This is a genomic window from Pseudomonas sp. GM78 (genome assembly GCF_000282475.1).
Lineage (GTDB): Bacteria > Pseudomonadota > Gammaproteobacteria > Pseudomonadales > Pseudomonadaceae > Aquipseudomonas.
The window spans coordinates 1-44,100 of record NZ_AKJF01000082.1; the positions used below are offsets into that span (position 1 = coordinate 1).

Consider the following 44,100-nt stretch of genomic DNA (forward strand, 5'->3'; position numbering starts at 1 on the left):
AGCCGACCATCCTGACCAACGTTCCGAACAACGCTGCCGTGGCCAAGGAAGAAACTTTCGGCCCACTGGCTCCACTGTTCCGCTTCAAAGACGAAGCCGACGTGATCGCGATGTCCAACGACACCGAGTTCGGCCTGGCTTCGTACTTCTATGCTCGCGACCTGGGTCGCGTGTTCCGTGTGGCAGAAGCCCTGGAATACGGCATGGTCGGCGTCAACACCGGCTTGATCTCCAACGAAGTCGCGCCTTTCGGCGGCATCAAGGCCTCGGGCCTGGGCCGTGAAGGCTCCAAGTACGGCATCGAAGATTACCTGGAAATCAAATACCTCTGCCTGAGCATCTAAGCTCGGTAAAGGCATTGTTTCAAGCGCAAAGGACACGAGAGCGCTGTCCCTTTGCGCCGCTTCAAACGGACCTATTCTTTGTGGCCGGGAACGCTGTGGCAGTCGATCATCGCATGCTGCCGCCGTTGCTTCCCTCCGCTTAATCCTTGAACCACGCCCCCCAAGCGAAGACGGGTATCCATGCCCACCACAACCTGAGCTTGGGCGTTGCCAAGTCCTTCGTCGCGGTGGTCAGGGTTGTGATCGCGTTGACGCCAGTGTTGCTGGAATGGGGCCGGTGCAGGGAACACACCATTGGTGGTGTTCATCGCCGCAGCCGAGCGCCTGGGCTGGAACCATGGCACCGGTCTGTACACCCTGATGGATGCCGCCGATGACATCATCCGTCCCCTGCAGGACCGTCCAGTGCGCGTTGATCGCGAAACGCTGGCACTGGGTTGTGCCGGCGTTTACTCAACCTTCCTTCGCCACGCCGAAGCGGCTGCCCAGCGCTACGGGTTGCGAACCGTCGACATCCTGGTCGAGTTGAGTCGGCGAAAAATGGTCTGTGGGCAAGAGGACATGATCGTCGATGTGGCGCTGGATTTGACCCACCGCTGATTGGTGCAACAGCGCAACAGTCTTTGGTGGTTTTACGGGATTCTCGATCGTTACCCCGGTAAATACAGTAAGCGGCATTACAAAACGAGAGTGTGGATATGAGCAACCTTGACGACCGGAACATCATTATCACTGGCGCCTCGGGCGGAATTGGCCGTGCTTCGGCACTGGCTTTTGCCAAAGCGGGCGCGAGGGTTGTGCTGCTTGATCGCGATACCGCAGGCATCGAAGAAACCGCCAGTGCTGTCACGGCTGCCGGCGGCAAGGTTTATTCAATTCCCTGCGACGTTACCGACGAAGATGCTGTGGCCGCAGCAGTCGATGATGTCGTCACCCGATTTGGCCGTCTGCATGGCGCGTTCAACAATGCAGGGGTCGAGCAAAGCAATTTGCCTCTGCATGAAATCTCGTCTGCGGCGTGGGATCGCATTATCCGCATCGACCTGACCGGTGTTTTCTACTGCATGAAGCACCAGATCCGCGCCATGTTAAACAGTGGCGGTGGCGCCATCGTGAATACCGCTTCGTCTCTGGGCTCGGTAGCGATTGCCGCTGCGTCGGACTATATCGCTGCCAAGCATGGGGTGGTCGGTTTGACCAAGGCCGCCGCCGTCGACTACGGCACCCTCAATATCCGGGTCAACGCAATCATGCCAGGCATCATCGAAACGCCGATGATCGTGCGTGCGAGTGAAGAGCCGAATTTTGCCAAACAGTTCGCTGCATTGCGCGAACGACACCCTATCGGTCGTTTCGGAAAACCGGAAGAAATCGCCAAGGCTGCGCTATGGCTGCTGTCCGATGACGCCAGTTTTGTGACCGGAGCGGCAATGGCCGTAGACGGTGGTTATCTCACCGTTTGAGACCCCCTGACAGACTGTCCCTGACACTCGACAGGGAGTCGGTCACTTTTGAACCTGAAACCCCGGAGTACTCCATGATCAATGTAAGTCGTCGCTTGAAAGTCAATGCCCCTGAGGAGTCGGGCGGTGTGAACCTGAACCGCAGCCAGGTATGGGAAGGCTTGGTGAGCAAGGCTCGCAATGCGGTGCCGTTCGTTGATGCCATTACCGAATGTAATGTCGTTGAGGACCAGGGCAATACCTTTATCCGCGAAGTGGTGCTTCACGGTGAGCGCCTTCAGGAAATGGTCCTTCTTACTGAAGAGCAGCAAGTCGAGTTCGTGCGCCTCTCCGGTAATGCCCGTGGTCTGATCAAGAACGTCATCGAGGAAGAGGATGGCGAACTGTTCCTGCGCTTCTCATTCGATTTCTCCCTGCCGGGCGTATCGGCGGGCAGCGAGAAGGAAGTCGAGTTCTCAACCGGCATGCAGACGTCCTACCTCAGCGCCGTGCGATCCACCCTGCAAGCCATCCGTAACAAGGTCAGCAAAGCGGCATAAGAGAAACCGCAGCGACCAGACATGAAAAAACAAAAACAAGAAATGAGGCGTGTAATGAACCATGAATTGACAGGTATGTTTGAAAGTGTCGATCGGATGTCGGTCGAAGGCTTTTTGAGTTATCTGACCGATGACGTCGTGTTTCGGTTTGGCAATTCCCCGGAAGTAGTGGGGAAAAAGGGTGTCAGGGCGGCGATTGAGTTATTTTTTACTCAAATAGCCTCGCTGGAACACATTCTTCAAGGCGTGTGGAGCGAAGGCAACACGACAATCATGCGTTTTGATACCTATTACACCCAGCATGACGGCACGATTATCAATGTTCCTTGTTGTGTCGTTGTTCACTTCAATGCTTCCCGATTGATCAATGATTATCGAATACACATTGATATTTCGCCCCTGTACAGCAGCGCATCTGCGGGTAATGTTGTCCAAGCGTCTGCATAACCACTGATGAGTGCCAGTTGAGCTGTACTTGCCAGTCGAAGCCACGAAACTTTGCTGGCAAGTGCAGTGTTTTGGTTTCCGAATATCAGTCAAGGCATCGTGATGAAGGATTTGAATCTGCTCTATACCTTTGAGGCGTTGTGGCGAGACCACTCAGCTTCCATTGCGGCGCAGAATCTGGGTGTTACGCAGGCAGCCGTCAGCGGTTCGCTAAAACGGTTACGCAACGACTATGGCGACAGGCTGTTTACGCTGGTCGGTCGCCGAATGGAACCCACACCGTTTTGTGTCCATATCGCGCCGCGACTGTTGGCATCCCTTGCGATGGTCAGGGAGGCTGGATGCCAAATGCCGGTGTTTGATCCGAAAGGTTGTGAAAAATCATTTATCTTTAGAATGCGCGACATTGGCGAGGTCGTTTGTTTGCCACCCATCTTGAGCGAATTGTCCAGGGTTGCACCTCAAGCGCGGATACACACCGTTGTGGGTGGGATGGATGAGACGCTCAATGGCCTGTCCACTGGCAGGATAGACCTGGCGCTCGGCTTTATGCCGACCCTTCAGACTGACATTCACCGTACGCCGGTTATTTCTCAGCATTACGTCTGTGCCATGCGCAAAGACCACCCCTTGGCCCATCGCGGCTTGAGCCTTGAAGCGTTTGTCACCAGTGAGCATTTGTTGGTGGAATCCGGGGGGAGCGGTCACCAGGCACTGGAGCGTGCCCTGATCGATGCGGGCGGAAGAGACTGCATTAAAATGCGCACCCCTCAGTTCCTGTCCGGTCCGCACTTGCTGCTCGATACCGACATGATATGGACGCTTCCTATTGCCCTGGGTAAAACCCTGGCGCAATTTTATCCTCTGGTCATACACCCTCTGCCTCTGCAGATACCCTCATTCGAGATCGATCTTTACTGGCATGACCGATTTCACCGGGACCCTCAGAACAAGTGGTTGAGGGAAATGGTTGGCCAGGTACTGCGCAGCCAACAGTCGGCCTGGCAATAGTCGCGTTGAGAGGGAACCGCGGCCATCAAGGCGTTATGTTCCCCGAGTTCAAAACATTACCCGGCGCGGCCTTCACCTTCTTCAAGCGACTCGCTCAACGGTGATGCTTCGTTCCTGGATGCTCTGGGGTAAATGGAGGCTCAGGTAGTCGATCAGGCTGCGCACGGAGGGCAACATCCCCTTCGGTTTGGGGTAGAGCAGATGGATGATATGCGTTGCACCGGTCCAGGAGGGAATGACGACTTCCAGGGTCCTTGCGCGCACAGAGGCTGCTGCTATTGGTTCCGGCAACAGGGCGACGCCCAATCCATTGACGGCGGCCTCCAACTGCATTCGCCGGTCATCGCATATGAGACGTGGTTGATGTGCGACGAGTTGCTCTTCGCCAGATGAACTGCGCAGGAGCCAGCGACCGACACCGTCATGGATATCACCAGGACGACAAAGAGTCTCAATTTCCGAAATGGCCTTGATCGTGGCAGGCCGGCCGACACGATCGAGAAAGCGTGGGCTTGCTACCAGAATCTGCCGGGTTGCCCCTAACTCCTTTGCCACCAATCCGGCCGTTTCTTCAATTCGGGCACGCGATCGCAAGGCCACATCGAAGCGCTCTTCAAAGAGGTCGACCTCTCGATCTACCGCATTCAGCTCAAGCCGGACCTTCGGATATTTTTCCATATATTCAGGCAGCAGGGGGGCCAAATAACTCTGTGCCATGACCTGAGGACAACTCAGCCGCACCAACCCGACCGGTTCTCGTCGCAGATGCTCGACACTTTCATAGGCGGTATGCGCTCCCTCGACAACGGGTTGGCTCAGCGTAAAGAAATGGTGACCGGCTTCGGTCAGTGACACCTGGCGCGTTGTGCGATGTAACAGTCTGGCCCCCATTCGCAACTCCAGATCCGCGACATGACGACTGAGCAACGTTTTTTCAATGCCCGTTGCCCGTGCCGCTGCCGAGAATCCTCCATGTTTGACCACCAGCACGAAGTAATAAAGGTCATTAAGGTCTTTCATGCAGTTGACGCTCTCCTGCGGGGGGACGTTGAGCAACCGTCAACGGCACCTGGCACTGTACTGATTGAGTTCGAGGCATGTGCAATGGCTTCGAAGGTTGACGTGGCTATCATTGATCAAACTGGATTCGGGATAAACTGGCTGCAATTGAAAAGACTGATCCACTCATGGAGCAATCAATATGGAACTTCTGAACGACATGGCGCTGTTCGTCGAAGTCGTCAAAGCCCATAGTTTTCGCAAGGCCGCAGAAGCGATGGCGATGCCGAACTCGACCTTGTCGAGACGCATCAGCGGGCTTGAAAAGGCCATTGGCTTGAGGCTGTTGCACCGCACGACGCGCAAAATCGAATTAACCGAGGCGGGGCAGTTGTACTTTGACCGATGCAAGCGAATCGTGGACGAGGCGCGACTAGCACACGAGCAACTAGGTGAAATGCTTGCGCATCCAAGCGGTCTTTTGCGCGCATCACTGCCCGTGGATTTCGCCAATATTTACCTGGCGCCGCTCATCGCCGAATTCGCCCGACGCTATCCTGGCATCAGCTTTGAATTCGACCTCACGCCGCGTCAGGTCGACCTGGTAAGCGAACCTGTCGATGTGGTCATTCGCATGGGCGAACCGGCAGATTCGAATCTGATTGCACGAAAACTCGCGAGCCTCTCTCGTCGCTTGTACGCCTCGCCTCGTTATCTGGAACTCAATGGAGCGCCCAGCCATCCGTCTGAGCTGGTCAACCACGAATGCCTGCGATTGCGAAAGGCTAGTCAGTGGCAGCTCTCCCATTCAGGCGAAGTCGTAGAGATCGAGGTGGGCGGTCGGTTTCAACTTAATAGCGTCGGAATGCTTCGGCGATTGGCGACACTGGATCTGGGGATAGCGCTGCTACCTGAAGGCATTGCAGCGGACGATCTGCGCACTGGCTTGCTGCAACCGGTACTGCCTCGATGGCACGCCAATCCGATCCCGGTGTATGCCCTCACTGAAACCCGTCTTTTGCCCGCAAAAACTCAACGCTTCATTGAGTTTCTGCGTGAGCAACTTGAGCAGGCTTGATTGTCTGGTTCCGGCGAAGGTCGAGACTATAAAGGCAGCCGATTGCTGTCGCGCCGATCAACACCGGAAGCGCCAACCAATGGAAGAAGACCTGTGATGTGCCCGCGCTAGAAATAAACCAGGCGCCCAGCGTTGAGCCGACAATTGAACCGCACCGGCCGACGGCCATCGCCCAACTCACTCCGGTCACGCGGGCGGCGGTGGGGTACAGGGTGGCTGACACCAGGTTGAGTCCGTTCTGAGCACCGGCGACACCGAAACCGATGAGAAATACCATAGCGGCCAGCTGATAGGGATCACCCATCAGATAGCCTGTGACGGCAATGACCACAGCCGTCAATGAATACGAGAGCGTCAGCACAGGGTAGGGACCGACACGATCCATCAGCAGGGCCATGAGAATGGCGCCGACGGTGCCGCCCAGCGGCACCATGGCGCCAATACGCGAAGCGTGAGCGATATCGTAGCCTGCCTCTTTAAGCAGGGTCGGCAGCCAACTGGTCAGCAGGTAGAAAACAAAAAGCGAGCAGAAGAAGGTCACCCACAGCAGCAGTGTTCGGATCAATCGGCCATCAATGAACAGGTGCGAGATCGGCGACTTGACTTGGGCCGGACGTTCGTCATCGAGGATCGTGACTCCGCCCCAGCTCTTTCTGGTGATGCGTTCCACCACACGACGCAACGCGTCGCCGTGCTTGGCCGAGGACGCCATGAACCGAACTGATTCAGGCATAAGCCAAGCCAACAATGGCAGTAGCGCCAGCGGCATGACGCCGCCAAGTACCAGCACAGAACGCCAGCCGAATGCAGGGATCATATGCGCAGCGAGCATGCCGCCCAAGGCTAGGCCAGCCGTGAAGCCACTCCAGCTCAGAGTCACCATGATCATGCGCCGCCGGGCAGGGGAATACTCGGCACTCAATGCAATGCACGCCGGCATCGCACCCCCCAGGCCGATGCCGGTGATGAAGCGCAGAATTGTCAGCGACTCGATCGAGTGTGTATAAGCGCTGGCCAGGGTGGCGAGACCGAACACCAGCACTGAAATCAGCAAAATGCTTTTGCGCCCGATGGCATCGGCGATCGGCCCCAGGATCAGGCTGCCGACCATCAGGCCGAACAATCCAGTCCCGAAAACCGGTGACAACTGGGCAGGCAACAGACCCCATTCTTCGCGCAGTGACGGGGCGATATATCCAATGACTGCGGTATCGAAACCATCCACCAGGACGATGAGGAAACACAGGGCAAGGATAACGACCTGGTACGGTGAGATCTTCGCGTTGTCGATGATCTCGCCAATTCGGGCATTGTCAGGATTCATGCGGCTACCTTCCGTTTTTATTTTTTTATGTAGACGAGATCGTCGCTAAGCGCATTAAATAAAGGAAGCCAATTCTAATTATTCAAACTATCTGGTTTTGTTATACCTATGCGCACCGATCTCAACTTGCTCCGCGTCCTGCTAGCCGTTTATGAAACCGGCAATGTCACCGCGGCGGCAAAGCGGCTAGGCACGAGCCAGCCCGCAACCAGTGCTGCACTGGCCCGCCTGCGTCACTCACTGGGCGACCCACTGTTCATTCGCTCGGGCAACCTGATGGAGGCGACGCCACGTGCGCAAGGCATCATTGAACGCACCCGCGAGGTGATCGAAATAATCGACCGGGACATCCTCAGCGGCCCGACCTTCGACCCCACTACCAGCGAGCAGGAGTTTGTCTTTTGCCTGAGCGAAGTGGGTGAGGTGGTCTTTCTACCGGCGTTGTTCCAGAGCCTGCGTAGTGCGGCGCCGAATACACGCATCCGAACCGTCAGCCTGGCACCCGATGAGCTTGTGGAGAACCTGCATGAAGGTCGGGTCGATGCGGTGCTTGGCTATTTTCCCGACCTCACTACCCCCAACATCTATCAGCAACGGTTGTTCTCCCATGACCTGGTCTGCCTGATCCGCAGCGATCATCCTCTGGCGGGGGAACGCCTGTCCCTGGAGGATTTCACCAGGCTGGAACATCTGCAGGTACGGGATGGCAGCCGTCGCCAGGAAATGTTCGAAGCCCACCTGACCAAGGCAGGTATTCATCGCAACATCGTGCTCCAGACTTCTCACTACATGAGTGTGCCATCGATCATCGAACGCTCTGATCTGATCGTGGTGTTGCCACGGACCGTTGCTAACATGTACACGCATAATCTGAATGTACGAATAGTCGAGCCGCCTGTGGACATCCCACGCTACGACCTCAAGCAGTACTGGCATGCGCGTTTTCACGAGGCCCCCAGAAGCGTCTGGCTGAGGCGTTTGATCATGTCGGTATTCAACGGGTGACGTACCTGGAAAACCGCTGTGGTCAGATCCGGAACAAAACCACCTCTTGAATTTCTGACCCTGCCTGTCATCTCCCTTATGGACCCTTTCACCGTGATTGTTGCTTGAGAGCAACAGTCCTTGGTGATTTCCGTGCCTAGTCAATAAGTAGTGGTCTACCTACAGTTCGGCAACTCATTAATCGCCACGACGGATCGGTGTGTTACTGCACCATCTGTTCTTATAAAAAACAAGCAGGAGAAATGGGATGCATATCAGTAATCGTCTGCAGGGTAAAGTTTGCATTATTACCGGTACTGGCGGATCAATGGGACGAGCGGCTGCGATAATGTTCGCGCAACAAGGCGCCAAAGTAGTGGGGTGTGACATCTATCATGAAGCTGCTCAAGAGACGCTTGATGCAGTGAGGTCTATGGGTGGGAATATGGTTTCTTTGAGCAATTGCGACCTGACAGACCCAGCCAACTGCGCACGGCTGGTCGAATTGGCTGTTTCGGAATTTGGGCGCGTCGATGTGTTATTCAATAATGCGGCGATGGCCTATTTTGGATGGATCGATCAGATATCAGACGATGACTGGCATCGAACAATCGATCAGGAACTGAATCTGGTATTCAACCTTGTACGTGCAGCCTGGCCTGAGTTAATCAAGTCCGCGGGTGCTTCCATAATAAACACGGCATCTGTTTCGGCATGGTCGACCTACCGTATGCTCCCCGGAATCGCGCATAGCGCGGCCAAAGGAGCCGTGCTTTCCATGACTCGCCAACTGGCGCTTGAGGGCCGGCTCCATGGCTTGCGCGCCAACAGCATCTCCCCAGGGTTGATTGAGTCCAAGCAAACAATCCCATTGCTGCAGGATCCCGAGTGGGCTGAAACGATGGTGGGCAAGGTGATGCTGGGGCGTTTGGGTAAGCCCGAAGAAGTTGCGGCCACCGCTGTGTTCCTGGCCTCTAATGAAAGCTCTTTCATCACGGGTACTGATATTCGGGTCGATGGTGGTACCACTGCCTGGTAGGTCTGCCTAACACCAAACTTGACTGTTAAATTTGGCCTGCCTGAAACATGGAGGGACTCTATTGTTTTGCAAATAATAACCCCTTAAAGGCAGGCCCTGTTGTCGTTGTGGGGCGTTATCCCAGTTATTCTGTTTGTAATGTTTATTTGCATGAATCTTCGTAATCAAAATAATAATCTATACGAGATCATCTTTATGTTGCGCGTAAAAACCTTGCGACTCAGTAACAGTTCTACTTTGCTCTGCACGGCAGCCATGCTGCTGACGTGTACCCATATTCACGCTACGGAAAACAACGGAACTGCTTACCCACTCGGTCTTGACACCGTATTGGCTGGACGAATGCCACCGCCAGGGTTAACCACCTTTTTTTACAGCTCTGCTTACGAGTCGACTGAATTAAAGGGAGCCTATGGGCGCAGCATGGCCGGGATTGAGGACTTCAACCTCAGTTACCAGTCACTCGCGGTATGCCTGGACTACGTTTATTCCGACTACACCTTATGGGGCGCAACGCTGGCCAGTCGTGCAGCCTTGCCCTACATAAAAGGGCAGGTGAGTTTTTATACAGAAACGCCCCAAGGACGTGTCCGCAACAGTGGCAAGGACGAAGGATTCGCCGATTTGGCCTTCACTCCACTGTTTCTGGGTTGGAGCTCACCACGTTTCCATCAGATGCTGGGTGTGGATTTTTATGCACCCACCGCTTCGTATGACAAGGATCGGCTGTTCAATGTGGGAACCAACGTGTGGTCCTACTCGCCGTGGTACTCCTTCACGGCGAACCCGATAGACGAGGTGGAGCTAAGCGCCAAGATTCTCTACATGATAAACGACAAGAATCGTGCGACTGATTACCGGTCGGGGCGCGAGTTTAACGCTGACTACCATCTTGGCTACAGCTTGAACAAAAATTGGCAGGTTGGAATCAGTGGGTATTTGTACAAGCAGGTGAGCGATGATGAACGTCACGGTGAGTCGGTGTGGGAGGACGGCAATCGAGGTCAAGTCGTTGCTTATGGCCCTGTTGTGAAATATCAAACTCCCGAATTTGGCGTACTGATGAAGTGGCAGCATGAAACGCTTGTCGAAAACAGGGCTCGCGGTGAACGGCTCTGGCTCCAGGCAGTCATGCGATTTTAGCCTGGCGACAGGCTTCATCTGCTAAGCAGGGGCGCCAGTCGTGGCCCTTGTGGACTCTTGCGTCGTGATTGGTGCGCAAACGCAACAGTCCTTGGTGATTTTCCTGTCTAGTCAGTACCTAGTGTCTCACTTATGTTCTGGTTCTTAGATCATCAGGCGGGCTTTGGGATGCTGCAAAAGAAACACTTCAGAACACTGAACGGCTTTGGCTCCGTGCACGGCGTACCCAAGCTGCCAACCGGTTTTACTGACGTTTTCGAAAGCTACGAGATCGATGCCAACGGCGTGAAACTGCACGCCGTCATTGGCGGGCAGGGCAAGCCATTGCTACTGCTTGGAGGCTGGCCGCAAAACTGGTTTGTGTGGCGTTACCTGATGCTGCCGCTGGCTCGCACGTTCACCGTGATCGCTGTCGATCCAAGGGGCGTCGGGCTCTCGGAAAAAGCCCGGGAGGGTTATGACTCAAGAACCTTGGCCCAGGACATGTTTGGACTGATGGACGCCTTGGGACATGAGTCCTTCGCCATGGCCGGCCATGACATCGGCATGTGGACCGGTTATGCCATGGCACACGATCAACCCGCCCGAATCGAGCGCATTGCGCTGGGCGAGGCGCTTATTCCTGGCGTTTCGGACTCTCCGCCATTGCTGCCTGAGCACCGCTGGCTCAGTGATTTTCTCTGGCATTTCAACTTCAATCGGGCACTGGGCATCAACGAGCTACTGGTCAGTGGTCGCGAAGAGCTCTACTTCGGTCACCAGTTCGCGACCAAAGCAGGCTCGCCAGAGGCCGTACCCCGTTACGCGGTCGACTTCTACATCGAACAACTCAAGCGCGATCCACAAGCCCTGCGGGCCAGCTTCGATTATTACCGCGCAATCGATCGCTCGATTCCACAGAACCAAGCGCGCAAAGCAATTCGCCTGACCTTACCGGTGCTGGCGTTTTCGGGTGCGCTTGCCTGTGGCGACGGTGTCGAGGTCGAGTTGCGCACGATCGCTGCGGATGTTGAATCCGTGGTCATTCCGGATTGCGGTCACTATCCGGCGGAAGAGCGCCCGGAGGCACTGCTAGCCGCGTTTAAGGCGTTTTTCGCGCCCTATGCAGGATGACCCATTGCCGTTCGGTGAGAGATGGTGGGGCTACACTCATTATTGCGCATTGAACGACACCACCAGTACCAGAGGCTGCTGTCATGTCTGTCGTTATCGCCCAGCTTAATCGCGCCAACCTCGGCGGGCATTTCCACGGTTACGGTCTGCGCACCGAGCCAGAGTTGATCTCTCCCTTCATCGGGGTCGACCACTACTGGATGGACGCGCCGACTTTTGCGCCACACCACCATGCCGGTATTTCGGCATTGTCCTACCTGCTTCTCGATTCCGAGACGGGGATGGCCAACCGTGACTCGATCGGCACCCAGAACGTGATTCAACCAGGCGGCCTGCACTGGACCACCGCCGGCCGTGGTGTGACTCACGAGGAGGTCCCGGCTGAAACCGGAAAAACGGTTCACGGACTGCAGATATTCGTCGCCCTTGCCCCATCACGCAGGGACATCGCTCCGTTCCCGTTGATACTCGAAGCGCAGGACGTGCCAGTCATGCAGGAGCCAGGTGCCAAGGTACGGGTACCGTTGGGGAGCTATCGTGAGATGCGCTCCCCGCTGAGTCCACCGACCGAGGTAACGATGCTCGACATCTCTCTGGAGGAGTGTGCCGAGTTGAGTGTGCTGATTGCCGCAGGCCACTGCATGTTCCTCATGCCAATCGAGGGCACGGTGGAGGTGGGGTCCCAACGCTTCAATCGCGAGGACCTCAAGCTACCGGTGTTCCCGGCACAAGAGGCTCCGCGCGAGGTCACGTTAAGAGCCCCGCAGGGCAGTGCCAACGTGGTTCTGTTCAGCGGGCCTGCGCTCCCCTTTGTTTGAACCCAACGAAACGAGGATTTGTACTATGGCTGACGTACGATTTACTGCAGAGAACGCCGCGTTGTTGCTGATCGACCATCAGGTCGGCACTATGCAACTGATCAAAAACATAGACCGTGAGTTTGCCGCGAAACAGTCGATTGCGCTGGCCAAGATGGCGAAGATCCTCAACATGCCGGTCGTAATTACGTCTAGCCAGGAAGATCAGGCCCAGGGGCCGATTCTCCCGGAAATCGCCCAGGTGCTTCCAGAAGCGCATGCGGCGCGGATCAAGCGACCCGGTGTGGTTAATGCCTGGGAATACGCCGACTTTCGTGATGCGGTGCTTGCCACTGGGCGCAAGCATCTGATCATGGCCGGTGTGACCACCGACGTTTGCCTTATCTTTCCAGCCATCGATGCTGCGCTCGAAGGCTTTGCCGTGCAGGCCGTGCTGGATGCTTCGGGTTCGCCCAGCGACCTTTCCGAAGAGCTCGCTCGTCAACGAATGCACGATGCCGGCGTCGTGCTCACCGCCACCAATACGCTCATGGCAGAGATCGGGCAGGATTGGTCCACACCTAACGGACAGCAACTGATTGGCTTGTTGTTCACTGATGTATTTCCGGCCTTGGGTGCCGGCATCCAGTAAAACTGCAATAGTGTCGCGCTGCCTGAAGCGCATGGCTCTTCGGGCAACGCGACAGTTCCCAGATCAGTTCGCTGCCGCATAACGAAGATATTCGGCACTGATCCGGTTTGAATGGGTGACCAACCCGCGGACGAAGGGTAATCGTGCTGCTTCATAACGGGCCAGCACAGCGGCAACGGGTTCGTCTGCGCTTCGTTCTGCGAGTAGACGAGCCAGCACCGCCGCATCTTCCACTCCGGTCAAAAAGCCGCGCCCGGTCATCGGTGACACGACGTGGGCAGCGTCCCCGATGATGGCCAGTGCGCCACGTGCCAGCCGCTGCGGCTTGTACTCGGCAATCGGGGCTCCGCTCAATACATTCGCTGAGCGCACACCGACAGTCACTGCCTCCGCCCACATCATGGGCCAGACCTGAGGGACCTGGGCGACTAAGCCAGACCTCACGTCTTCTTCGATCGTCCCGCGTCTGAGTGTGCCCACGATGTGGCCATCGGCACTCAGGCAACCGGTGTTACGGAGCAATGCCTCCTGATGCACATCGAACCATGCGAATGTCACTTGACGCTGGCCTGGCTCCATCGAGCCGTCGCGACCTGGAAGTACCGCAGCAACGAGACGATATCCGCCCACGAATTCAATCCATAGGCCACCATCCGACGGCCATGGAACGGAACGCGTCAGCGTTCGCTCCTCGACCAACCCACGCCACACCAGATAACCGGCATAGCGGGCAAACGGTGCATCTGGCGTGATTGCCTGGCGAACGATGCTGAGATATCCATCCGCACCGATCACCGCTGCGGCAAACCTCTGCGTTCCGTCGGCAAAGGAGAGTTGTGCCCGATCCCCAAGGTCTGCGACTGAGATAACAGCTTTGCCTTCTTCGAGGACAATGCCGGGTGTTGCGAGAGCCCGGTCTCGTAGCCAGTTGTAAAGTGCTGGCCAGGTCGTCAGCTCACGATAGGCGGGGACCACGGGCAAGATGGGCGCAGCACGTGGATCATGGCCAACCGTCGTCGCGACCAGTTCAAGATCGATACTCAGGCTGTCTCCACCGTGCACGCGCGCGACAGAGCGCTCAACGACACGAACGGGGACGCCCCTGGTCGCGCAAGCGAGCGCAAGCGTGAGGCCGGCAAGGGATGCGCCGACAATAATAATTTCCGGGTGCGTGGTATTCATCACGTGTAAGCACTCATAGCATCAAATTCGTGAAAGTATTCCGGTTCATCTAAAGGTCTTCTGCGTGACTGAAATGATGAGCGCGATCACCGCCACGCCGATCACGACCCAGAAATATTCCATGCTGGCGACCAGAGTCGATTGCTGCTGCAGCATTTGTGCGTGCATCGCCACCGAGATTTGATTCGCTGTCGTGGCGCCCACTTCGGATGACAGTGCTTGCGCCAGCTGTTGAGTCTGCTCCAAATAGAGAGGGTCACTGGCGCTGAAGTGCACGTTGAGGTTGTCGTATTGCGTGGTGGTGCGCCATTGCAGAAACAATGTGGCTACAGTGGTGCCTATCGCCATGGCGATCTGCCCCATCATGTTTTTGATCTGGTAGGCATGCGCGAAGAGCTTCTCCTCTTGCATCACGTCCCGAAAGGTCTGCATCGCGGCCGTTGACATCACCAACATCACAAAGCTGCCGTTGAGAATCAATGCCGGCAGAATGTTCGACCACATATTGGCGTTGGGAGGAGAGCAGCCAGCCAAAGCCACCCAGCGAGATGAATCCCAGAATGAAGAACTTCTTTGGGGCAGGGTACTTTGGCAGGAGAGTGGCCATGATGACCCAGGTGGCCAGGGTGCCGGTCAGTCCGATGGCCTGGAATGTACCGATGGTGTCCCAGGAGTAGCCCAATCCTGTTTGCAGGAAGTACGGCAAGATGTAGTTATTGGCGCCCAGTACAACGTAGGCGTAGCAAAACAGCGCCACGCCCTGGAGGTAACGAGGCTGCATCAAGTCTCTGACCTTCAGGAACGGCTTTGTCTTGTTGTGTTCGGCGTGGAAGAAGGTGTACACCCCCAGTGCTGCCAAGAGTGCGCAACCGACGATGATGAAGGTGTCGTTGTAAAAGTCGTAGTAGGACCGTTGCAAAATGTAGAGCAGAAAGAAGCTGCTGACTGACAACAAGAGAATGCTTGCCAGGCTTAAGGGGGTTCGCTCCTCCTCGGGGATAGGGCTGGTAGGTAGAAAGCGCACGCAAAGTGCTGCTGCAACCAGGGCGCCAACGATCAAAATCCAGAAGATGGCATGCCAGGTATTTTCGGCCACCACTAACGACGAGATAAAAGGCGCAGCCGCCGTCCCGCCAGCGAGCCCGGTGGCAAAAACTTTGATTCCCGTGAACCGGCCCGGTCCAGGGGGAAGCAGGTTGATCATGAGGCGTGCCGACGTCATGAACGAGGCCCCACCCAGGGCCATGACGACTCGACCTACGGTGAAGCTGGTCAACTCACTGCTCACGCCACACACGAAAGCGCCCAGCACGAAAACGCTGATTGAACCGAGCATGAAATTGCGCCAGCCCAGGCGCTCAGTCAACCAATGCTGTTTCGAAATCACCACCACAGCGATACAGGCATACAGGGCGGCCACCAGGCTGAATTCTTCAGGGCTGGCCTCGATTTCGCCGCGAATCGGTGCATTGGCAAAAGCGATCATGCCCGCCTGCAAATATTCCAGCGCACAGAGCAAACCCACAGTGAACAACAAGGCAGCGTGTTTTCTGTACATGATTCCCCCGTCAAAATTTCAAGTTTTGGGGGGCATGGTCATTACCCTCATTGGCACTGATCACACGTTCCACAACTCCATTGGCGTCCTGGAGCTCGCTCTTGAAAACCTCGGTGCTGTAAGCCGGTTGTTGCGCAACGGTCTTGTTCAAGACGGAACCAGTGCGATCGGATGTATTGACCGAAACCCGCATGGACAAACCTAGGCGCAAGGGGTTCTGTGCTATTTCCTGTGGCCGTAAAGCGATCCTTACCGGCACCCGTTGGGTGACCTTGATCCAGTTGCCCGTAGCGTTCTGAGCCGGCAGCAAGGCGAAAGCACTGCCGGTACCGGCATCCAGGCCGATGATGGTCCCGTGGAATATGACGCTGCGGCTGTAGGCATCCGCGCGCAGCTCAACGGGTTGGCCAATACGCAGGTCTTCAATCTGCGATTCCTTGAAGTTGGCATTGACCCAGACTTGATCACCCGGCACCACCGACATCAGCGCGACGCCCGGACTGATTTTTTTGTCCGACCTGCACGGTGCGTTTGGTGATTACGCCTGCAACCGGAGAATTGATTTGGGTGCGATGCAAGGCCATGTAGGCATCTCGCAGGTTGCTTGCCGCCACCAACACATCCGGGTGAGTGCGAAGTGTAGTGTCGTCGACCATCGCGCGCCGAATGGAGAGGGCGTGTTTGCTCCCATCAAGCCCTGCGATTGCGTTCTTGAGGACGTCGGCAGTGTGACTGATCTCTTCACGAGAAACTGCACCACTGTCGGCGAGCAGGTTGCGCCGACGCAAATCATCCCGGGCCTTGCGCACGTCATTTTTACGCTGCTCGACTTCAGCCTGGAGTTGCTGGACCTGATAGTACCCAGTGCGTGCCAGGCGTACTGCGCGTGCGAGATTGGACTGGGCGCGCTCGTACTGAATTTCGGCATCCACGGCGTTCAATGTGACCAAGGGCGAGTTGGTATCGACATGATCGGTGTTGTCGTTGCTGATTGCCGTCACGGTACCGCTTACTTGTGAAGTCACCTGAACAACATTGCCGTCGACATAGGCATCGTCGGTGGATTCGCTATCCAGTCTCAGGAGGTAGGTACTGCACAAGGCAACGACAAGAAGCACTATGGCTGCAATCAGCAACAATGTAGGACGATACGACGTTCGTAGTTGAGGGGAGGGTGATGGGGAGAGCGTGTCTTTAGTCATAATGTCATGTACCCATCAAAGGGGGAGTGGCCTTGTCGGGCGCAGGATTTCGAGCATGTATCCGCTCCTCAAAGCCGACAAAGGCGCGCTTGCAGGGGAAGCTGCTTTCGATTTCAGGTCTATCAACGGGGTTGGAGCTTTCCGAACGCACCCTGCTGATATCGATCAAGGGCTTCGGCCAGCGCGGGCTGAGAGGCAAGCGCCAGCGGTCCTTGCCAAAACACCGGCTGGTTAAGCGGGGCGCCAGAAAACAGCACGGCTTTGGCGTTGCCCTTGGGTGCGCGCAACCTGACTAAGCGATCGTCACCCAGCGGCAGATTCACCGGCAGCTTCAGTTCGATGAGATTGAAGGTGAGACCGTCGACCAACACATCGCCATCAATCGGCATCACGAACGCCACGTGCCCTTCGGGGATCGGAACGCTGAGTTCAGCGCCGTCCTCGATGGAGATGTCCAGCACGGTCACATCGGTGGGCACCGACAGGGGGGACGACACCTGTGCGAAACTGCCCAGTGGCACGCGCACCTTGCTCCCCGGCAACCGAACCACGGGCACATCCTGGGCTTCAAGACTGAGCGCAAACGGAGCGTCGGCCTGGCGCTCCTGCGGCAAGTTGACGAAAATTTGCAGCATGTGCACCGTTTTACCTGGCTCAGCCGGCACCTCCTCATGCACCACACCTTTACCAGCTGCCGTCCAATGCAGCCCGCCGGGTCTAATCAGGTTGCGATTACCCAGCGCATCCCGGTTTTCGATCCCGGTCTCGGAATCAAGAAACAGGTAGGACACCGCCGAGAATCCGGCATGCGGGTGTGGTGGAAAAGTCGGCCCGCTGATCCAGGCATGATCGACAGCAAGGAAGGGGTCGATAGGCTTGGCGAACTGATTTCCACGCAGACTGAAAGCCCGGAACTGGCTGCCGTGATTCATGCGCTGCAGACGTGCAATTGGTGACATGGCCGTGTTCCTCAGACGCGTTGCGCTGCGGGCAAAGCAGGGTAGTCGATATACCCTTGCGCACCCGGTGCGTAGAACGAATTCTTGTCCGGAACGTTGAGCTGGGCGCCTGTGCGAAAGCGCTCGGGCAGATCCGGGTTGGCGAGGAATGCACTGCCAAAGACGGCAGCATCGGCGTGGCCGTCAGCGATCAGGGATTCGGCGGAGCGTTGATCGAGCCCACCACCGATGAGGTAACTGCCGTCGAACAGTGGGCGCAGCAACGTGTGGTAGTCGACGCTGGCTCCGAACAGGGCCACGTGCAGATAGGCGAGACTCAGTCCATGCAGGTGTTCGACCAGATAGGTGTAGGTTTCTTGCGGGTTGGCATCGACGATGTCGTTGAAGTTCATTTCAGGAGAGATCTTTAGCCCCACCCGATCACCACCAATTTCCGTCGAAATAGCGGACAGCACGTCCAGTACAAAGCGCACACGGTTTTCAACCGACCCACCGTATTCATCCGTGCGCTGATTGCTACCCGTCGAGAGAAATTGTTCAGGCAGATAGCCCGACGCGGCATGCAACTCGACACCGTCGAAACCCGCCTCGATGGCCAGGCGCGCCGCTTGGCGATAGCCCTCAATGACAGCGGCGATCTCAACCACGCTTAGTGCATGGGGGGTGACGAAATCCTGAAGGCCCGTCGCGGTCCAGGTCTGGCCGGCGGGTTTGATCGCGGAAGGTGCCTGTGGCTGGGCTCCATTCGGAAGCAGCGAAGGGTGCGAAATACGGCCACTGTGCATCAGTTGCATGAAAATCCTTCCGCCACGAGCATGCACGGCCTCGGTGACGTTCTTCCATGCGGCGACTTGTTCTGCCGTTTCTATACCTGGAGTACGGACATAACCTTTGCCCATTGCAATGGGGAATACGCCTTCACTGATGATCAGGCCGGCGCTGGCACGCTGTGCGTAGTAAGTCGCAACGAGTTCACTTGGCACGCCAGCATCATCGGCACGCGAACGCGTCATTGGGGCCATGACCATACGGTTGGAGAGGGTGTAGCGACTGATCTGGACTTGGGAAAAGAGAGAATTCATTGTGGGGCTCCTCAATAGTGATGGAGCCATCATTGACCAATCCGAATCCGGGATAAACTAGGTAAAACTGAAATGACTAATCCATTAGTGGAGCAATGCCTTTTAGCGGATTTCGCGATAGGCTCGGAAAATTCAGCGATCCCCTCGTGAGCGCAACTACGTTGGTAGAAAGCTAATACGGCTGACGCCTAGAGGAGGGGGCACCTGTTTCGGGCGGATTTATGCTTCGGCTTGGCAGATCACATGCCATGCTGCAGGCAGAATGAACTCGACCGTGGTGGCCCACGGTCGTTGTCATAGGCTAATCGACACTCAATAGTTGCTGTCGAATGTGGACGCTGTTCAATCGATCATCGGCGTCCATATCCGTCTCAGTCAGAATGTCTGATATGCCTGAACCTTCTTCGACCCTATCCAACCAGTACAGCACTGCTTTCTTCATAAACCAATGTGGCGTTCGATCCAACGAAGCGGCTGCCTGTTTGATCCTTTGCTTTGTTGAGGGATCAAGTTTTATCCCTGTCGTCGTGCTCACACAAGCCTCCTCCCTATTACCTGCCTTTTTCCATGAGCATTAAGCTGCAGTGGCTGCTACGTGTTGAGCGGTAGCCTTCGCGTTTCGACGATAGGCAAGTAGTAAGCCGATGTACCAGACGGGCATCACATAGAGGGCAGTACGAGTGTCTGGCTCCAGGGTAAGGAGACACAGAACAGAGATCAGGAAAACTTGAGCCAGTGCTGCTGTGAGCCTGCCACCGGGAAGCTTGAATTTGGATCGCAAGTGAGCCTCGTGGTCCTGGCGACGGTATGCGAAGTAGGACATGAGAATCAGTGACCATGTGACGATGACCATCACAGCGGAAATGGTTGAGACCAAAGTAAAGACGGCCATCACGTCTGGGATCACGAACAACAGTGTCAACGCGATAGTCATGCAGAGGCCAGAAAACATCAGCGCTCGGACTGGCGTACCGGAGCCGGACAACCTCCCAAATGCCTTCGGCGCCTGCTGCTGGTGAGAAAGACCGTAGAGCATCCTTGAGCCCGAATATACGCCGCTATTGGCGGAGGATGCTGCAGACGTCATTACTACGAAGTTGATCATACCTGCAGCAGCTGGGAGGCCACCCAATAAGAACAGTTCAACGAAAGGGCTGCGATTAGCCGGGACATTGGCCCAAGAGATCACGCTGATGATGCAGGCGAGTGCTGTGATGTAGAACAAAAGGATACGCAGTGGGATCGTGTTGATCGCCTTAGGCAGTGTTTTCTCGGGGTTATGGGCCTCAGCCGCTGCAGTACCAATCAATTCTGTACCGACAAACGAGAAGATTGCGATCTGGAATCCGGCCAGGAAGCCGACAATGCCATGGGGCATGACCACGCCAGGCTCAACCAAATGGCTGAAGGAGGCGGTTACGCCTACTGGGGAGGTATAGGATGTGGCGACCATTACGAGGCCTGTGATAACCAGTGCGACGATGGCGATGATCTTGACTAGGCCGAACCAGAACTCCACTTCACCAAACGCCTTCACGGCCAGCATATTGAGTGCTACGAGGAGGAACATCGTAGCGAAGGCCGGAATCCATGTGGGTAAGTCTGGATACCAATATTGGAGAAATCCTGCCACGACGACCACGTCGCCAACCGCTACTACTACCCAACTGAGCCAGTATGACCAGCTCAGTATGAAGCCGGCACGTGGACCAAGGTAGTGATGGACGAGATCTGCGAACGACCCCATTTCAAGATTGGCAAGGAGCATTTCCCCCATTGCCCGCATGATACAGAAGACAAAAAAACCGATGATTGCATAGACCAGGATAATTGATGACCCAGACAGCGCAATCATCTTTCCAGACCCCATAAATAGGCCTGTACCAATTGCTCCACTAATAGCAATCAGTTGGATGTGTCGATTTTCCAAGTGCCGTTTTAATGTTCGACTATCACTTTGAGTCTCGTCTTGCGGCTTGCACGTTTGATGCATGTTTGACCTCTTATTTTTTTCTGTGAAGCCTCAGCCTATCCCTCTTGATTGAAGGTGTTTTTATTCAGGCGTGAGTTATTGACGTCTCGTAAAACAAAGATTGGGCTTGTCCACAGACTTAGTTATTCCAACCTTTTAGCTCCCCCATACATGCTCGGAGTCGCTCAGCCATACGCTGGAGGCAACCCATTCTGCCAGCCACAGTTGCCAACCGGAACGCTACAAAGCGTCAGGCCGGAGCGCAAAATTAAGCACTTTGCATTGAAAACTGTGCAGATTGATAAGCTGCACAGACATGGTGCAAAACCGCGCCAATCTGGCTTACATCTTGAAGGTCGATAGGAGGATGCTGGTCTCGGTGTTTTCGATGTGCTGGATCGAGCGGATGTTATTCAGCGCCTTATCAAAGGCTTCCAGCGTTTCCGCCCTGAGTTCCGCCATGAGATCCCAGCGGCCATTGGTAGTGTGGATGGCGACAACGTTAGGATGCCCGCGTAGAGCGTGTTTGACCTCGGCGGCATGGTGCCCGCTGATGCCGATACTGGTGATTGCTCTCACGCCGCGTTCTATGGCGTCAGACTGAAGACGGATCGTATACCCCATGATGATGCCTTGGTCTTCAAGCTTCGTGAGGCGATTCTGAACGGTGGCGCGTGCGACTTTCAGCTTCTTCGCCAGCGTCATTACCGGGGTGCGAGCGTTGTCACGCAACAGAGCGATAAGCTCACTATCAATGCTATCCATCAACGCCTACCATCCAAATTGCTATTTTAAGTTAGCAGATTGTCTAGGAAACCGATAATTCTGGCAACCTGTAGGCTTCAATTTGTATTGTTTTTTCATCAAAATTTCCGAGGTGGCAAGAATTCATACTTAGCGCTCGCCCTGCACTACTTAATGGCTGGCGCACTCATTAGGTGCATAAGATGACACATTTCATAGACGTTCCTACAATGTCTGATCTAGTTCACGACATCGGGGTAGTCCGGTTCTTGGGTGAGCTTTCCGATGTAATTCGGGACGACTTTAAGCGCTGGCCGGAATTCGATAAGTCTGCCCGTTTAGCAAGTCATTCTGAAGTAGGCGTCATTGAGTTGATGCCCGTGGCAGACACCACTCAATATGCGTTCAAGTATGTAAATGGCCATCCTGCCAACACCTTCAAAGACCTCCACACCGTTATGGCATTTGGCGTGTTGGCCAATGTAGAAACTGGTTACCCAGTCTTGCTTTCTGAGCTGACCATTGCGACTGCACTGCGTACCGCCGCTACTTCACTGGTGGCCGCCAAGGCGCTGGCCCGCCCTGATTCTCGGAGGATGGCTCTCATCGGCAACGGTGCCCAGAGTGAGTTCCAGGCGGTGGCATTCCATAAGCACCTCGGAATCCAAGAGATCGTTGCTTACGACACCGACCCGCTCGCCACTGCGAAGCTGATCAGGAATTTGCAGGAGTACCCAGAGCTCAAGATCACTCGAGCCGAAAGTGTTGTCGAAGCTGTGCGGGGCGCGGACATCGTGACCACCGTTACCGCAGATAAGGCCTACGCAACGATCATCACGCCTGAGATGCTTGAGCCTGGCATGCACTTGAATGCCGTTGGTGGCGACTGCCCTGGCAAAACTGAACTCCACGTTGACGTCCTTCGTAATGCCAAGGTGTTCGTGGAGTACGAGCCACAGACCCGCATCGAAGGTGACATTCAACAGCTCGAAGCTGACGCCCCTGTATTTGACCTCTGGCGGGTGCTCACCGGTGAACAAGAAGGTCGCCAGAGCGCTGAGCAAGTGACCGTGTTCGACTCTGTTGGCTTTGCTCTTGAGGACTACTCGGTACTGCGCTACGTACTCCAACAGGCAGAAAAACGTGGAGCTGGCACGAAGATCGACCTCGTTCCATGGGTCGAGGATGATCCGAAAGATTTGTTTAGCCACACCCGTGGCAGCTCCGCCAAAAAACGCATCCGACGCGTTGCATAAAAAAGCCCCTGCATTGGTGACTCAAGATGGCATTTCCTACGCGTTCGATTCAAGCGCCTGCGGCAATTGTGATGGTTCGTCCACACGCCTTTACGCCTAACCCAGAAACGGCTGCAGACAACTCGTTCCAGAGCTCGAACCATGACCTCGCGGCATTAAACCTCGCTGAGGTGGCTCGTGATGAGGTGACTCAGGCTGCTGAGCGGTTGGAGGCTGAGGGTGTAAGGGTTCACCTGTTCGATGATTTCGGTGAAAAGAACACCCCAGACTCTGTGTTCCCGAACAACTGGTTCTCTACTCACCCTGGTGGGCACGTCGCAATCTACTCGATGTATTCGCGAAACCGTCGCCGCGAAAGGCGTACAGACGTAATCGAGATGCTCAAACAGGAGTATCGGGTTCAGGACGTGATTGACTATTCTGGCCTTGAGCAAGACGAGTTGTTCCTCGAAGGCACCGGGGCCATGGTGTTCGACCACATGTCTCGGGTGGCCTATGTGGCGCGTTCGAATAGAGCAGATCCGATTGCCTTGGAGCGCTTCTGTACACACTTCAATTTCGAGCCAATGGTGTTCGATACGGCGGATGAGAAGGGAACTCCGATTTACCACACCAACGTTTTGATGTGTGTGGGGACTGAGTTCGCGCTGGTTGGTTTTGGCACATACACCAACAAGGCTAGAGCTGAAGAAGTTCGTATGCGCCTGAGAGAGTCTGGTCGAGATGTTATCGATCTGACGAACCAGCAGATCAATGAATTTGCCGGCAACGCAATCGAACTCTCTGGGCGAGACGGTCGCATCCTGGCCCTCTCGCGTAGAGCTTTCAGCAGCCTGACCCAGGAGCAGTGTCAACGCATCGAGCGTTCGGCCAGGTTAGTGCCGCTGGATGTTCCAACTATCGAGATGGCCGGTGGCTCCGTCCGTTGCATGATCGCGGGAATCCATCTTTCGCCTCGGAAGTAATCCTCCGGTAAGAAAAATCCCCATCCTCTGTCGGTGGGGATTTTTCTTCGTCAACTTGCGACGCTGTCGTGGCCTTGAGGTGCTGAGACACCTAGAGCGTGGCATGACCCATTGCGCGTCCGCATGATTAGGGCCAGGTCTTCGAGGCCTGAACGCTCAGCAAGTACAAAAGCAACATTCCGCAGCGCAGAAGTGAGCCTAAGCAACCCGATATGCGTACCAATGGCGTTTTCGATCAAAACAAGCCTTCTGCAACCTGTATTAGCATCTCCTCTACCTGGTGAGTACCTGATGCAGTTGCGAGCATCGCGATTGGATCCTTTCCTGAAAAACGACTCTTGGGCTTCGAAAGCCACGACCGGGCTTTCTCTTCGCTCCCAAATACCACTTCCGCCATAGCCAAGATATAGGCATTTCTGAATAGGCGGTCACTCTCATCTACTGTAAGTTTCTGCCCGCGCGACAACCGGAAGCTGAGTGTCTTGTGAGAGACAATGTGGTCACGTTGATGTAGGGGGATCTTGCCCAGCTCACAAAAAATATTGAACCGGTCGATTGAAAAGCCTGCAAAGATCATCTCGTGGAGATCAGAGTCTGAAGCGTCAATAGGGAGATTGAGTAATTCTGACAACCCGCCCCGGAAGGCACGATAAAAATCCTCTTTCAGCACTTCGGGAAGCATGGTGCACCTTCATGGTTGGATCTTTGCCACTTAGTATCTGGCAGATCCATATTGCATGAAAGCGCGCAGATTTTGACGGCCTATTCCACATGGATCATTTGGAACTCGAGGGGCAGGGAAGCGCCCAGTCACTAGGGTGCTCGGTCAGGAGCGAAAACCCATAAGGATGGCTAAATCCATATCAACGCATGCGTATTGGTTCAGTCGCTTGCCGTCAAATCAGAAGCCAATTCGTGGAGAGACAGCGCTTCTGGCAAGAGAAATTGCGGCTCGCAATCCAATACGGTGGCTATGCGGTATAGCTTTTCCACGGTGATGTTGACTTCACCGCGCTCAATACGCCCCATATAGCTACGATCGACACTGCAGGAGTGCGCCAAGGCATCTTGGGAAAATCCTTTGGCCTTCCTTTGTGTCCGTATTCTTTCGCCCAATGCCTTCGCAAGCTGATGCATAACCGCCTCGGTTCCCACTGAGGCGGCACTATCGTGCGTTTGCGGATGAATCAACCACGGATTATAATCCGCATTTTGGCTGTTCCGCGAATTTCCCTTCCAGGTGCCTGCATGAAACCCGATTCATTCATCCTCGACAGGCGGCTCTACGACCTGTTTCAGCAGGGGCATCTACGCCAGTTTACGACCCAGGATCTACGTGACGCCTACGCTGCGCACCTGACGGGTATGACTTTCAACAGCAGTGACTTGCGTCGATATGTCTATGAGCAGATCCGACGCATGCTGCGTACCGGATGGGTCATTCAGGATGAAAAACGACAAAAGCGGGGTCAGATCTATCACTGGCAGAGTATTCCGGCGAACTTGCAGGTGGAGCTCATCGACAATGGGTACGAAAGCAGTGCTAAGCCGGCGAACAAACCGTCTCATCAACCCTTACAAAGCACTGATCCAGAGCAGCCAGGCCCAGGTGTGATCGAGCACCTGGAGTCGATACTCAAAGAAATTCGGCTCGACTTTCTTTCTTCGATGGGAGAGGCGGAGCGGTATAAACAGCTGCTCGACGAAATGCCGCATCTGAAAGACCAGGTCGAAGGCGAATATCTGGAAGCACGAGACCGAAGCTCCCGTCTTTTAGGACATCTCCGAGCGGTCGAAAAGACGCTCAAGACAGTCACGTCCGCGCGATGAAAGCATCTCCGAGAAAATGGCAGAACCAATGCATTGAAATCGCGTTGGAGCACTACACCTCAACGCCGCACTTCTTCTGTCAGGCCACCCCAGGGGCCGGGAAAACTCGAATGGCCGCCGAGCTGGCTCGACAACTGATGGAGCAGGGCAAGATCGATCTCGTACTCTGTTTTGCTCCCTCATGCCAAGTCGTCGACGGCTTTCGCGCGACATTCTCTGCTGTATTGGGGAGGCGCCTGGATGGACTTATCGGTGCCATTGGAACCGCATGTACCTATCAAGCGATGGAGCACCAGGATGAAGCTTTCTGGGGGCTTTTCGATGACTATCGCGTGTTTGCAGTATTCGACGAGATCCATCACTGCTCAGGACACGATCCACTTTTGAGCAATGCCTGGGGGCAACAAATTCTTTTGAAGATGCAGGACCGTGCCGCCTTTACCTTGGCTTTATCGGGCACACCCTGGCGCTCCGATGACAGAGGTATTGCTCTGGCTCGTTACTCCAACCCGGAAGGCAGATTGATTTGCGATTATAGATACGGTCTCAAAGAAGCCATTTTTGACGGGGTTTGTCGGTCACCTCGCATCGTTCTGTTAGATAACCAGATGCTGAGGCTCAAAGAAGATTCTGCAAGTGACAGTACCGTCAAGATTTTTCCCAGCATCGCTAAGCTACTGCGTGAGTCACCGGTCTCCTACGAAGACCTGATTTGTCATGAGGAAGCGCTCAGCCAGTTGCTCGACCTGGGGAGCAAGAAACTTGATGAAATGCGAATGCTTAAACCGAATGCCGCGGGCTTGGTTGTTGCCACCAATATCGAGCATGCACACCAAGTCGCTATGGCGCTGAAGGACATGGGTGAAAGCTTCCAGGTCGTGACCACCAGAACCCCGGACGCGCAACAGGTAATCAACGGGTTCAAAAATAGCGATTGCCGTTGGATTGTGGCGGTGGGAATGATCAGCGAGGGGACTGATATTCCGCGGCTTCAAGTTTGCTGCTACCTCAGTCGAATTCGTACTGAACTGCATTACCGTCAGGTGCTGGGAAGAGTCCTTCGACGTATGGGCGAGATTGACGATCAAGCTTGGTTGTTCGTCTTGGCGGAGCCGACACTGAAGCGATTCTCTCAGCGTATCGCCGATGATCTGCCGGAAGATTTGGCTGTTGTGTGCTCAGTAGGTGAGCCTGCACCCCAGGCTTGTTCAATCGAAGGTGAGTTGGATTGTGCTGTGAACGCTCGCCCTGGGGACCAGGGAAACTCAACACCTACCGTTACAGCGCAGAAATTTCTATCACCGGTCGATTTATCCCCTGCATCGACTTATCACATAAGCTTTTCGAAGAATTATCGCCAGCAGCTGCTGGCCGTTTTTTGATGTGCATTTTGTCCATTGCAAGGCCATATCAATGCTGGTTCAGGGGGCCAAGGTCCGCCTGTGTTGGATCCCTGTGATCCATCTCTCCGCTGAGCTTAGCCAGATGCCGGGCTTCTTTAGCACTGATGGAGGAGGGAGGTACCTGGTTGTGATCGGCGCGACAGCAAGCCATTTTGCTCATCAAAAGCGTGAGGGTGGTAATGAAAGGTAAGCGCAAAGCGAAAACATCCAAATGGGCCATGAAGTTTCGATTTGAAATGGAGGCTGAGCGGTTAATGTCCGCTAGGTCCGAAAAAGCGTCAAATCGTTTTCTTGATGTCGCGCTGCATTTGGGTTCAGCGCACGAGCCGCTAGGCAAGCTCGCCGGGGCGCCACCCAACAACCACTCAAATAGTCCCGATCTGCCAGCGCTGCTTTCCTCCGTCATCAACATCGTTTGCCAGGCAGGACAACTTCTCGTAACAGAATGGCAACGAGCAGACGGGCCAAGGGGGCAGGGGGACAAGGCAGTAGTTGATGTGGAAATTGAACAGCTTCTACGTCAGCAGTTGCTTGACCTGTTGTTCTGCGACTTCTGGGGGGAGGAGACCGACCATACCCTGACAGGAGATTCATGGTGCTGGGTTGTTGATCCCAACGATGGCACAAATGATTTTCTGAGAGGGCTAAAAGGTTCAGCTATTTCAGTCGGCCTTCTGCACAAGCACACGCCAATATTAGGTGTGGTTTATGCGCCTGTAACGATAGAAGGTGTTCCAGATTGCATCGCTTGGGCTGAGGGATTGTCCAATTTGATACGCAATGGGAAATCCGTATCACCCAAGCTTCCGGACATGATTTGGTCGAGCGATAGCCGTGTGATGCTCAGTTCAGCTGCCGTGAATAAGGCAGAAATAAATCAAGAGCTTTGTGCTCCAAGCAGTTTCGTCGCCATGCCCTCGATCGCCTATAGGCTTGCAAAAGTAGCCGCTGGCGATGGCGTGTGCGGTGTATCTGTCTGCCCTGTGTCTGCTCATGATGTTGTTGCGGGTCATGCGTTGCTTAGGGGGACGGGCGGAGTTTTGCTCAATGAAACTGGAAATTCAATACAGTACGTAACGCAGGACAACATGCAAGTAGTATCAAGACGCTGCTTTGGTGGATTGGAAGCTGTGTGCCGGACATTGGCTGCTCGAGAATGGGATCGCATTTTCACAGATGATTAATTACTTCCTGGAGAATTAGTCTGTCGCATGAACCGCTACCAGTAGGCAACAAACTATCCGCGTTAATCGTTCCGTACATTCAAGAGGTACACCGGCAATGTATAAATCCTTGAGCCAGAGTCAGGTTCGTCGCCGCTTGCGCCGACTCCTTGCGCTGGTCAATCAAGGCTACACCTTTGTCATCACCAAGCATGGCAAAGCGGCTTGTTTGCTCTTGGAGGAGAAAAGGGAAAGAGGGGATGATAAATGAGCAAAGCGCCTCGACCCATAAATAAGACGTTCCTGGACGGATCGCAATCGGGAATGGCATCAAGCCCTTATGATCTATCCATGAGTAATGCCTGACACCTCATTCGTTGCTGCGAGCAGTAGCTTGCCGGCATCGAATACAAGAATGTCCTGCGGTCGACAGCCTCCAATGTATCCATTACTGGAGGTTAAAACCGGGGCGAACACCATGAAGCGCGTGACGCTCGAACTGGGCGGCAAGTCGCCCACCGTGGTGCTTGACGATGCGGACTTCCAGGCGGTAATGCCCTTGGTTCTGCATGCCGAATTTCTCAACAGCGGCCAGGCTTGCGTCGCGGGCACGCGCATCCTTGTGCCGCGCGGGCGGCTTGCAGAGTTTGAGAGGGTGGCGGAGCAGGCTGTGTCTCAGATCCAACCGGGCGATCCGCGCAACGCCGACACTGACATCGGCCCGATGGTGAGCCAGAAACAATGGGAGCGGGTGCAGCGCTACATTCGTACTGGCCAGGAAGAAGGTGCGAGGTTGCTGGCGGGTGGCGAGGGTCGCCCGGAAGGCCTGCACGTCGGCTGGTTCGTGAAGCCCACGATCTTCACTGATGCCCACAACCGGATGCGCATCGCGCGCGAGGAAACATTCGGCCCCGTGCTGACGATCATCCCCTACGACGATGACGCTGATGCGATCAGTATTGCCAACGACACGGACTATGGGCTGAGCGCCCTGGTGCTGGGCAAGAGTTCCGAACGCTGTCTGAATATCGCCCGCCAGATCGATTCGGGACGTGTGCTCATCAACACCCTTGCCCACGAACCGCGTGTTCCCTTTGGCGGCTTCAAGCATTCAGGCCTTGGGCGCGAAATGGGCAAGTGGGGGATGAGTGCTTATCTGGAGCCGAAGACATTGATCACGTACGATCTGTTGACATGATCGGGTGGATTTCTGCTTGGGAGCACTTAGCGGGAACAGCAGAAAGCGTCTGCTTCTGGCCGATTTCTGCCTGTTGTGCGGCTAGACTGTCTGGGTCAATTCAGCCTGTCGTGACCGGCAGCAAACCAAAGAAGACATGCACTGGCTGGAGGTATCGGCGAGGAGAAAGAGCCCAAAAGGTGCCTATGAAACCAAGGGCGAATTCGGGTTGCTTTCGACTGTATTAAGCTATGGAACACCTGGGAAGGGTAAAGCAGCCAGCCCCCATATCTGGCCACTTTCTCCAGCATTGAAATGGTCAAGGTGCCAATTACACGTGCACGGCCGCCAGAGCAAAGTCCTGTGGACCCGCCGAGACATTCGAGGCGACAACTTCGATTGTCCACTCGCCAACCATTGGCTTGTCGACTTGGACCATTTCGACATTATTGGTGCTGTCGAGTTTGAGGATTCCGGCCTTCGCACCGGCAGACTGGTTGCCAATCAATCTCTTCCCGGACGGAGTGCGAACGATGAGATTGAGGTTGTTCACCAGTTTTTTTCCTGGATAGTCAGTGTAAGCGAGCACTATCCGTATAGGCCGTGCCGTCTCTGCAATCGTTTGTGTGACAATCCACTTTTTCCCCGTCACGAGGGCCGGTCCATCAATCGTAAGAATTGGGTAGGAGAGTGACCGGTCAAGATTTACACGTCCAAAACCTTGATGGGGGTCGAGCAAGACGCCTTTGGGAGCCGTTCCAGGCAGACGCTCCGCCCCGGCGATCAGTAATGCTTTGATGAGGGCTGCACTCGGATTGGATAGCTGCCTTTGGCTGCGTAGATATTCTCGCAGCAATGCCGCCGCCCCAGCTGTGAGCGGTGTGGCCATGCTTGTTCCCCCCATGTAGAAGTATTTGTGGTTGATCGGATATGGGGACCACGCAAAGTTATTCGGGGCGATTTGGGTCGAACGCGTAGAGAGAATGAAGGTGCCTGGGGCAACGACATCGGGCTTGATGCGGCTGTCGCTGGTGGGACCGCGGCTGCTAAATGCCGCCACCTGGTCCGGCTTGTCAGCCATCGGGGCGCTGTGGAGTGGGGCCACAGGGTAGTCGTCTGGCCACCACTCACCATAGGTATTGGACTTGAATTCCGGACGCCTGTTTTCACTTGCTCCCACGGTAATGCAATTCTTGGCCGTTCCAGGAGACGTCACACTCATTAAATTGATCTTGCCGTCACCATCCTTGTCTGTCCCATCGTTTCCTGCTGCGATGATGAAGCAGAAATCCCGGTGTTTCCAAACATACTCGTCAAATTGCCTGCATTGATCGTCGTATTCACCAGCATCCCCACCGCCCCAAGAATTGGAGTGGATACGGGCGCCTTTATCGTAAGCGAACTGGAATAAGGTGCCGAGATTGTCGGGCAGGCCAGCAAGTATGTATCGGCGTCGTGCCAGGCTCGGAGCGGTTGCTGGCTTCCATTTCATTTCCTGCTCTATGGCTTGAAAAACAAGCTTGGCCTTATAGGCGAGGCCATGGATTCGTTCCGGTCCACCGTTCGATGCGGTACCGTTGCCGAGCACCGAACCACTGACATGCGTGCCATGCCCGGAGTCGACATCGGCGGCTCCGTCATCCGCGCCGCCATTGGTGACGTAATCAAGCCAGGACGAGGCAATTGGATAGCTCTTGATAGCGACGATCCTCCCGGCGAAATCAGGATGGATGGTCGCCGGATCCCCCGTGTCGAGACCGGTATCACATACGGCAATGATTTCCCCATCGCCAGTCAGGCCGAGCTTTGTAGACATGCTTTTCGGATTGCCGTTACCCATGATGATGGTGGCCACGTTATTGCTTGTTCGCGGAATGACCCTTTGCCGGACGTATCGCACGCCGTGCACTGCAGACACCTGACGCAGTTGCTCCGGGATGGTTTTCGAGGCCTGGGTGGATGCCACGATCAAGACGCGAGCACGGGCGTTCTTGGCAAGGATCTTAAACCCGAGTCGACTTACCTCCTTCGAAATCCTCTGCACATCGGCACCGTCAAAAAGCTCTATCGAGAAATTGTCAGGGACCTCGTGCCGCCTCGGGAGAGTTTCACCGTTATCTTTTTTCTCCACGAGTTCAGGAGCAAGCCGCGCATCGTGTTGCAAATGTCCCACCCACTGTACGAAGGGGAGCGCGGCAATCTTCGTGAGTTGTTTCCCCGCCGTCCGGATGACATATCCAAAAGCGCCATAGGGCTCGCAAATTTTCACTCCGACTTTTCGCAGTTGGTTCAACCAGGTGCGTTTGATTGGAGCAATGAACTGCACCACGTAGTGGTGTGGCTTCTCATCCACTTCGGATACATTCGGGTCAACTCCCCCGCGGCTCAGCGTGTTGATCGTGTGCTTGCCCATTTGCAAGTCATATTCCTGAGTGATGTCTTCTACAGGAAACTCACGCGCTAGTTCTGTGGCGTCCTGGTTATTCGCCTGAACCACCACGAACGCGTCATAACGATCAATGATCTGCGCTCGTGTCTCAATTGAAGGGATATCGGATTTGTCAGCAAAAACTTTGAGGACAGACATCGCAAAGCTCCTTGTTAGGCAAGAGAGGCCGGCGCAGGCTTTCGTTTTTTAGCAACACTCTTTTTCCAGGGGGCACCAGCACGTCCGTGACGTACACTTCGGTCCTTTCCGTTAAAGCCAACACATACGTCATAGTAGTACGGTGAATACAAATCCACCTCCGCTACTGCGACAGGAGCGCCTGGAGTGAAAAGGCGAATGTCCGCATCTGGCCGGCTCCCACCGGTCGCGGCAGTCAGGAGTTAGCCAGATGCGTTAATCCTGAATCGGCTGCTTTTGGGCGCCCCAGTACCGGCTATGATGTCTTTGTCAGCGTCGCGGAACGGTACATACATGGCCTCAGTCGTCCAGGCTAGAGGTGCAGGCTTCGACACCTGCTGCTGGCAGCTCGCTGCAATCAGCCATTTCATGGCGCTCAATCTCACCTTCCGGGATGCCTATGCGGATGCGCAACACGCCTGGCCGAAATGATCCCTGCCCTTGCGGTAGCGGCCGCAAGTTCAAAAAATGTCATGGGACAATCGACAGTCTCAACATAGTGCGAAAGCCAAATGGACCGCTCATACTCCAGGAGATGCAGATGACACTCGCTCGTCATGAAGCCCAAGAGTTTCAAAGGCGTGAGCAGCAGGGTCTTGGTAGGCCGATCATTTCCACTGAGTACCATGATCACAGAGTCATAGCCGTCGGTCAGACGATACATTTCTCACAGAAGTGGAAAACGTTTCACGACTTCCTGAACGACTACCCCAAGATCGTCTTAGGCAAAGAATGGTGGATGTCAGAGGGAAACAAGCCTCCAGAGGAGCGACATCGTATTCTCACCTGGGCAGTCCGCAGCTACGAGCACGCAAAAGCTCACATGGAACAGATGGGGCCAGGTGTTGCTCAGCCGATGACGGGGGCCATTGGTGTCTATATGCGCTTCGCATATGACCTTTACAGCCTGAAGCACGCCGTCGAGGTCCAGAAGCTGCTTATCGATCGAATCAAATGCCCCGAGAACTTCCCTGGTGCGTTGTATGAAGTGCAGGTCGCCGCCGCCCTGCTTCGGGCGGGCTTCAGGCTGCAGCACCAAGATGAAACCGACAGACGTACTACCCACGTTGAGTTCATCGCTACGGATGCTAAGTCCGGTGCGACTTACGCCGTTGAGGCCAAACGACGAGAAGGCAGGCGGATGAACGTCAATAGGCAAATACATCGCGCTTTGAGCAAAAAGTCGGATCACCCTCGCATTGTTTTTATTGACACAAACGATGGGCGCTTAGAACTGGGCAGGGGCCGGCCTAATCCAGTAGCGCTTGTGGAGGCTGAGAACCTCTTGAAGCTATATGAGCGAGACCCGACTGGGCAAACGCTTCCGCAGGCATATGTCATAGTCACGTACGATCCGGATGAGCATCACCTTGATGCCATTGATCTGCCTTCCGGAGTGCTTCTCTGGGGCTTCCACATCGAAGATTTTCATCCTGGGCCGAAAACCCTGCTCCAGCAGGTCAAAATTAGGCGTCGGCATGCGCCAGTCTTTTCGCTGCTGGAGTCCATGCAGAAGCACCGGCGCATCCCCGCGACGTTTGATGGAGCGGCTGAGGCGTTCTCAGGCGGAACTCCCAAGGCACGGCTACAGGTCGGTCAGCGGATGGAAGTGCCAGGACCCAACGGAACGCAGATTGAGGCGACGCTAGAGAGTTGCGTCGTCATGCCCAAGTCGAGAGAGGCATTTTGTGTCGTTCGCAGCGACGATCAACAGCGCTTCGTAGTCAAAATTCCGTTGACAGATGATGAACTACAAGCTCACGCCCAGCACCCTAAGACCTTCTTTGGCGTTATTGATAAAAATGCTGGGCGTCCGCGTCCGAAGACTGGCTTGGACTGGTTCGACTTCTTCTGGGAAACATACTCGAGCAGCACAAAAGAGAAACTCATAGAGCTCATGGACCATGCTCCTGACGTTGAAAGATTGAAGCAGATGACCCAAGAGGACTTGGCCTACGAATACTGCGCTCAAATGGCAAACGCAATGATTAAGCCCCAAATGGGAAGGATGTGACCCATTCTCCGGCTCTAGCCCAGCAAAACTCTAGTGCCTGAGGACGACGAGCGTCACCGCCCTTGAATAAGCTTGGAATGCTCCCATGAGTCGGCTCATGCTATTTCTCACAACGGTTGAACGACCGCATCCCACAGTCGAGATTGAACTTCAAAATGTCCACACCGGGTCGATAAATACCGTTCGCGAGTGGCTGCTTTTGGCCGATTCTGTTGAAAAAGTCGATTCTTCCAGACAGCCCCCCATACTGAGCGCTGAAAACGTCTTTTTGCGCGTTGCTACGCCAAATCTGAGCCCCGAATCCCATGCTCAAAGCAAAGATTTTCAATCTCAAGCGCGTACTTTTCTGTCGTGGAAACCATGGCCGACTTTTTCAACAGAATCGGCCGATTGCTGCACATCGCGAAGGGCAGAAATCGTCGCTCAAAGGCCGACCGTGTCTTGAAGGTAAACTACCGCTGATTGGTGAAAGTTGCCCTTGGAAAACGTCCGCTTTTGGCCGATTCTGTTGAAAAAGTCGGTTCTCCCAGACTGCCCCCCCGCTGAAAACGTCTTTTTTGCGCGTCGATACGCGAAATCTGAGCCCCGAGAATCCCATGCTCAAAGTAAAGATTTCAATCTCAAGCGCGTACTTTTCTGTCGTGGAAACCATGGCCGACTTTTTCAACAGAATCGGCCGAAAGCGGCCTACCGTTGGACGCGTTCCCTCCCACGATGGACCACCAGATGATCCATACAGCCGTTAGCCCCTCGAAGGCTAGCCGCGTTGCTACTCCACCCTAAGCCCTGGCATCCTGAGTAGCCTGCGCACGGATGCCAACCAGTCGCGAGCCCACCGACTACGCGAACTGCCCGATGAAAGCCCAGTGCTGCCCGAACACTATGTTTCGCGCGCAGACGCGCCAGCCGTCCGGACAAGGCCGGCTGCGTAATCCCCAGGTGGGTCGCGGCCCTCGTCACATTACGCACTTCGTTCAGCGCCTTGAGTGCCAGTAACAAGGTTGCGTCAATATCCGCGTAGCTCATGGCCGTCTCCGTGTTCGTGTGGTTGCCCGCCCATCTCAGTCGCGGTTTCGGTATTGGCTGGCAACCCACTCGTAGTGTTCACCTTTACGTCGAATGTGGCCCACACCGGGGAAGGGTAGATGGGCAACGGCCACCAGCTTTCTTTCTTCTGCTGCCGCCGCAAACTGACGCAGGCGTTGTGCGCGGGCAGCGTCCTGGTTTATGTCGAACGTGATGGTCACTTGCGGTTGCGGGAACTGGATCAGGCCGACATGCATGATATCGCCCCAGAACTCGATGCTTTGACCCTCATTCTCGAGCAGAAAAAAGCTGTGACCTGGCGTGTGGCCCGGAGTAGGGATGGCAGTGATGCCGGGCACAATCGTTGTTTTTCCGGAAAATACTTTCACCTTGCTGGCCCTGTTGTACGGTCCAATAGTTTTCAGTGCTTCTTCCAGATGAGCTGGTTTCAAGCCCTTGGAAAGGTTGGCGCGATCAAGGAAAAAATCGACATCGGCTTGATTAACGTGAACCATTGCGTTGGGGAACAGCATCTTGCCGCCGCGTGTCAGTCCGCCGGAGTGATCGGTATGAATATGCGTGATCAGGATATCGCTGACCTGTTCGGGTCGGTAACCGGCTGCCGCCAGGCTGTCCGGCAGTTTGCCAGCGACGGAACCGAATAGCTCACCGGCGCCGCTGTCGATCAGGACCACGCGAGGTCCATCGTCGATCACATAGGCATTGATTGAGGTTTCAAGCGGATTGCTGGCGAAGCCGTTGTGCAGTAGCGCATCGATCTGCCGTGGGGATATGCCCCTCAAGAGCGGGTGCAGGTCGAGCGGTAGCGTACCATCGCTCAATGCGGTGATGCGGACATTGCCCACGTTGAACCGATAAACGCCGGGGACTTGCGGTTTGAGCGTTTGCGCAGAGGGCGCGGCAATTGCCGGTAGTGTCTCTGCGGCCATCGATTGGAGGGGGTAGGTTGCCGCGAAAGAAAGAATGGCAGCGGTCAGCGTCTTAATGTGGGGCCGCATCGTACTTTTCATGAGGAGCACCTTTAGATTGGCGCGACCATGGGTGATCGCGTAAACCAAGATAGGGGCAAGTCTTCGCGCAGAGAACTGTGGTGTCTCTTGTACGTACCATAGCGTGTGATAGCTACGATACTAGTCAACGGCGTGAGACAGATGCGTATTTCTTGGAATGTGATTTCGGGTATCAACTAATCCTGCGGCTCCTGCAATTCGCGCACCGCCATTGCCCCCGTCCCAAGGGGTGAGTCCAGGGTATAAAGCTGCACGCGCAGTCGGCCTGCCAACAGTTCCTCGCGATCCCTGGCCTTGAGAATCAAGCTGTCGCTCGCCCGAGTCATATGGGGTTTAAGCAAGTTCCATATGATCGGCCCCGGCTTCTCGTCGAGGCTGCGCGCAAGCGTTACACCAGCAACCTGATCGCCGGGAATGTCGCGTGTATGAGCGGTGTAAGCGAGTTTACCCGTGAGCTTGTCGTAAACGAAGTTCACCACGACCGAGGCATTCTGGGTAGTGAGTGAGGTGGCCTGGAACTTCAATGGCGAAGGCGCCTTGCCAGCCTCCAGCGGCGGGGTGGTGAATGGCGGGTGACGTGGCTGGGTGTTGCGTTCCCAACCATAGGCCAGGTTCAGGAGTTCGGACTCGGCATATTCGTTCCCCAGCAACTCCAGTCCCACCGGCAACTGATCGGCTGACCAGCCCGCTGGCAGCGCGATAGCGGGTAGACCGGTGCTGGCGCTTAGCTGGCAGTTCGTGGCGCCGAACTGCGGTTCTCCGATCAGCGCAGGCTTGCGTTGAATGGTCGGGTAGGCCAGGGCACTCAAGTGCTGGTTACGCAATTGCAGGGTTATCAGGGCCTTTAGTGCCGCGCGTTTCTGCAGAACCTTGTTCAATGCTTCCCGGTCGCTGGCTTTTTCGAGGTCGACAGCGTCGCGAATCCGCAGGCCAGGATCGAGCAGTAGATGATCCATGCCTTGTTCAAGTATCTGGCCCAGGCTGTCCACGGGAGCGCCGGGATGTTTAGCGAGATAAGCGGCCAGGTCGTACTTGAATTCGTAAGGGATGATGCTGCTGTCACGCAGCAATTCGTCCAGTTCCGGAATCGAGATTTCAACCACTGTGGCACCCTGGGTCTTGAGATGCTCCAGCGCCTTGTCGATGACCTGCACCACCTCCATGTCCTCAGGGGCGGTACCAAACAGCCCGCGGATCACGCCGATTCTCGCGCCTTTCAAGCTATCGGCCTTGAGTGAGGTGAGATAGGAGGGGGGAATATGCCGATTAGCATCAGCAGTCGAAGGATCGCTCGCATCGCTGCCGACAGTGGCATCGAGCATGACTGCCAGGTCCGCAACACTGCGTGCCATAGGACCTGCTACGTCCTGGGTTGAGGACAGCGGCATCACTCCGCTACGGCTGGCAAGACCTCTGGTAGTGCGCAGTCCCACCAGATTCTGATAGGCCGCTGGAATCCGTATGGAGCCGCAGGTATCGCTGCCCATACCGGCGGTGGCGAAACTGGCGGCCACTGCTACGGCGGTGCCTCCGCTGGAGCCGCCCGGTGCGCGAGTCGGGTCGTAGGCGTTGCGGGTATAACCCGTCAAGGAAGACACCGTGGTGACGCCGGCAGCCAGCTCGTGCATCGTCGTCTTGCCAATGATGACCGCCCCCGCCGCGCGTAATCGCTGCACCTGGTAGGCATCGGCGGTGGGCCGTAGATTGGCGAGTGCGAGGGTGCCGCCGGACGTTGGCATGTCAGCGGTGTCGTAGTTGTCCTTGACCACGATAGGGATCCCGTGGAGCGGGCCGCGCGGCCCTTTCGTGCGGCGTTCTTCGTCGAGGCGCTGTGCGTCCTGCAGCGCGTTCGGATTGAGACTGACCATGGCATTGAGCGCCGGCCCCTGTTGATCGTAAGCCTTGATCCTTGCCAGGTATTGTTCCACCAGCTCGTGCGAGCTGATCGTGCCGGCGCTCATTGCCGCCTGCAACTCGCTGATCGAGGCTTCATATACAGAAGGTGCCGGACTCGCTGTTACCGCCTGGGTATTGGCTGCCAGCCCGAGGCAGGCAATAGCGCAGAGTGAACCCGATGTTCTGCGTGTAAGTGAGAAGGCGTTTGTCACGTGCAGTGTTTTCATGAGGCTCAGCCCTTATGCCGTGAGGTCGCTATTGCGCCGGGTGATCACATGTCCGGCCCGGGCGCCCTGGTGCCGGCCTTCTCTCCAGGTGACCTGACCGTTGACGATGACGACCTCTATGCCTTCGGCAGGTGCGGTGGGGTGGTCATAGTCGGCGACGTCGCGCACGGTCAGCGGGTCGAACACCACGATGTCGGCTTGGTTGCCCACGGCAAGAATGCCGCGCTTGTCGAGGTTGAAATTGCGCGCGGTCAGCCCGGTCATCTTCCAGACTGCCGTTTCCAGCTCAAACAGGCCGAGGTCACGGCTGTAGTGCCCTAGGATTCGAGGAAAGGTGCCCCAAAGGCGCGGGTGTGGCTTCTCGCCCGTTGGGATGCCGTCGGAGCCGATCATGGTTTCATCGAAGGCGAGAATGTTCTGCACGTCTTCTTCATCCATGCCGAAGTAGATCGCACTGGCTGGCTGCAGGCGCGCGGCCGCCTCGACCTTGCTGACACCCCACTCGGTAGCGATGTCGTCGAGGTCGCGGCCGGTGTGTTCGGGATGCGGCTCGCTGGAAGCAATCAATACGCGCCCCTGCAAGCGATTCGGGTCGGTATGGAGCATGGTCGAACTGGCGTTGTAGGGGTAGCAGTCCAGGGCAATGCATTGGCACTTCATCGCTTCGCGAATGATCGGCAAGGTAATTACCGATTTGCCGAAGTTCTGCCGGCGTTGCAGCTTGTGGTGGGAGATCACCACCGGGCTGTCCAGTTCTCGACCGATATGAAAGCTCTCCTCCAGTGACGCCAGGGTGTTGTCCGCCTCATCGCGCATGTGTGTCACGTAGAGTGCTCCACTGCCGGTTAGCGGCCTGCAGACGTCGATGATTTCCTGGGTCGGGGCGTGTGCTGCCGGTGGGTAATAGGTACCGGTGGAAATGCCGATTGCGCCCGCTGCCAGGGCCTCCTCCAGCAGCGCCTGCATAGCATCGATCTCTGTAAGGTCCGCGGCGCGTTCAAGCGAGTCCATGGTCATGACGCGCAAGGTGGAATGCCCGACCATGGCCGCGACGTTGACCGCCGAGGGGGACTGGCGCAGCGCGTCAAGATAGCCCTTGAAGGTGGAAAAGCGCGCGCTGTCGGTGTCATCCAGCAGGTTGAGCGGCGAGGGCAGGTCACTGTCCTGGCGCAATGGCGCAATGCTGATGCCGCAGTTGCCGGTGATCACGGTGGTGACCCCTTGGGACACCTTGAACGTCATGTCGGGCTGGGACAGCACCGCCTGGTCATCATGGGTGTGGGAGTCGATGAAGCCCGGTGCGACCACCTTGCCCGTGGCATCGATACGCTGGTTGGCCTGGAAGGCCGACAGGTCCCCGAGTGCGCTGATACGCCCATCGATAATACCCAGGTCAGCGCGGTAGCGAGGTGCCTTGCTACCGTCTATGAGCATGCCGCCTTCAATGATGAGGTCGAACGGGTGATCGTTACGCATGTGCTTGTCCTGCTTGTTGTTGGAGGATAGGTGCGGGATTGCGCCAGGTCAGGGCGATAACAAAGGCCGTCATGGCCGCGGCGACGAGGAACCAGAAGGCCGCCATGTAGGAACCGTCGAAGGCTACGATCAGGCTGCCCATGATGATCGGGGCGACGGAGCCGGCCATCTGTCCGCCGAAATTCATCAGCCCCGTGGCGCTGCCAATCAAGTGCGAGGAAAAGCGTTTGAGCGGCACGGAAAACACCGTGGCATAGATGAAGTTGAACGACAGCAGGCAGAGGGTCCAGTACATCACCAGCAACGTGATTGAAGTGGTGCTGATCATCAGCGAGAGAAAGATGGCGCAGCACAACGAGCCGCCCATCATGAAGTGCCGTTCACGGTCTTGACCGACCTTGTCGAGCAACCAGCCCACGGCGTTGGTACCCAGGAATGCGATCAAGTAGGGAATCGCGGAGGCCAGGCCGATATGCAGCAAGTCGATCTGGTATTGCTTCATGAGGTAGGACGGCATCCAGGAGATCATGCCAATGTAGAGAATGCTGGTGCAGAACCAGATTGCCGTGAGCTTGAGCGCCGCCGGGTTGCGGATCAGTTCGCGCAAAGGGTTGCCCGTCTGGATGTTTTTGGTTTTCTGTTGCTGTGCGATGCCGCTCCTGAGTGCCAGCCACAGGACCACTGACACCAGCAGGCCCACGCCCGCCAGCAACTGGAATGCTTCACGCCAGCCCCAATAGACGACAACTAGCGCCACCAGCCCTGAGCCGACCGCATTGCCAAGAAATACCGTGGAAATCAGAAAGGACTTGGCTCGTGCGCGCTCCTGCTTGGGGAACACTTCGGCAACGGTCACCGAACTTGCCGGTGAAAAGCAGCCCTCACCCATACCGAAGAGAAAGCGGATCAACAGTAGCGACGCGAAGGACCACGCCACGCTGGTCAGGCCGGTGAACACCGACCATGCGATCACGCAACCCACCACCACGAGGCGTGAACCATAGCGGTCCGACATCCAGCCACCCACCAGTTGCATGAGTGCGTAACTGACATAAAACGCGCTCAGCACCATGCCCGCTTGCCGTGCATCCAGTGCAAATTCCTGGCCGATGGGAATGATCGCCGTGCTCATCACAATCCGGTCGGCATAACCGACTGCCCACGCCAGGAACAGGGCGCTGAGGCAAATCAGTTTCTGCGTTTTGCTGCTTGTTTCACTGAGACTCTTCATACGTTTTCGCTCTACCTGGATGTTGTTTTAATAGGCAGTGAAGGTTGAAACGCTTGCGCTACAGCTGTTGTTTTAGGGGAGTAGGTGTTGCATCACACCTGGATGTTTTCGTGGCCGGCGATCATCTCGCTCAAGCGCTGGGCGCTGGCACAGGCAAGGGTGAAGCCCAATGCGCCGTGGCCCAGGTTCAGCCATAAATTGCGGTACGGCGTGGCGCCCACCATGGGCACGCCGCTGGGTGTTGCCGGGCGCATGCCGGCCCATTCCAGTGCCTGCGAGTAATCGCCGCCGTGGGGAAAGAGTGCTGAAGCGGCCTGGCGAATGCTGTCGATTCTTCGGCGGTCGATGCAGGGATCGAAACCGACGATGTCGACCATGGCGGCGACGCGCAACTGCTGGCCGAGGCGTGCGAAAACGACTTTGCGGTCATAGTCGGTGACACTCACCTCGGGCGCTTGATGCACAGGCAGAATGGGGACGCTCAGGCTGTATCCCTTCAGCGGATAAACCGGAATTCGCATGCCTGGCAGCGCCAGTGCCGCGCTGCGATAACCGGTGCTCAACACCAGCTGTTGCACCGGCAGCACCTGATCACCTAGTTCCACCGCCTGCACCTTGCCCCCGACCTCGCGGATGCGCGTTACCGCCTGGCCGAGGATAAAGTTGCACAGCCCAGAAGCCCGCAACCGCTCTGCCAGCAACAGGCAGAACTGATGGCAATCGCCGACTTCTTCATCCGGGGTAAAAATGCCGCCCACAAACGGCGCGTTTGCCAGCGTCGGCTCGAGATCGAACAGTTCGCTCGGGCTTAGCACCTGCTGGGTCTGGGGTTCGCAAAGCCGGGTGCGGGCATGGGAAAAACTGCTCCTGGAGCGGAACGTCACCAGCTTGCCGTTGCGTCGCCAGGCGAACTCCCCCAGTGCGTCTTCTTCGCGCCAGGTGTTCAGCACCTGCTGGCTCTGCAGCGCCAGGCGGTAAAGCTGTTCTGCATTGCGACGGTTGACCGAACCTCGGCAGGCGCCGAGGAAAGCCATCATCCAGCGCCACTGGCGCAGATCCAGGCGCGGGCGCAGCTTGAGCGGTGAGTCACCTTGCAGCATCCAGCCCAGGGCCTGCAGCGGCACACCGGCATCGGCCAGTGGCGCCACGTAGCGATAGGACAGTTGCCCGCCGTTGGCAAAGCTGGCCTGGCGGGCGAGGTCCGGTTGCGCATCGATCAAGTTTACCTGCAGTCCTTGACGCACCAGGGCATAAGCCGTCGTCAGGCCAATCACGCCACCACCGATGATGCACACACGCTGAGTCATGAGCCGTTCCTTATCTGCAAGCAAGCGTCACAGTAATGGGCATGACAGCGGGCCGATAATGAATAAAGATAGGCCGGGTATAGATAAAGGTTATGGGTTAAAACATGCGACTCAGACATATCGAGGTGTTCCAGGCGATTCGCCAGGCGGGGTCCATCAGCGGGGCGGCCCAACTTCTGCATATCAGCCAGCCCGCGGTGACCAAAACCCTTCAGCACGCCGAATCGCAGCTGGGTTTCGCTTTGTTTTTGCGGGTCAAGGGCAAACTTCTGGTGACGCCCGAAGCGCTTGAGCTGGAGCGCGAAGTGAACAAGGTGACGGCCAGTGTCGACGGTGTGCGGCGGCTGGCCGAGAACCTGCGCCACCAACCCGGGCAGACCTTGCGCATCGGTGCAACACCGGCGCTGGCGTTTTCGTTGTTGCCGACCTTGATCGGTGAATGGTCTCGGCGCTATCCCGGCACTTCGTGCGAGCTGGCCAGCCTGCACAGTCAGGAGCTGGTGCAGAATCTTTTCATGCGTGAAATCGATATCGGCCTGACCCTGCGCTACCCCGATCATCCGGGCTTGAATGTGCAACCCCTGGCCGAGAGTTTCCTGGTGGCGTTGGCGCCACGGGACTATTGGACGCCGCAACAGCAAGCATTGCCGTTGCCGGTCGAGGAGCTCAGTGATGCGCCGCTGATTGGGTTGTCCCATGCCGATCCTCTGTTTGCCCAGCTGGGTCTGTACCTGAACACCATTGATCCGCCACCGCGGACGGCCATTCGCGTGCAGACCTACTCGTTGGCGAGCGCGCTGGTGGCGTCCGGCACGGGGCTCGCGGTCGTTGACCCGTTCACCGCCCTCAGCGCGCCGCCCGAACGCACGGCGATACGCACCCTGACGCCTTCATGGCCAGTGACGCTGTTCGCCATGACCCGGGCCAATGAGCCGCACCCTCATATCCTCGACAGCCTGATCGCGCTGTTGGGCGAACAGGCCCGTCACCTCCTGGCGTCAATCCGCCAGTGAGGCGCGATCTTGCTGATTGAGCAGGCGCTCCACTCGACGGGCATGGTGCAACAAGGCCTGATCGACGTTATTGCGGCCGGATAGCATGAAACCGCTCGGCGCGTGGCCGGGGCGGTGCATGGGCAGGGAAATCGAGCATCCGTCGAACAGGTTGACCATCCCGGGATTTCGCAGTATCAGGCGATTGAACCGGGTATACGCCGGTTCATCTTCCAGGGCGCTGATGGCTGGCGCTACGATCGGAGTCGTGGGCATTGCGAACAGGTCGAAGCCGCTCAGTGACTGGGTAATCTCGGCGATGAACTGGTGACGCAGACGGTGCAGTTCGCGGTATTGCTCTGGCGTGATGTGGCGGCCCGAATCAATGCGCGATAGCACGCGTGGGTCGTATCGAGACAGATCCAATCCTCGACGTTGGGCATGCCAGTGCCAGGACTCATAGGCGCTGAAGCCGCCATTGGCATGCAAGGCAGGCACGCAATCCAGGGCCGCCAGTTCTCGCCGCTCGACCTGCACGCCATCGGCCCGCAGCCGCATCAGCGCCCGTTCGAAATCGTCCGCGACGGTTTGATCAGTGTCCAGCGAGGCCAGCGATTGCGGCACCAACAAACGCAACGGCCGCTTTTCATCGGTTGGTCGAGGTTCGATACTTCGGCCAGACATGATCGAATAAAGAATCTCGCAACAGTCGACACTCATCGCCAACGGGCCGACGCTGTCCAGGGTCGTGGACAACGGCAGGACGCCCTGCCTGTTGATATGCGCGGCGCTGGGCTTGTAGCCCACCACGCCACACAGCGCTGCCGGGATACGGCAGGGGCCGCCGG

General features: G+C 56.1%; 41 protein-coding genes and 3 pseudogenes. 24 read left to right on the forward strand and 20 right to left on the reverse strand.

What is annotated here, in order from left to right:
* The 6 genes and pseudogenes from PMI35_RS17925 to PMI35_RS17905 form a co-directional block, all read left to right on the forward strand.
* Positions 1-344: aldehyde dehydrogenase family protein (locus PMI35_RS17925; RefSeq protein ID WP_008059000.1), on the forward strand; the 344-nt coding region annotated here is incomplete at its 5' end.
* 158 nt (positions 345-502) lie between these two features.
* A pseudogene (locus tag PMI35_RS0132560) lies at positions 503-944 on the forward strand (4-hydroxy-2-oxovalerate aldolase); the annotation flags it as partial.
* A gap of 98 nt (positions 945-1,042) precedes the next feature.
* On the forward strand, positions 1,043-1,807 hold the full coding sequence (locus PMI35_RS17920) for an SDR family NAD(P)-dependent oxidoreductase (RefSeq protein ID WP_008059004.1): 765 nt from the start codon (positions 1,043-1,045) through the stop codon (positions 1,805-1,807).
* A 74-nt stretch (positions 1,808-1,881) separates the two neighbouring features.
* On the forward strand, positions 1,882-2,346 hold the full coding sequence (locus PMI35_RS17915; protein ID WP_008059010.1) for an SRPBCC family protein: 465 nt from the start codon (positions 1,882-1,884) through the stop codon (positions 2,344-2,346).
* Between the two features lie 54 nt (positions 2,347-2,400).
* On the forward strand, positions 2,401-2,793 hold the full coding sequence (locus PMI35_RS17910; protein ID WP_008059011.1) for a nuclear transport factor 2 family protein: 393 nt from the start codon (positions 2,401-2,403) through the stop codon (positions 2,791-2,793).
* Between the two features lie 102 nt (positions 2,794-2,895).
* Positions 2,896-3,804: a LysR family transcriptional regulator gene (locus PMI35_RS17905; RefSeq protein WP_008059012.1), complete on the forward strand. Its 909-nt coding sequence runs from the start codon at positions 2,896-2,898 to the stop codon at positions 3,802-3,804.
* Positions 3,805-3,885: 81 nt separating this feature from the next.
* Here the strand turns inward: PMI35_RS17905 and PMI35_RS17900 are convergent, their stop codons facing one another.
* Entirely contained in the window at positions 3,886-4,824 is a 939-nt protein-coding gene (locus tag PMI35_RS17900; RefSeq protein ID WP_008059014.1) for a LysR family transcriptional regulator, read from the reverse strand.
* 181 nt (positions 4,825-5,005) lie between these two features.
* On the opposite strand from PMI35_RS17900, the gene PMI35_RS17895 reads away from it, so the two are divergent.
* Positions 5,006-5,881 (forward strand): LysR family transcriptional regulator, encoded by an 876-nt coding sequence (locus tag PMI35_RS17895; RefSeq protein ID WP_008059015.1) that lies wholly within the window; start codon positions 5,006-5,008, stop codon positions 5,879-5,881.
* Here PMI35_RS17895 and PMI35_RS17890 read toward each other — a convergent pair.
* Positions 5,844-7,205, reverse strand: a complete 1,362-nt coding sequence (locus PMI35_RS17890; protein ID WP_008059017.1) for an MFS transporter — start codon at positions 7,203-7,205, stop codon at positions 5,844-5,846. The genes PMI35_RS17895 and PMI35_RS17890 overlap by 38 nt on opposite strands.
* Positions 7,206-7,313: 108 nt before the next feature.
* Here PMI35_RS17890 and PMI35_RS17885 point away from each other — a divergent pair, with 108 nt between their 5' ends.
* The 6 genes from PMI35_RS17885 (at position 7,314) to PMI35_RS17860 (ending at position 12,933) form a co-directional block, all read left to right on the forward strand.
* Positions 7,314-8,210, forward strand: coding sequence for a LysR family transcriptional regulator (locus PMI35_RS17885; protein ID WP_008059019.1), 897 nt, complete (start codon positions 7,314-7,316; stop codon positions 8,208-8,210).
* Between the two features lie 253 nt (positions 8,211-8,463).
* Complete coding sequence (locus PMI35_RS17880; RefSeq protein WP_202949500.1) at positions 8,464-9,228, forward strand: SDR family oxidoreductase; 765 nt, start codon at positions 8,464-8,466, stop codon at positions 9,226-9,228.
* Positions 9,229-9,423: 195 nt separating this feature from the next.
* Entirely contained in the window at positions 9,424-10,371 is a 948-nt protein-coding gene (locus PMI35_RS17875) for a SphA family protein (protein ID WP_008059025.1), read from the forward strand.
* Positions 10,372-10,539: 168 nt separating this feature from the next.
* Positions 10,540-11,484: an alpha/beta fold hydrolase gene (locus tag PMI35_RS17870; protein WP_008059027.1), complete on the forward strand. Its 945-nt coding sequence runs from the start codon at positions 10,540-10,542 to the stop codon at positions 11,482-11,484.
* 83 nt (positions 11,485-11,567) lie between these two features.
* Complete coding sequence (locus PMI35_RS17865) at positions 11,568-12,302, forward strand: pirin family protein (protein WP_008059029.1); 735 nt, start codon at positions 11,568-11,570, stop codon at positions 12,300-12,302.
* Between the two features lie 25 nt (positions 12,303-12,327).
* Entirely contained in the window at positions 12,328-12,933 is a 606-nt protein-coding gene (locus PMI35_RS17860; protein WP_008059031.1) for an isochorismatase family protein, read from the forward strand.
* Between the two features lie 63 nt (positions 12,934-12,996).
* Here the strand turns inward: PMI35_RS17860 and PMI35_RS17855 are convergent, their stop codons facing one another.
* The 8 genes and pseudogenes from PMI35_RS17855 to PMI35_RS17830 form a co-directional block, all read right to left on the reverse strand.
* The gene (locus tag PMI35_RS17855; RefSeq protein ID WP_008059034.1) at positions 12,997-14,115 is read right to left on the reverse strand and encodes an FAD-dependent monooxygenase; all 1,119 of its coding nucleotides are present in this window, start codon (positions 14,113-14,115) and stop codon (positions 12,997-12,999) included.
* Between the two features lie 45 nt (positions 14,116-14,160).
* A pseudogene (locus tag PMI35_RS17850) lies at positions 14,161-15,673 on the reverse strand (MFS transporter).
* Positions 15,674-15,683: 10 nt separating this feature from the next.
* A pseudogene (locus PMI35_RS0132565) lies at positions 15,684-16,875 on the reverse strand (HlyD family secretion protein).
* Positions 16,876-16,997: 122 nt separating this feature from the next.
* Positions 16,998-17,834: a pirin family protein gene (locus PMI35_RS17845; RefSeq protein ID WP_008059043.1), complete on the reverse strand. Its 837-nt coding sequence runs from the start codon at positions 17,832-17,834 to the stop codon at positions 16,998-17,000.
* 11 nt (positions 17,835-17,845) lie between these two features.
* Positions 17,846-18,916 (reverse strand): alkene reductase, encoded by a 1,071-nt coding sequence (locus PMI35_RS17840; RefSeq protein WP_008059046.1) that lies wholly within the window; start codon positions 18,914-18,916, stop codon positions 17,846-17,848.
* A 301-nt stretch (positions 18,917-19,217) separates the two neighbouring features.
* Positions 19,218-19,451: a transcriptional regulator gene (locus PMI35_RS0132570; protein WP_032831557.1), complete on the reverse strand. Its 234-nt coding sequence runs from the start codon at positions 19,449-19,451 to the stop codon at positions 19,218-19,220.
* A 39-nt stretch (positions 19,452-19,490) separates the two neighbouring features.
* Positions 19,491-20,909, reverse strand: a complete 1,419-nt coding sequence (locus PMI35_RS17835) for an amino acid permease (RefSeq protein ID WP_008059048.1) — start codon at positions 20,907-20,909, stop codon at positions 19,491-19,493.
* 321 nt (positions 20,910-21,230) lie between these two features.
* Positions 21,231-21,653, reverse strand: a complete 423-nt coding sequence (locus PMI35_RS17830; protein ID WP_008059052.1) for an Lrp/AsnC family transcriptional regulator — start codon at positions 21,651-21,653, stop codon at positions 21,231-21,233.
* A 182-nt stretch (positions 21,654-21,835) separates the two neighbouring features.
* On the opposite strand from PMI35_RS17830, the gene PMI35_RS17825 reads away from it, so the two are divergent.
* Positions 21,836-22,888 (forward strand): ornithine cyclodeaminase, encoded by a 1,053-nt coding sequence (locus PMI35_RS17825; protein WP_008059053.1) that lies wholly within the window; start codon positions 21,836-21,838, stop codon positions 22,886-22,888.
* 26 nt (positions 22,889-22,914) lie between these two features.
* Complete coding sequence (gene ctlX, locus PMI35_RS17820) at positions 22,915-23,853, forward strand: citrulline utilization hydrolase CtlX (protein WP_050562615.1); 939 nt, start codon at positions 22,915-22,917, stop codon at positions 23,851-23,853.
* A 235-nt stretch (positions 23,854-24,088) separates the two neighbouring features.
* Here ctlX and PMI35_RS17815 read toward each other — a convergent pair whose 3' ends face one another.
* Positions 24,089-24,535 carry an antitoxin Xre/MbcA/ParS toxin-binding domain-containing protein gene (locus tag PMI35_RS17815; protein ID WP_008059055.1) on the reverse strand — a complete coding sequence of 149 codons (447 nt, stop codon included), beginning with the start codon at positions 24,533-24,535 and terminating at the stop codon, positions 24,089-24,091.
* A gap of 200 nt (positions 24,536-24,735) precedes the next feature.
* Positions 24,736-24,990: a helix-turn-helix domain-containing protein gene (locus tag PMI35_RS17810; protein WP_008059056.1), complete on the reverse strand. Its 255-nt coding sequence runs from the start codon at positions 24,988-24,990 to the stop codon at positions 24,736-24,738.
* Positions 24,991-25,101: 111 nt separating this feature from the next.
* On the opposite strand from PMI35_RS17810, the gene PMI35_RS17805 reads away from it, so the two are divergent.
* From PMI35_RS17805 to PMI35_RS17795, 5 genes are all read left to right on the forward strand, one after another.
* Positions 25,102-25,683, forward strand: a complete 582-nt coding sequence (locus PMI35_RS17805; RefSeq protein ID WP_008059057.1) for a hypothetical protein — start codon at positions 25,102-25,104, stop codon at positions 25,681-25,683.
* A complete protein-coding gene (locus tag PMI35_RS17800; RefSeq protein ID WP_008059058.1) occupies positions 25,680-27,065 on the forward strand; it encodes a DEAD/DEAH box helicase in 1,386 nt (461 codons plus the stop codon). Before PMI35_RS17805 ends, PMI35_RS17800 begins: the two co-directional genes overlap by 4 nt.
* Positions 27,066-27,265: 200 nt before the next feature.
* Positions 27,266-28,270, forward strand: coding sequence for an inositol monophosphatase family protein (locus PMI35_RS0132580; RefSeq protein WP_008059061.1), 1,005 nt, complete (start codon positions 27,266-27,268; stop codon positions 28,268-28,270).
* A 97-nt stretch (positions 28,271-28,367) separates the two neighbouring features.
* Positions 28,368-28,520: a hypothetical protein gene (locus tag PMI35_RS34615; protein WP_008059063.1), complete on the forward strand. Its 153-nt coding sequence runs from the start codon at positions 28,368-28,370 to the stop codon at positions 28,518-28,520.
* 168 nt (positions 28,521-28,688) lie between these two features.
* Positions 28,689-29,447, forward strand: coding sequence for an aldehyde dehydrogenase family protein (locus PMI35_RS17795; protein WP_008059065.1), 759 nt, complete (start codon positions 28,689-28,691; stop codon positions 29,445-29,447).
* 310 nt (positions 29,448-29,757) lie between these two features.
* On the opposite strand, the gene PMI35_RS35645 is transcribed toward PMI35_RS17795, so the two are convergent.
* The gene (locus tag PMI35_RS35645; RefSeq protein WP_008059067.1) at positions 29,758-32,013 is read right to left on the reverse strand and encodes a S8 family serine peptidase; all 2,256 of its coding nucleotides are present in this window, start codon (positions 32,011-32,013) and stop codon (positions 29,758-29,760) included.
* A 333-nt stretch (positions 32,014-32,346) separates the two neighbouring features.
* On the opposite strand from PMI35_RS35645, the gene PMI35_RS34830 reads away from it, so the two are divergent.
* The 3 genes from PMI35_RS34830 (at position 32,347) to PMI35_RS34620 (ending at position 34,511) form a co-directional block, all read left to right on the forward strand.
* A complete protein-coding gene (locus PMI35_RS34830; RefSeq protein ID WP_162135920.1) occupies positions 32,347-32,484 on the forward strand; it encodes a hypothetical protein in 138 nt (45 codons plus the stop codon).
* Positions 32,459-34,066, forward strand: a complete 1,608-nt coding sequence (locus PMI35_RS17785) for a YecA family protein (protein WP_081504811.1) — start codon at positions 32,459-32,461, stop codon at positions 34,064-34,066. The genes PMI35_RS34830 and PMI35_RS17785 overlap by 26 nt, the downstream gene beginning before the upstream one ends.
* A gap of 85 nt (positions 34,067-34,151) precedes the next feature.
* Entirely contained in the window at positions 34,152-34,511 is a 360-nt protein-coding gene (locus tag PMI35_RS34620) for a hypothetical protein (protein WP_157295640.1), read from the forward strand.
* 242 nt (positions 34,512-34,753) lie between these two features.
* Here the strand turns inward: PMI35_RS34620 and PMI35_RS35895 are convergent, their stop codons facing one another.
* The 6 genes from PMI35_RS35895 to PMI35_RS17760 all read right to left on the reverse strand — a co-directional run bounded on the left by PMI35_RS35895 (position 34,754) and on the right by PMI35_RS17760 (position 42,260).
* Positions 34,754-35,092 carry a helix-turn-helix domain-containing protein gene (locus PMI35_RS35895; RefSeq protein WP_008059069.1) on the reverse strand — a complete coding sequence of 113 codons (339 nt, stop codon included), beginning with the start codon at positions 35,090-35,092 and terminating at the stop codon, positions 34,754-34,756.
* Between the two features lie 35 nt (positions 35,093-35,127).
* Positions 35,128-36,123 (reverse strand): MBL fold metallo-hydrolase, encoded by a 996-nt coding sequence (locus PMI35_RS17780; protein ID WP_008059070.1) that lies wholly within the window; start codon positions 36,121-36,123, stop codon positions 35,128-35,130.
* A 176-nt stretch (positions 36,124-36,299) separates the two neighbouring features.
* Positions 36,300-38,084: an amidase gene (locus tag PMI35_RS17775; RefSeq protein WP_008059071.1), complete on the reverse strand. Its 1,785-nt coding sequence runs from the start codon at positions 38,082-38,084 to the stop codon at positions 36,300-36,302.
* Positions 38,085-38,258: 174 nt separating this feature from the next.
* Positions 38,259-39,722, reverse strand: a complete 1,464-nt coding sequence (locus tag PMI35_RS17770; protein ID WP_008059072.1) for an N-acyl-D-amino-acid deacylase family protein — start codon at positions 39,720-39,722, stop codon at positions 38,259-38,261.
* Positions 39,715-40,953, reverse strand: coding sequence for an MFS transporter (locus PMI35_RS17765; protein WP_008059073.1), 1,239 nt, complete (start codon positions 40,951-40,953; stop codon positions 39,715-39,717). Before PMI35_RS17765 ends, PMI35_RS17770 begins: the two co-directional genes overlap by 8 nt.
* Before the next feature lie 92 nt (positions 40,954-41,045).
* On the reverse strand, positions 41,046-42,260 hold the full coding sequence (locus PMI35_RS17760; RefSeq protein WP_008059074.1) for a D-amino acid dehydrogenase: 1,215 nt from the start codon (positions 42,258-42,260) through the stop codon (positions 41,046-41,048).
* A gap of 104 nt (positions 42,261-42,364) precedes the next feature.
* On the opposite strand from PMI35_RS17760, the gene PMI35_RS17755 reads away from it, so the two are divergent.
* A complete protein-coding gene (locus PMI35_RS17755) occupies positions 42,365-43,273 on the forward strand; it encodes a LysR family transcriptional regulator (protein WP_008059076.1) in 909 nt (302 codons plus the stop codon).
* On the opposite strand, the gene PMI35_RS17750 is transcribed toward PMI35_RS17755, so the two are convergent.
* On the reverse strand, positions 43,259-44,100 hold an 842-nt coding region (locus tag PMI35_RS17750; RefSeq protein WP_008059078.1), incomplete at its 5' end, for an amidase family protein. The two genes, PMI35_RS17755 and PMI35_RS17750, sit on opposite strands and share 15 nt — an antisense overlap.

Coding starts and splice junctions, on each gene's coding strand:
- PMI35_RS17920 (WP_008059004.1), top strand. CDS start 1,043: ATGAGCAACCTTGACGACCGGAACATCATTATCACTGGCGCCTCGGGC.
- PMI35_RS17915 (WP_008059010.1), top strand. CDS start 1,882: ATGATCAATGTAAGTCGTCGCTTGAAAGTCAATGCCCCTGAGGAGTCG.
- PMI35_RS17910 (WP_008059011.1), top strand. CDS start 2,401: ATGAACCATGAATTGACAGGTATGTTTGAAAGTGTCGATCGGATGTCG.
- PMI35_RS17905 (WP_008059012.1), top strand. CDS start 2,896: ATGAAGGATTTGAATCTGCTCTATACCTTTGAGGCGTTGTGGCGAGAC.
- PMI35_RS17900 (WP_008059014.1), bottom strand. CDS start 4,824: ATGAAAGACCTTAATGACCTTTATTACTTCGTGCTGGTGGTCAAACAT.
- PMI35_RS17895 (WP_008059015.1), top strand. CDS start 5,006: ATGGAACTTCTGAACGACATGGCGCTGTTCGTCGAAGTCGTCAAAGCC.
- PMI35_RS17890 (WP_008059017.1), bottom strand. CDS start 7,205: ATGAATCCTGACAATGCCCGAATTGGCGAGATCATCGACAACGCGAAG.
- PMI35_RS17885 (WP_008059019.1), top strand. CDS start 7,314: ATGCGCACCGATCTCAACTTGCTCCGCGTCCTGCTAGCCGTTTATGAA.
- PMI35_RS17875 (WP_008059025.1), top strand. CDS start 9,424: ATGTTGCGCGTAAAAACCTTGCGACTCAGTAACAGTTCTACTTTGCTC.
- PMI35_RS17870 (WP_008059027.1), top strand. CDS start 10,540: ATGCTGCAAAAGAAACACTTCAGAACACTGAACGGCTTTGGCTCCGTG.
- PMI35_RS17865 (WP_008059029.1), top strand. CDS start 11,568: ATGTCTGTCGTTATCGCCCAGCTTAATCGCGCCAACCTCGGCGGGCAT.
- PMI35_RS17860 (WP_008059031.1), top strand. CDS start 12,328: ATGGCTGACGTACGATTTACTGCAGAGAACGCCGCGTTGTTGCTGATC.
- PMI35_RS17855 (WP_008059034.1), bottom strand. CDS start 14,115: ATGAATACCACGCACCCGGAAATTATTATTGTCGGCGCATCCCTTGCC.
- PMI35_RS17845 (WP_008059043.1), bottom strand. CDS start 17,834: ATGTCACCAATTGCACGTCTGCAGCGCATGAATCACGGCAGCCAGTTC.
- PMI35_RS17840 (WP_008059046.1), bottom strand. CDS start 18,916: ATGAATTCTCTCTTTTCCCAAGTCCAGATCAGTCGCTACACCCTCTCC.
- PMI35_RS17835 (WP_008059048.1), bottom strand. CDS start 20,909: ATGCATCAAACGTGCAAGCCGCAAGACGAGACTCAAAGTGATAGTCGA.
- PMI35_RS17830 (WP_008059052.1), bottom strand. CDS start 21,653: ATGGATAGCATTGATAGTGAGCTTATCGCTCTGTTGCGTGACAACGCT.
- PMI35_RS17825 (WP_008059053.1), top strand. CDS start 21,836: ATGACACATTTCATAGACGTTCCTACAATGTCTGATCTAGTTCACGAC.
- ctlX (WP_050562615.1), top strand. CDS start 22,915: ATGGCATTTCCTACGCGTTCGATTCAAGCGCCTGCGGCAATTGTGATG.
- PMI35_RS17815 (WP_008059055.1), bottom strand. CDS start 24,535: ATGCTTCCCGAAGTGCTGAAAGAGGATTTTTATCGTGCCTTCCGGGGC.
- PMI35_RS17810 (WP_008059056.1), bottom strand. CDS start 24,990: ATGCATCAGCTTGCGAAGGCATTGGGCGAAAGAATACGGACACAAAGG.
- PMI35_RS17805 (WP_008059057.1), top strand. CDS start 25,102: ATGAAACCCGATTCATTCATCCTCGACAGGCGGCTCTACGACCTGTTT.
- PMI35_RS17800 (WP_008059058.1), top strand. CDS start 25,680: ATGAAAGCATCTCCGAGAAAATGGCAGAACCAATGCATTGAAATCGCG.
- PMI35_RS0132580 (WP_008059061.1), top strand. CDS start 27,266: ATGAAAGGTAAGCGCAAAGCGAAAACATCCAAATGGGCCATGAAGTTT.
- PMI35_RS34615 (WP_008059063.1), top strand. CDS start 28,368: ATGTATAAATCCTTGAGCCAGAGTCAGGTTCGTCGCCGCTTGCGCCGA.
- PMI35_RS17795 (WP_008059065.1), top strand. CDS start 28,689: ATGTATCCATTACTGGAGGTTAAAACCGGGGCGAACACCATGAAGCGC.
- PMI35_RS35645 (WP_008059067.1), bottom strand. CDS start 32,013: ATGTCTGTCCTCAAAGTTTTTGCTGACAAATCCGATATCCCTTCAATT.
- PMI35_RS34830 (WP_162135920.1), top strand. CDS start 32,347: ATGGCCTCAGTCGTCCAGGCTAGAGGTGCAGGCTTCGACACCTGCTGC.
- PMI35_RS17785 (WP_081504811.1), top strand. CDS start 32,459: ATGCGCAACACGCCTGGCCGAAATGATCCCTGCCCTTGCGGTAGCGGC.
- PMI35_RS34620 (WP_157295640.1), top strand. CDS start 34,152: ATGAGTCGGCTCATGCTATTTCTCACAACGGTTGAACGACCGCATCCC.
- PMI35_RS35895 (WP_008059069.1), bottom strand. CDS start 35,092: ATGAGCTACGCGGATATTGACGCAACCTTGTTACTGGCACTCAAGGCG.
- PMI35_RS17780 (WP_008059070.1), bottom strand. CDS start 36,123: ATGAAAAGTACGATGCGGCCCCACATTAAGACGCTGACCGCTGCCATT.
- PMI35_RS17775 (WP_008059071.1), bottom strand. CDS start 38,084: ATGAGCGCCGGCACGATCAGCTCGCACGAGCTGGTGGAACAATACCTG.
- PMI35_RS17770 (WP_008059072.1), bottom strand. CDS start 39,722: ATGCGTAACGATCACCCGTTCGACCTCATCATTGAAGGCGGCATGCTC.
- PMI35_RS17765 (WP_008059073.1), bottom strand. CDS start 40,953: ATGAAGAGTCTCAGTGAAACAAGCAGCAAAACGCAGAAACTGATTTGC.
- PMI35_RS17760 (WP_008059074.1), bottom strand. CDS start 42,260: ATGACTCAGCGTGTGTGCATCATCGGTGGTGGCGTGATTGGCCTGACG.
- PMI35_RS17755 (WP_008059076.1), top strand. CDS start 42,365: ATGCGACTCAGACATATCGAGGTGTTCCAGGCGATTCGCCAGGCGGGG.